At 74.8% G+C, this 57,671-nt stretch carries 35 protein-coding genes and 8 pseudogenes (1 of these 43 running past the window's edge); 16 read left to right on the top strand and 27 right to left on the bottom strand.

Annotation, left to right across the window (positions count from 1 at the left end):
• The 4 genes from Q3Y56_RS30925 to glpK all read left to right on the top strand — a co-directional run.
• Positions 1-296, top strand: the 3' portion of a protein-coding gene (locus Q3Y56_RS30925) for a Zn-ribbon domain-containing OB-fold protein (protein WP_304465041.1). It extends 163 nt beyond the left edge of the window; 296 of the gene's 459 nt are visible here — the last part of the coding sequence; the start codon falls outside the window, past its left edge; its stop codon occupies positions 294-296.
• Positions 293-1,483 carry a lipid-transfer protein gene (locus Q3Y56_RS30920; protein ID WP_304465040.1) on the top strand — a complete coding sequence of 397 codons (1,191 nt, stop codon included), beginning with the start codon at positions 293-295 and terminating at the stop codon, positions 1,481-1,483. Before Q3Y56_RS30925 ends, Q3Y56_RS30920 begins: the two co-directional genes overlap by 4 nt.
• A 281-nt stretch (positions 1,484-1,764) precedes the next feature.
• Positions 1,765-3,558 (top strand): bifunctional diguanylate cyclase/phosphodiesterase, encoded by a 1,794-nt coding sequence (locus Q3Y56_RS30915; RefSeq protein WP_304465039.1) that lies wholly within the window; start codon positions 1,765-1,767, stop codon positions 3,556-3,558.
• A 176-nt stretch (positions 3,559-3,734) separates the two neighbouring features.
• Positions 3,735-5,252, top strand: coding sequence for a glycerol kinase GlpK (gene glpK, locus Q3Y56_RS30910; protein WP_304465038.1), 1,518 nt, complete (start codon positions 3,735-3,737; stop codon positions 5,250-5,252).
• An 81-nt stretch (positions 5,253-5,333) separates the two neighbouring features.
• Here glpK and Q3Y56_RS30905 read toward each other — a convergent pair whose 3' ends face one another.
• From Q3Y56_RS30905 to Q3Y56_RS30890, 4 genes are read right to left on the bottom strand one after another with little or no spacing between them, the layout of a single operon-like run.
• A complete protein-coding gene (locus tag Q3Y56_RS30905) occupies positions 5,334-5,939 on the bottom strand; it encodes an ATP/GTP-binding protein (RefSeq protein ID WP_304465037.1) in 606 nt (201 codons plus the stop codon).
• The gene (locus tag Q3Y56_RS30900) at positions 5,920-6,306 is read right to left on the bottom strand and encodes a DUF742 domain-containing protein (protein WP_304465036.1); all 387 of its coding nucleotides are present in this window, start codon (positions 6,304-6,306) and stop codon (positions 5,920-5,922) included. Before Q3Y56_RS30900 ends, Q3Y56_RS30905 begins: the two co-directional genes overlap by 20 nt.
• A 9-nt stretch (positions 6,307-6,315) precedes the next feature.
• The gene (locus Q3Y56_RS30895; RefSeq protein WP_304465035.1) at positions 6,316-6,738 is read right to left on the bottom strand and encodes a roadblock/LC7 domain-containing protein; all 423 of its coding nucleotides are present in this window, start codon (positions 6,736-6,738) and stop codon (positions 6,316-6,318) included.
• Positions 6,739-6,773: 35 nt separating this feature from the next.
• The gene (locus tag Q3Y56_RS30890; RefSeq protein ID WP_304465034.1) at positions 6,774-9,683 is read right to left on the bottom strand and encodes a nitrate- and nitrite sensing domain-containing protein; all 2,910 of its coding nucleotides are present in this window, start codon (positions 9,681-9,683) and stop codon (positions 6,774-6,776) included.
• Between the two features lie 299 nt (positions 9,684-9,982).
• Between Q3Y56_RS30890 and Q3Y56_RS30885 the strand changes: the two genes are divergently transcribed.
• Positions 9,983-10,423, top strand: coding sequence for a hypothetical protein (locus Q3Y56_RS30885; protein ID WP_304465033.1), 441 nt, complete (start codon positions 9,983-9,985; stop codon positions 10,421-10,423).
• A gap of 34 nt (positions 10,424-10,457) precedes the next feature.
• Here the strand turns inward: Q3Y56_RS30885 and Q3Y56_RS30880 are convergent, their stop codons facing one another.
• The 6 genes from Q3Y56_RS30880 to Q3Y56_RS30855 form a co-directional block, all read right to left on the bottom strand.
• Positions 10,458-15,878 carry a hypothetical protein gene (locus tag Q3Y56_RS30880; protein WP_304465032.1) on the bottom strand — a complete coding sequence of 1,807 codons (5,421 nt, stop codon included), beginning with the start codon at positions 15,876-15,878 and terminating at the stop codon, positions 10,458-10,460.
• A gap of 83 nt (positions 15,879-15,961) precedes the next feature.
• Positions 15,962-16,882, bottom strand: coding sequence for a hypothetical protein (locus tag Q3Y56_RS30875; protein ID WP_304465031.1), 921 nt, complete (start codon positions 16,880-16,882; stop codon positions 15,962-15,964).
• A 158-nt stretch (positions 16,883-17,040) separates the two neighbouring features.
• Positions 17,041-18,564 carry a hypothetical protein gene (locus Q3Y56_RS30870; protein WP_304465030.1) on the bottom strand — a complete coding sequence of 508 codons (1,524 nt, stop codon included), beginning with the start codon at positions 18,562-18,564 and terminating at the stop codon, positions 17,041-17,043.
• Positions 18,565-18,764: 200 nt separating this feature from the next.
• On the bottom strand, positions 18,765-19,733 hold the full coding sequence (locus tag Q3Y56_RS30865) for a DUF979 domain-containing protein (protein ID WP_304465029.1): 969 nt from the start codon (positions 19,731-19,733) through the stop codon (positions 18,765-18,767).
• The gene (locus Q3Y56_RS30860; protein WP_304465028.1) at positions 19,730-20,455 is read right to left on the bottom strand and encodes a DUF969 domain-containing protein; all 726 of its coding nucleotides are present in this window, start codon (positions 20,453-20,455) and stop codon (positions 19,730-19,732) included. The genes Q3Y56_RS30865 and Q3Y56_RS30860 overlap by 4 nt, the downstream gene beginning before the upstream one ends.
• Positions 20,456-20,645: 190 nt before the next feature.
• Positions 20,646-21,365: a GntR family transcriptional regulator gene (locus tag Q3Y56_RS30855; RefSeq protein WP_304465027.1), complete on the bottom strand. Its 720-nt coding sequence runs from the start codon at positions 21,363-21,365 to the stop codon at positions 20,646-20,648.
• Between the two features lie 149 nt (positions 21,366-21,514).
• On the opposite strand from Q3Y56_RS30855, the gene Q3Y56_RS30850 reads away from it, so the two are divergent.
• The 3 genes from Q3Y56_RS30850 to Q3Y56_RS30840 all read left to right on the top strand — a co-directional run bounded on the left by Q3Y56_RS30850 (position 21,515) and on the right by Q3Y56_RS30840 (position 24,032).
• Positions 21,515-22,297, top strand: a complete 783-nt coding sequence (locus tag Q3Y56_RS30850; protein WP_304465026.1) for a LamB/YcsF family protein — start codon at positions 21,515-21,517, stop codon at positions 22,295-22,297.
• A gap of 194 nt (positions 22,298-22,491) precedes the next feature.
• On the top strand, positions 22,492-23,130 hold the full coding sequence (pxpB, locus tag Q3Y56_RS30845) for a 5-oxoprolinase subunit PxpB (RefSeq protein ID WP_304465879.1): 639 nt from the start codon (positions 22,492-22,494) through the stop codon (positions 23,128-23,130).
• Positions 23,127-24,032 carry a biotin-dependent carboxyltransferase family protein gene (locus Q3Y56_RS30840; protein ID WP_304465025.1) on the top strand — a complete coding sequence of 302 codons (906 nt, stop codon included), beginning with the start codon at positions 23,127-23,129 and terminating at the stop codon, positions 24,030-24,032. The genes pxpB and Q3Y56_RS30840 overlap by 4 nt, the downstream gene beginning before the upstream one ends.
• 105 nt (positions 24,033-24,137) lie before the next feature.
• On the opposite strand, the gene Q3Y56_RS30835 is transcribed toward Q3Y56_RS30840, so the two are convergent.
• From Q3Y56_RS30835 to Q3Y56_RS30810, 6 genes and pseudogenes are all read right to left on the bottom strand, one after another.
• Positions 24,138-24,542: a sel1 repeat family protein gene (locus tag Q3Y56_RS30835; protein WP_304465024.1), complete on the bottom strand. Its 405-nt coding sequence runs from the start codon at positions 24,540-24,542 to the stop codon at positions 24,138-24,140.
• A 91-nt stretch (positions 24,543-24,633) separates the two neighbouring features.
• Positions 24,634-27,429 (bottom strand): annotated as a pseudogene (locus Q3Y56_RS30830) (hydantoinase B/oxoprolinase family protein); the annotation flags it as partial.
• Between the two features lie 152 nt (positions 27,430-27,581).
• Positions 27,582-28,409, bottom strand: a pseudogene (locus Q3Y56_RS30825) (hydantoinase/oxoprolinase N-terminal domain-containing protein); the annotation flags it as partial.
• Positions 28,406-29,836, bottom strand: a complete 1,431-nt coding sequence (locus tag Q3Y56_RS33635) for an SGNH/GDSL hydrolase family protein (protein ID WP_369696826.1) — start codon at positions 29,834-29,836, stop codon at positions 28,406-28,408. The gene Q3Y56_RS33635 and the pseudogene Q3Y56_RS30825, both read right to left, overlap by 4 nt.
• Before the next feature lie 1,605 nt (positions 29,837-31,441).
• Positions 31,442-32,680: pseudogene (locus tag Q3Y56_RS30815) on the bottom strand (glycosyltransferase); the annotation flags it as partial.
• Positions 32,681-32,916: 236 nt separating this feature from the next.
• A pseudogene (locus Q3Y56_RS30810) lies at positions 32,917-34,094 on the bottom strand (glycosyltransferase family 4 protein).
• 226 nt (positions 34,095-34,320) lie between these two features.
• Between Q3Y56_RS30810 and Q3Y56_RS30805 the strand changes: the two are divergent.
• A complete protein-coding gene (locus Q3Y56_RS30805) occupies positions 34,321-35,073 on the top strand; it encodes a hypothetical protein (protein ID WP_304465023.1) in 753 nt (250 codons plus the stop codon).
• A 162-nt stretch (positions 35,074-35,235) separates the two neighbouring features.
• Here Q3Y56_RS30805 and Q3Y56_RS30800 read toward each other — a convergent pair whose 3' ends face one another.
• From Q3Y56_RS30800 to Q3Y56_RS30790, 3 genes are all read right to left on the bottom strand, one after another.
• A complete protein-coding gene (locus tag Q3Y56_RS30800; RefSeq protein ID WP_304465022.1) occupies positions 35,236-36,159 on the bottom strand; it encodes an RNA polymerase sigma-70 factor in 924 nt (307 codons plus the stop codon).
• A gap of 31 nt (positions 36,160-36,190) precedes the next feature.
• Positions 36,191-36,664 (bottom strand): carboxymuconolactone decarboxylase family protein, encoded by a 474-nt coding sequence (locus tag Q3Y56_RS30795; RefSeq protein WP_304465021.1) that lies wholly within the window; start codon positions 36,662-36,664, stop codon positions 36,191-36,193.
• 205 nt (positions 36,665-36,869) lie between these two features.
• Positions 36,870-38,270, bottom strand: a complete 1,401-nt coding sequence (locus Q3Y56_RS30790) for a HEAT repeat domain-containing protein (protein WP_304465020.1) — start codon at positions 38,268-38,270, stop codon at positions 36,870-36,872.
• A gap of 323 nt (positions 38,271-38,593) precedes the next feature.
• On the opposite strand from Q3Y56_RS30790, the pseudogene Q3Y56_RS30785 reads away from it, so the two are divergent.
• Positions 38,594-40,059, top strand: a pseudogene (locus tag Q3Y56_RS30785) (PP2C family protein-serine/threonine phosphatase).
• Positions 40,060-40,131: 72 nt separating this feature from the next.
• On the opposite strand, the pseudogene Q3Y56_RS30780 reads toward Q3Y56_RS30785, so the two are convergent.
• Positions 40,132-41,609: pseudogene (locus Q3Y56_RS30780) on the bottom strand (hypothetical protein).
• 233 nt (positions 41,610-41,842) lie between these two features.
• Here Q3Y56_RS30780 and Q3Y56_RS30775 point away from each other — a divergent pair.
• Positions 41,843-42,946, top strand: a complete 1,104-nt coding sequence (locus Q3Y56_RS30775) for an aminoglycoside phosphotransferase family protein (protein WP_304465019.1) — start codon at positions 41,843-41,845, stop codon at positions 42,944-42,946.
• A 263-nt stretch (positions 42,947-43,209) separates the two neighbouring features.
• Positions 43,210-45,153, top strand: a complete 1,944-nt coding sequence (locus Q3Y56_RS30770; protein ID WP_304465878.1) for an N-acetylmuramoyl-L-alanine amidase — start codon at positions 43,210-43,212, stop codon at positions 45,151-45,153.
• An 84-nt stretch (positions 45,154-45,237) separates the two neighbouring features.
• On the opposite strand, the gene Q3Y56_RS30765 is transcribed toward Q3Y56_RS30770, so the two are convergent.
• Positions 45,238-45,738 carry a hypothetical protein gene (locus Q3Y56_RS30765; protein WP_304465018.1) on the bottom strand — a complete coding sequence of 167 codons (501 nt, stop codon included), beginning with the start codon at positions 45,736-45,738 and terminating at the stop codon, positions 45,238-45,240.
• 84 nt (positions 45,739-45,822) lie between these two features.
• Positions 45,823-48,735: an AAA family ATPase gene (locus tag Q3Y56_RS30760; protein ID WP_304465017.1), complete on the bottom strand. Its 2,913-nt coding sequence runs from the start codon at positions 48,733-48,735 to the stop codon at positions 45,823-45,825.
• A 252-nt stretch (positions 48,736-48,987) separates the two neighbouring features.
• On the opposite strand from Q3Y56_RS30760, the gene Q3Y56_RS30755 reads away from it, so the two are divergent.
• Both Q3Y56_RS30755 and Q3Y56_RS30750 read left to right on the top strand, forming a co-directional pair.
• On the top strand, positions 48,988-50,064 hold the full coding sequence (locus Q3Y56_RS30755; RefSeq protein ID WP_304465016.1) for an isoafricanol synthase: 1,077 nt from the start codon (positions 48,988-48,990) through the stop codon (positions 50,062-50,064).
• Positions 50,065-50,075: 11 nt separating this feature from the next.
• Positions 50,076-50,794, top strand: a pseudogene (locus Q3Y56_RS30750) (leucine-rich repeat domain-containing protein).
• 76 nt (positions 50,795-50,870) lie between these two features.
• Here the strand turns inward: Q3Y56_RS30750 and Q3Y56_RS30745 are convergent.
• The 5 genes and pseudogenes from Q3Y56_RS30745 to Q3Y56_RS30725 all read right to left on the bottom strand — a co-directional run bounded on the left by Q3Y56_RS30745 (position 50,871) and on the right by Q3Y56_RS30725 (position 55,304).
• Positions 50,871-51,110, bottom strand: a complete 240-nt coding sequence (locus Q3Y56_RS30745) for a DUF397 domain-containing protein (protein WP_304465015.1) — start codon at positions 51,108-51,110, stop codon at positions 50,871-50,873.
• Positions 51,111-51,237: 127 nt separating this feature from the next.
• Complete coding sequence (locus tag Q3Y56_RS30740; protein WP_304465014.1) at positions 51,238-52,404, bottom strand: thiolase domain-containing protein; 1,167 nt, start codon at positions 52,402-52,404, stop codon at positions 51,238-51,240.
• On the bottom strand, positions 52,401-53,459 hold the full coding sequence (locus tag Q3Y56_RS30735; RefSeq protein ID WP_304465013.1) for a thiolase domain-containing protein: 1,059 nt from the start codon (positions 53,457-53,459) through the stop codon (positions 52,401-52,403). Before Q3Y56_RS30735 ends, Q3Y56_RS30740 begins: the two co-directional genes overlap by 4 nt.
• Positions 53,456-54,402: pseudogene (locus Q3Y56_RS30730) on the bottom strand (Zn-ribbon domain-containing OB-fold protein). The gene Q3Y56_RS30735 and the pseudogene Q3Y56_RS30730 overlap by 4 nt, the downstream one beginning before the upstream one ends.
• 95 nt (positions 54,403-54,497) lie before the next feature.
• Positions 54,498-55,304: a crotonase/enoyl-CoA hydratase family protein gene (locus tag Q3Y56_RS30725; protein ID WP_304465012.1), complete on the bottom strand. Its 807-nt coding sequence runs from the start codon at positions 55,302-55,304 to the stop codon at positions 54,498-54,500.
• A gap of 180 nt (positions 55,305-55,484) precedes the next feature.
• Here Q3Y56_RS30725 and Q3Y56_RS30720 point away from each other — a divergent pair, with 180 nt between their 5' ends.
• Together Q3Y56_RS30720 and Q3Y56_RS30715 are read left to right on the top strand one after the other, a co-directional pair.
• Positions 55,485-57,110, top strand: coding sequence for an acyl-CoA synthetase (locus Q3Y56_RS30720; protein WP_304465011.1), 1,626 nt, complete (start codon positions 55,485-55,487; stop codon positions 57,108-57,110).
• Between the two features lie 12 nt (positions 57,111-57,122).
• Positions 57,123-57,590 (top strand): hypothetical protein, encoded by a 468-nt coding sequence (locus tag Q3Y56_RS30715; RefSeq protein ID WP_304465010.1) that lies wholly within the window; start codon positions 57,123-57,125, stop codon positions 57,588-57,590.
• The last annotated feature ends 81 nt before the right edge of the window (positions 57,591-57,671 follow it).

The following is a 57,671-nucleotide window of genomic DNA, read 5'->3' as shown; positions in this document are numbered from 1 at the left end:
TCGACGAGGTGCCGCTCTCCCGTTGCGGCCGGGTGTGGTCGTACACCGACGGCCGCTACCGGCCGCCCGCGCCCTACGTGTGGGACGACGACCGGGAGTGGCGGCCGTACACCCTCATCGCGGTGGAGCTGGCGGCCGAGCGGATGGTGGTGCTCGGGCAGGGCGAGCCGGGGCTGACCGTGGCCGACCTCGCCGTGGGGATGACGGTTCGGGCCGTACCGGGGGTGCTGAACGAGGACGCCGGGCAGGTCTGGACGACCTGGTACTGGCGGCCCGTATCGGAGGGGGCTCCGTGACCGGCGACGTGGCGGTGCTGGGCGCCGGGATGCATCCGTGGGGCAAGTGGGGGCGGTCCTTCGTCGAGTACGGGGCCGCCGCCGCGCGCGCCGCCCTCGCCGACGCCGCTCTCCCCTGGTCCCGCATCGGATCGGTAGTCGGCGCAGGGACCGTGCGCGGCGGGTATCCGGGGCACGTCGCGGGCTCGGCCTTCTCCCGTGCGCTGGGGTGGCAGGGCGCGCGGGTGAGCACCGTGTACGCGGCGTGCGCCTCCGGCGCGCACGCCATCGCGAGCGCCCGAGCGCAGATCCTGGCCGGCCTGGCGGAGGTCGTGCTCGTGGTCGGCGCGGACGCGGCGCCCAAGGGGTTCTTCGCGCCCGCGGGCGGCGACCGGCCCGACGACCCGGACTGGCTGCGGTTCCGGCTGCTGGGCGCCACCAACCCCGCCTATTTCGCGCTCTACGCCCGCCGTCGGATGGCCGAACACGGCGACACGCCCGAGGACTTCGCCCGGGTGAAGGTGAAGAACGCGACCGCGGGCGCCGCCAACCCGCTGGCCCGCTACCGGCGGCGGGTGACCGCCGACGAGGTCGCCGCCTCCCCCGTCGTCGCCGCCCCGCTGCGGCTGCTGGACATCTGCGCCACCTCCGACGGCGGCGCCGCCCTGGTGCTGTCCGGCATGGACTTCGCGCGGCGGCACGGCCATCCGCGCCCGGTCCGGATCCGCGCCGTGTCCACGGTCACCCCGCGCTATCCGCGCACCGACCTGGATCTGCCGGACATCGCCACGGACTCGGCCGCGGGCACGCCCCCGCCCGCGCGGGGCTTCCGGCCGTCCATCGCGCACGCCGCGTACGAGGAGGCCGGGCTCGGCCCGGCGGACCTGTCGCTCGCGGAGGTGTACGACCTGTCGACCGCGCTGGAGCTCCAGTGGTACGAGGACCTGGGGCTGTGCGCGGCCGGGGACGCCGCGAAGCTGCTGCGGGAGGGGGCGACGGCGCTGGGCGGGCGGCTGCCGGTCAACCCCAGCGGTGGGCTGGCGTCCTTCGGCGAGGCGGTCCCGGCACAGGCCATCGCCCAGGTCTGCGAGTTGACGTGGCAGCTGCGCGGGCAGGCGGGCGACCGGCAGGTACCCGGGGCGCGGGCCGGGATCACCGCGAACCAGGGGCTGTTCGGCCACGGGTCGTCGGTGGTCGCGGTGATCTGATGCGGCTCGGACCCCGGACGCCGCGCGCGGCTGCGGTCCCGTCCTCGCGCGGCCCCGGCCCCGGACACCTCGCGGTTCCGGTCCCGTCCTCGCACGGCCCCGCTCCCGTCCTCGCGCGGCCTTACCCGGCCGTCCGCGGGGTGGGCCCGGAGGCGCGCGGCGGGCCGTACGCTCCGGGAAGCAACCGCACGCTTGGGGAGAAGTCCGTACGCTCCGAAAGGACGCGTGAACTCCGCGTGAACCGCGCGCCGTTGGCTGCGCCCGCCCGCCATCCTGCTGGCGTGCCCTCCTGGACGGACGATCTCCGCTTCGCGTACCAGCCCGTCGTGAACCTCACCACCGCCTCGGTCACCGCGCTGGAGATACTCGCCCGCCCCGAGACCGGCGACGTGCTCGCGGACGCGCGGCGGGACCCGCGCACCGACGTCGAACTGGCCGGGCTCGCGGTGCGCGCGGCCGCACGCCACGAGGCGCTGCTGCCCTTGCATGTGAACGTCTTCGCCGCCACCGTCGCCGCCCTGCCCGGCCTGCCGTCCCTGGACCGGGTGGTCGTGGCGGCCGGGCGCCGTCCGTGGGAGATCACCCTGGATGTGGGCCCGCCGTTCGGCGGCGTCCCGCGCCGCGGCCTCGTGGCGGCCGTCGCGGAGCTGCGCCGCCGGGGCTACCGGATCTGCGTCGACGGAGTCGGTGACGGGGACCTGCCGCTGCGGCTGCTCACCCGGCTCGCCCCCGACCTGGTCAAGCTGGACGCCACGCTCGTCGCCGGGCTGCCGCAGGACGCCGGCAGCCGGGCCGCGGTCGCCGCGCTGCGGCAGCTGTGCGACGGCTTCGGCGCACTGCTGGCCGCCGAGGGCGTGGAGACCGAGCGGCAGTGCGCCGCGGCGCGCGGCGCGGGCGCGCAGCTCGCGCAGGGCAACCTCTTCGCGCCCCCGGCCCGCCGCCCGGCGGTCGACATCCACCGGCCGGCGGTCGCCGCCCCGCCGCCCGCGGCGGCCGGTCCGCGCGAGCCTCGGATCGCGCAGTTCGTCCAGCCCGCCGCGCTGCTGCCGCTGTCCGCGTCGGCCGAGCACGTCCGTGCCCTGCTCACCGGATCGCCGGGCATCTCCAGCGTCATGCTGGTGGACGCGGGCGGCGTCCCCCGGCGGGCCGTGCACCGCGACCGCTTCCTGCTGTCGCTGTCCGGGCGCTACGGGCACGCGCTGTACGCCGACCGGCCCGCCGTGAAGCTGGCCGACTGCCCCCGTACGGTGCCGCTGGACGCCACGGCGTGGGAGGTCCTGGACGTGGTCGCGGCCGACGAACGGTCCCGTACCGGCGACGACGTGGCGGTGGTGGACGGCGCGGGCCGCTGCGTGGGCATGGTCCACCTGGCCGACATCGTGCGGGCACTGGCGGAGAGCCGGGTGGAGGAGGCGGCCCGGCTCAATCCGCTGACCCGGCTGCCCGGTTCCGACACGGTCAACGCGGAGGTGGACCGGCGGATCGCGACGGGCCGGGCCTTCGCGCTGAGCTGGCTGGACGTGGACGGCTTCAAGCAGGTCAACGACGGGGCGGGGTTCGCGGCGGGCGACGAGCTGATCCGCTCGGTGGGCCGTACGCTGGCCGACGCCGCCACGGGCCGCCGGGCGGCCCGGATCGGGCACATCGGCGGCGACGACTTCCTGGTGCTCACCGATCCGGACGGGCCCGACGGGCCGGAGCCCATCGCCGCCGCCGTGCTGGACACCGCCTGGTCGGCGGGCGGGCTGCCGGTCACGCTGTCGCTGGCCACGGTGGTCTGCCCGCCGGGCAGCGTCACCGACCACCGGCAGGCCGCCGCGTGCCTCGCGCCGCTGAAGAAGTCCGCCAAGTCGCTGCGCGGGGCGAGCTGGGTGCTGGCGCGGCCGGGCGCGGCGGGCCAGGAGGTACGGCGCGGCGCGGGCGCCGCGCGGGCCTCGGGCCCGGGCGGCGAGTCGGGCCCGGCGCGGGCCCCAGGCGCAGGCACAGGCACAGGCGCAGGCGGCGGAGCGACAGCTTCGGCGCAGGTGGCACGGCGCGGAGACGGAGTGGCGGGCGCGGCGCAGGCGCGGGCGTAGGCGCCGGGGGGGGAGGCGCGGGCGCTGCCGTATGCCTTGCCGCGGGCGTAGGCGCATGCGCGGGCATAGGCGCTGCCGCGGGCGGACAGGCAGGCCGGCCGCCGCCGCAACCCGCTCCTTGACGCTCCGTCACCTCCGCAGAACACTGGCAGCCGCCTTCTGAATCGGGAGCCGTCATGACGGACCGTTACGTCGCCGCCATCGACCAGGGCACCACCTCCAGCCGCTGCATCGTCTTCGACTCCGGCGGCGGGATCATCGCCGTCGACCAGCGCGAGCACCGCCAGATCTTCCCCCAGCCCGGCTGGGTCGAGCACGACGCCCGCGAGATCTGGTCCACGGTGCAGGCCGTGGTGGCCGGGGCGCTCGCCGCGGCGGGCCTGCGGCCCGAGCAGGTGAGCGCGCTGGGCATCACCAACCAGCGGGAGACCACCGTCCTGTGGGACCGGTCCACCGGCGAGCCGGTGCACAACGCCATCGTCTGGCAGGACACCCGTACCTCCGGCCTCTGCCAGGAACTCGGCGGCGAACTGGGGCAGGACCGGTTCCGTGACGCCACCGGGCTGCCGCTGGCCAGCTACTTCTCGGGGCCGAAGGCCGCCTGGCTGCTGGACCGGGTGCCAGGGCTGCGGCGTCGCGCCGAGCGCGGGGAGATCGCGTTCGGCACCGTCGACTCCTGGCTGATCTGGAACCTGACCGGCGGTACGGACGGCGGGGTGCACGTCACCGACGTCACCAACGCCTCCCGCACCCTGCTGATGAACCTGGCGACCCTCCAGTGGGATCCGGGCATCCTGTCCGCGATGGACATACCCGAGGCGGTCCTGCCGGAGATCCGGTGCTCCGCCGAGGTGTACGGCACGGCGGTCGGGCAGCTCGCGGGCGTCCCCGTGGCCGCCGCGCTCGGCGACCAGCAGGCCGCCGTGTTCGGCCAGACCTGCTACGGCGTCGGCGAGGCGAAGAACACCTACGGCACCGGCAGCTTCCTGCTGCTGAACACCGGCGACCGGCCGGTGCCGTCCACGAACGGGCTTCTGACCACGGTGGGCTACCGGCTGGGCGGCGAGGCGCCCGTCTACTGCCTGGAGGGGTCGATCGCGATCACCGGGGCGCTGGTGCAGTGGTTCCGCGACCAACTGGGCATCATCCGCTCCGCCGAGGAGATCGAGCCGCTGGCGGCGAGCGTGGCCGACAACGGCGGCGCGTACATCGTCCCGGCCTTCTCCGGGTTGTTCGCGCCGTACTGGAGGTCCGACGCGCGCGGGGTGGTCACCGGACTGACCCGGTACGTCACCAAGGCGCACCTGGCCCGCGCGGTGCTGGAGGCGACGAGCTGGCAGACCCGGGAGGTGGTCGACGCGATGTACCAGGACTCGCGGGTACGGATCACGACGCTCAAGGTCGACGGCGGCATGACCGCCAACGGGCTGCTGATGCAGCATCAGGCGGATGTGCTGGGGGTGCCCGTGATCCGCCCGGTGGTGGCGGAGACCACGTGCCTGGGTGCGGCGTACGCGGCGGGGCTGGCCACCGGGGTGTGGCAGGACCTCGACGAGCTGCGGACCCACTGGCGGCGGGACGCCGAGTGGGCGCCGACGATGCCCGCCGAGGCGCGGGAGCGGGAGTACCGCAACTGGCGCCGGGCGGTGGAGCGGTCCTTCGGCTGGCAGGAGGCCGGCGGCGACGGGGGCTGAGCGCCTCTCGGCACCGGGCTCCGCCGACGCCACGGCCCGTACCCGCGAACGGCGGGGTACGGGCCGTCCCACAGTGCCGGGTCAGCGCTGGGTCGCGGACACCATCATCGCGTGCTCGACGACCGAGATGAGCACCTCCTTGACCGACTCCCGGTGCCGCGCGTCGCACAGCACGACGGGCGTGCCCGGGTCGAGGTCGAGCGCGTCGCGCACCGTCTCCTCCGGGTAGCGGGGAGCGTTGTCGAAGCAGTTGACGGCGACCGTGAACGCGATGCCGCGCCGCTCGAAGTAGTCGACGGCGGCGAAGCAGTCCTGGAGCCGGCGGGTGTCGGCCAGGACGACCGCGCCCAGCGCGCCCGTGGACAGCTCGTCCCACAGGAACCAGAACCGGTCCTGGCCGGGGGTGCCGAACAGGTACAGCACCAGGTCCTCGCGGAGCGTGATGCGCCCGAAGTCCATGGCGACCGTCGTGGTGCGCTTGCCCTCCACGCCCGCCAGGTCGTCGACCGGGCGACCCGCCTCGGTGAGCAGTTCCTCGGTGCGCAGCGGCTTGATCTCGCTGACGGCGCCGACCAGCGTGGTCTTGCCCGCGCCGAAGCCGCCCGCCACCAGGATCTTGAGTGTCACCGGGTCGACGACCTGGTCGGCGGCCTGGGGCCGACCGCCGTCATAGTGCCCGTAGACCATTGATCACCTCGCGCAGAATCCTCTCGTCCGGCAGTTCCGCCGGAGGTACGGGCCGGGACACTCGGACGAGTGCCGCGTGCAGCAGGTCGCCGATGAGCACGCGGATCACGCCGACCGGCAGGTCTAATTCAGCGGCCAGCTCGGCGACGGACAGCGGGGTGCCCGTGCTGCGCTCGACGATCTCGATGTGCTCCGGCGACAGCGTCTGGTCCGGCACCGACCGTCTCTCCATACGGTCCGCCACCACGACGGCGATGAGGTCGAGCTTGGCCTCAGCGGCGCTGCGGGTACGGCCGCGGGTCATGGCGTACGGCCGGACCACCGGCCCTGCCGCGTCGTCGAACCAGCCCTCCGCGTCCAGCGTCATGTCACCCCGTCACCCGCCGGAGCGCGGCGCGCTGCCCAGATGCACGCCCACGCGCTTGACCAGCAGCGTCATCTCGTAGGCGACCTGGCCGACGTCGGAGTCGGCGTCGGCGAGGACGGCCAGGCAGCTGCCGTCGCCGGCGGCCGTGACGAACAGGAAGGCGTCGTCGAGTTCGATGATGGTCTGCCGGACCCGTCCGACGTCGAAGTGGCGTCCCACGCCCTTGGCGAGGCTGTGGAATCCGGACGCCACGGCGGCCAGGTGCTCCGCGTCCTCGCGGGACAGGTCGCGCGAGCCGCCGGTGGGCAGTCCGTCTCCGGACAGCACGAGTGCCTTGCGGATGCTGCCCACGCGCCCGACCAGTTCGTCGAGCAGCCAGTTCAACTCGCCCGAGTTCGCGTTGTGGCGTGCTGCGGCGTGTGGTGCGGTCATCGACCGTTCCCCTCGTAGTTCGTTCCAGGTCTGACTTACGCCTGATTCCCGAAGTCGGCGTCGGTGTGGCGCCGGCCGCGCTGCCAGCCCCGTTGGAGCGAGGCCATCGTGGCCCGCGCCTGTTCGGCATCGCGTTCGGGATCATCGGTCTCGGCAGGGTACCGTTCCGCCTCATCACGCGGGACGGGGTCGTTCTTCAACTGCGGGGCGAGGCTGGCCTGTCGTATCCGCCGCGGCAGTCCGGGCGGGGTGTCCGGGGTGGCTCCTTGCGAGGGCATGGCGGGCTCCTGGGGCGCCGACGGCACTGCGGGCTCGGGGTTCCACGTCGGAGCGGACGGCTGCGGCAGGCCCTGCCGGGACTCCCGGTCCTGGTACGGCACGGGGCCCGCGAGCGGCGGGGCGGGCTGCCCGGCATGCGGGTCCCAGCCCCGGGGCCCCTCGGCGTTCGCGTCCCAGCCCCGGGGCTCCTCGACGCGCGGTTCCTCGATCCGCGAGGGAGCGGGGCCGCGGCGGGCGCCCGGCACCGGGCGGCCGTTGTCGGAGACCAGCACCGGCGGCACCCGGCGGGGCAGCGGCGCGGGACCGGACGTGCGGATGGGCAGCGGCCGGTCGGCGGCGTGCTGGTGCTGCTCGGCCACCGGCGGCACCGGATGGACCGGCGGCGTCGGCTGCACGGGCGGGGCCGACTGGGCGGGCGAGGCCGCCCACGGGTCCGGCACGGGCCGCATGTGCGAGGCGGGGGCGGACGGTACGGACGGCAGGCCGCGGCCGCGGAACAAGCTGCCCGCTTCCTCGTCGTCCTCGTCGAACCCGTCCTGCGCCCGCGCGGGGAACCCGCCCTGCGGCAGCGGGGCGACTCCGTCCTGCGACCAGCTGGGCGTCGCCGTCCGCTCCGTCGGCTCGGCCCGGCCGTCCAGCAGGGAGGAGTTGCGCGCCGCGTGGTCGGGGAAGACCGCGGGGATCTCGCCGATGGTCCCCAGCCCACCGCTTCCGAGGGCCGCACGCGGCTCGGCGTGGCCGACCCCGGGGCCGTCCTGGTCGGGTTCGCCGTCGTCGGTGAGCAGCTTGGCGGGGATGAGCAGCACCGCGGTCGTCCCGCCGTACGGGGACGGCTGGAGGGAGACCCGTACGCCCTGGCGCTGGGCGAGGCGGCTGACGACGAACAGGCCGAGCCGGTCGGTGTCGGACAGCTCGAAGTCGGGGGTCTCGGCCAGCCGCAGGTTCGCCTCCAGAAGCGCGTCGGGCGTCATGCCCAGGCCGCGGTCGTGGATCTCCAGGGTGAAGCCGTTGGCGACCCGCTCGCCGAGCACCTGCACGGCGGTGTGCGGCGGGGAGAAGACGGTGGCGTTCTCCAGGAGTTCGGCGATCAGATGGGTGAGGTCGGCGACGGCGGGGCCGGCCACGGCCAGTCGCGGCAGCCGCCGGACCTCGATCCGCTCGTAGTCCTCGACCTCGGCGACGGCCGCGCGGACGACGTCCATGAGCGGGATCGGCTTGCGCCACTGCCGGGAGGGCGCGGCGCCGGAGAGGATGACCAGGCCCTCGGCGTGCCGCCGCATACGGGTGGTCATGTGGTCCAGCCGGAAGAGGTCGGCGAGTTCGTCGGTGTCCTCGGTGCGCCGCTCCATCTCGTCCAGCAGCGTGAGCTGGCGGTGCAGCAGCACCTGGCTGCGGCGGGCGAGGTTGACGAAGACCTCGGAGACGCCGTGCCGCAGTTCGGCCTGCTTGACGGCGGCCTCGACGGCGGCGCGCTGCACGGTGTTGAGGGCCTGGCCGACCTGGCCCATCTCGTCGGCGCCGTACTTCAGTCGGGGCGCCTCGGTCTCCACGTCGACCTGCTCGCCCGCCGCCAGGCGCCGCATGACGCTGGGCAGCCGGACGGTGGCGACCTCCTGGGCGTCCTTGCGGAGCTGGGACAGGTCGCGGATGAGGGTCCGGCCGATCCGGAAGGAGACGAAGATGGAGGCGGCCAGGGCGAGGAAGCCGAGGATGCCCGCGATACCGGCCTGGAGGAGCACGTTCTCGGCCTCGGGCTCGACGCGGTCCTGGTAGCGGTCCATCGCCTCGCTGTTGAGCCGGTCGTAGTCGTCGAGGACGGCCTTGGCGGTGCGCTCCCAGCTCTGCCGGCTCATGGCCTTGAGGGCGCCCGACGGGCCGGCCCGCTGGATCCGGTCCTCGGCGATGCGCAGCGCCTCGGGGGCCGCGCTCTTGAGCCGGTACCGCTGGAAGATCTTCTGTTCGGAGGCCGGCAGCACCGGCACGTTGGTGGCGTAGAGCAGGCTGCGTTCGGCGATGAGGTCGGACATCGACCGCAGCTGGGCGGGGGTGACGGTGCCCGCGGTGAGCGCCGCGGAGTAGATGGCGTCCTCGCGGGAGAGGGCTTCGCGGGCGCGGACCATCGCGACCAGGGCGCGGGCCTGCTTGTCGAGTTCGGCGTTGGGCACCGAGTGCAGGGAGCTGCGGAGGATGTAGCAGAGGTCGACGAGCTTGTTGTACGTGGCGAGCGTCCGCTCGCTGGTGTACGTGCGCCCCTCGATGCTGCGGCGCACGTTCTCCAGGCCGTCCGCGGTCTTGAGGATCGCGCCCAACTGGGCCTTGGACTCGGTGGACATCTTGTCGCGGGTGTCCCCGTCGCCGGCGTTGGCGCGCAGCTTCTCGATGACCTGGTCGGTGTCCTGCTGCCGGGCGCGCAGCACGGTGAGCGCGTCGGTACGGCTCGGGTCGGCGAGGAAGATAAGGGCCTGGCGGCGCTCCTTCTGGATCGCGTGCACGGCGTCCTCGACCGGGTAGCCGACCTCGTCCACGATGTCCGCGGCATCCAGCAGCTGCATCGCCTCACGACCGGTGATCACTGTCGCGAACGCCCAGATCGCCGTCAGCGAGACGAGCGGCACCAGCAACAGCGCCACGATCTTCCGGCGGATGGACTTCCCGCGAAAGCGCATGGCCTCCCCAACGTCAACCCCGCGTGTCCGGGGTGGAGTTCCGACAACAAGCGGCGCGAGCCTACTACCGTGAGTTCGGTCTCTCGAAGGGCTGTCCGGTTGCTGACGGAACCCTGGCGACGATCTTGGTCACCATCTGTCCGTTCATTCCCCGACATGACCCCGGCGCGCTGTCCGCTACCTGCCGATGACATGGCGTGACAGTGATCGAATGTATGGCCGGAATTGCTCTCCCCTCTGGGAACCATCCACTTCGGCCGATCGTGCCCTGACAGAGGAGACTGGGGGGAATACGGCCCATGTCCCGCTATCTCGAGGGAGCGGGCGGGGGCGGTGGAGAAAGGGGTGAGGACTTCGTGGGCAAGGATCGCGACATCCCGGACGGGGGGCGGGGCGGCACGCCCGCGCACCGGGTCCGGCCGTTGTGGGTCGAGGAGCCGGCCCGGTGGCGCAGGATGCCTGATCCGGTGCGTGACGCGGCGGTCCGGGCCGTGCTGATCGTCGCGGTGACGCTGGTGCAGGCGATGATCGCGGTGCTGTGCACGCTGGCGGGCTCGTGGCTCGCCTTTCCCATGGTGCTGAGCAGCGTGGTCAGCACGGTGGCGGCGACGTGGGGGGTGCTCGATGTGTGGGTGACGCGGCAGGTGTGGAAGCAGCGCCACGGCGTGGTGTCCGCGCCGAGCAGCGTCTCGCGTCAAGTACGCCGATCGCGCCGCCCGCAGCGACTGTCGGGGGTGTGAGGGGACCGGGGGAGGCGCCCCGGTCCCCTCCCCCTCAGCGGGTCTCCGGGCCGCCGATCGGCGGATCGTCGGCGTCCGGACGGCGGTACATCCGGGTGGCCGTGATCTGGCCGTGCACCTGCTCGGCGCCGGCTTCCTCGGCCTGCTGCGGCAGCCCCGGCCGCAGGTGCTCCTCGACGCTGATGTACTTGAGCCCGGCGCGCAGGTCAGCGTCGTTGCGCAGTCGGATGACCAGGGGGAACTCCGCGAGTGCCGTGGTGTCGAACAGTCCCGTGGTGTACAGCAGCTGGACGCCCAGCGCGTCGGCGACGGCGCGCTGGAGCTCCAGCAGATACGTGGCGTTGGCGCGGCCGATGGGGTTGTCCAGGAACAGCGTGCCCGCGTGCCGCTGCTTGTCCCGGCCCCGGTCGTTGCTGCGCAGCGCCGCCATGGTGCAGTACAGCGCGATGGCCGCGGTCAGCAGCTGGCCGCCGGAGAACACGTCGCCCATCTGGCCGACCGGCACCCGCTCGGCGCGCAGCACGGCGTCGGGCTTGAGGATCTCGACGGCCACGCCGCGCGGCTGGAGTGCGGCGTGCACGCCGCGCAGGAGCAGGGACATGCCGTCGCGGCGCAGGTCGGAGTTCTTCCGGACGGCCGCCCGGGTCGCCTCGTCGATGACCTCGCCGAGCCGCTCGGCCAGCGTCGCCTGGTCGGGGTCCTCGAAGCGGATGCGCAGGAACTCCTGTCCCGACCACTCGCCGAGCCCCTCGGGCAGCCGGGACAGCCGCTGCGCGGAGCGCAGGGTGGCCAGGCACGACTCGACCAGGCCGCGCAGCCGGTCCACGATGCTGTCGCGGTTGCGCTCCAGCTGCGCGAGTTCGTCGGTGAGGACCCGCAGCCGGGGGGCGAACGCCTCGGCCCAGGCGGCGGCGTGGTCGGGCAGGGCGGCGGCGGGCAGTTCGCGGATCTGCTGGCGGGCGGGGGTGCGCACCTGCTCGTAGCGGGTGGAGTTGGCGTGCCGTACGAGGACGTCGCTCGCTTCCCGCACCGCCGCCTCGGCCGTCGACAGGTCGCCCGCGCAGCCGCGCAGGGACCGGCGTGCCTCGGCGGCCGCCTGCCGGGCCTCGGCGAGGTCGCCGCGGTACGCGTCGGGCTCCTCGGCGCCGTCGCCGTCTTCGTGCTGGTGATCGCGGAGCAGGTCGCGGAGCATGGCCGCGAGCTCGTCGAAGCCGCCGGCGGCGTCCTCGGCGGCGCGGTGGGCGCGCAGCAGCTCGCCGTGGGCGGTGCGGGCGGTCTCCAACGCGTCCGTACGGGAGGCGAGTTCGGCGTTGGCGGTGCGCAGCAGCTCCTTGGCCTGGTCGGCGTCGGCCGGGACCAGCTCCTCGGGGAGGCCGGTGTGCGCCTCGCCGTCGGCGGGGGCCAGCCGTTCGGCCTCGCCGCGCAGCCGGCCGAGCTGCTCGCTGGCCGCCGAGGCGCGGGTCTCCAGCATCTGCACCAGCGACTCGGCGCGCGCCGCGGCGGCCTGCCGGGACGGGCCGTCGGCGCCGTCGGTGCCTTCCAGGAGCTGCGCGGCGCGGGTGCGGACCTTGTTGGTGAGCCGGTCCAGCGCGGCCAGGGCGGCGCTCTCGTCGCTTTCGGCGCGGGCCTGTTCGGCGCGCAGGTCGGCGCCGACGCCGACCTTCTCGTACACCTGGGAGGCCGCGCGGTACGCCTCGCGCAGGGCGGGCAGCGAGGTCCCGGACGGCGGGGCCTCGCCGGTCACGTCGTCGGGCGCGCCGGCGATCTCGGCGCGCTCGGCGCGCAGGGCGCGGGCGGTGCGGTGGGCGTCGTCGGCGGCGCGCTGGGCGGCGCGCCGGTCCTCGTCGGCGGCGCGGGCGCGGTCGACGCAGATCCCGGCGCGCTCCTCGGATTCGGCGGCCTCGTCGGCGAGTTCGCGCAGCCGGGTCTGCCAGGCGGCGCGCTCGCGCAGCCGGAACGCCAGCCCGGCGAGCGCGTCGGCGGCGCGGCGGGCCCGCTGCGCGGCCTCCTGCCGCTCGTCGCGGACGCGCGCCGCCTCGGCCGCGAGCTCGTCCGCCTCGGCGCGGGTGGCACGGGCCTCGTCGCGCTCGTGCTGCGCGGCGTCGGCGGCCGTACGGAGCTCCTCGGCGGCGCGGGCCAGTTCGGCGAGCCGGCCGGGCGGGCAGCCCTGCCGCCAGGCGGAGAGCCGGGCGGCGAGCGTCCGGTCCCCGGCGAGCCGCGCGGCGAGCCGCCGGATCTCCTCGTCGCGCGCGGCGGCGCGCGCCCGCAGCGCCTGCCGCTCGTCGTCGGCGGCGCGCTCGTCGTGCATCGCCGGGTTCGGCGGCACGAGGAACACGGCGCTGTCCCGCGTCCCTGCCGCCGGGGGCGGCGCGAGCAGCGCGGCGGCGGTGCCCACGGCGACGGCGGACCGCGGCAGCAGCGAGGCGGCGCCCAGCACCTCGCGGGCGCGGGCGTGCGTGTCGGGGTCGGTGATGACGACGCCGTCGACGAGTTCGGGGCGGGCGGCCAGCACGGTGGCGTGGTCGGCGGGGTCGACCGCCTGGGCGAGGTACCGCCAGCCCGGCAGGGCCGGGATGCCGTGCTCGCCGAGGTACTCCACCGCGGCGAGCACATCGGGACTGGGCGGCAGCAGCCCGCCGTCGCCGAGCGCGCCGAGGATCCGGGCGTCGTCGGCGGCGGCGGTCCGCAGCTCGAACAGCTGCCGCTCGGCGGAGGCGACGCTGTCGTCGAGCAGCTCGCGCAGGGCGTCGGCGTTGCGGTCGAGCTCGGCGGCGGTGAGGGGACCGCCGGGGGCGGGCGGCCGACCGTACCCGGCGTCGGATCCGGCACCGCCCCGGGTGCCCGCGGCCCCGGCCGGGGCCTCGCCGCCGCGCCGGGCGGCTGCGGACTCGGCGGAGTCCTGGACACCGTGCCGGGCGCCGGGTTCGGCGCCGTCGGCGGGGGTCCGGGGGCCGGTGCCGTCGGCGGGGGTCCGGGGGCCGGTGCCGTCGGCGGGGGTCCGCGGGGCGGCGCCATCCGCCGTAGCGGCACCGTCGGGCCGCTCGGCGGCGGCCGGCACGGCCCGGCCGCCCGGCCGGGGGTGGGACTCCGCGCCGTCGCGGCCCTGGCGGTCGCCGCCGGGAGCGGCCGAAGGGACGCTCCCGGCGTCCCTGCCCGGCTGGGTCTGGCCGCCGGGACCGGCGCCGGGGCGGTCCGGCATGTCGACATCGTCGGTGCATGCCTCGCCCGTGGCGTCGTCGCCGAAGTGGCGGCTGCCGGGCTGGTCGGTGGGGATGGTGCCGGGGGCGTACGGCGTGTCGGGGGCGTCGGTGCACGCCTCGCCCGGGGCCGTCGGCTCCTCGGGATCGGCGGCGGCCGGGGCCGCGGGCGCGTGGTCGGTGCCGTGGGCGGGGGTGCCCTCGGGGTCGACGCGGGCGGTGACCTCGCCGCCGGGGCGGGAGTCGGCGGGGACGGCCGTGCGGGTCCGCTCGTGCGGCGTCGGTGCGGCCGCGTCGGTGTCCAGGTCGTCCACGCGCACCGTGATCCGGCCCGGGCGCGGTGGCTCGGCGGCGCTGGGGCGGCGGGGGTCGGCGCCCGCGCGCTGGGGCGGGACCGCCGCGGGGGCGGGCGGCTGGGGCAGGCCCAGGAGTTCGGCCAGGCGGGGTTCGGCGCCCAGGGACTCGGCGGCGCGCCGTTCCGCGTCGTACGCCGCCTCCGCGGCCTGCGCGGCGTCGGCGGCGCGGGCCGCGGCCAGCTCCGTGCGGGACTGCTCGGCCGCCGCCTCGCGGGCGCGCTCCGCGGTCTGGCGGGCGGTCTCGCGGGCGTGGTCCCAGGCGGCGACGGCGGTCTTCTCGGCGTCGCTGGCGGCGAGGGCGGCGCGGGCCGGGTCCGCGTCCGGGGTGGAGTCGTCGAGCCATCCGGCCCGCACCGCCTCGGCTGTCTCCTGTTCCACCTCGGTGAGGCGCTGGCGCAGGTGGTCGGCCTCGCTGCGGGCGCGCTGCGCCTCGGTGGCGGCGGCGGTGGCATCGCGGTGCGCGGTCTCGCTCATCCGCTGGAGCGCGGCGGAGCGCTCCTCTTCCTCGGCGGCGACCCGCTCGCCGTCCTCGGCGGCCGCGTGCAGCGCCCGTACCAGGTCGGCGGCGGCCGTGGCGCGGGCGGCGAGGGCGGGGGCCGCGTCCCGTTCGGCCTCGCGGATGGCGGCGGCCACGCGCGCGGAGCGGTCGGCGGCGGCCCGGTGCCGCAGCACGGTCTCGGCGGCCTGCCAGGCGGAGTGCAGGGTGCGGGCGTCGTTGAGTTCGCGGCGCTGCGCGGCCGCGCCCTTCTCGGCCGCGGCGAGCGCCAGCGAGGCGTGCCGGTAGGCGAGTTCGGCCGCGATCAGGGAGCTGTGGCCGCGGGCGGTGTCCGCTTCGGTGACGGCGTGCGCGGCGGCGGCGACCGCCTGCGCGAGTTCGGCGGCGCGGCCGCGTTCCTCGGCGCCGCGGGCGGACAGCCGGCGGGCGAGGCCGCGGGTGCGGCGCTCGGCGCCCGCGTGGACGCCGCGGGCCTGGGCGCGCCGCTCGGCGGCCTCGCCGATCCGGTTCAGCAGGTCGAGCGAGCCCGCGGTGAAGTCGCGCTCCGCGGTGAGTTCGGCGCGGCGTCCGAGCTTGTGGGCGAAGCCGTGGACCAGGTCGGCCAGGCCGTCGGTGTCGCGGGTGTCGGTGACGGCGCGCAGCAGCAGGTCGGTGAAGTCGGAGTCGTTCTTGACGGCGAACAGGCCCGCCGCCTCGCCCTCGTCGGCGTTCATCTCGCGCTGGTAGCGGAACAGCTCCGGGTCCAGGCCGAGCTCGCCGAGGTGCTCGTTCCAGCGCTCGTGGATCTCGACCCAGACCACGTCCAGGTGCGGGTACGCCTTGCCCGCCTCGGTGAGCGCGTCGCGGAAGCCCTTCATGGTGCGCCGCCTGCCCTGGGCGCCGGAGGCTCCCTCGGCGGTGCGGCGGACGGCGGTGGACTCGGCGACGGGCAGCGAGTCGAGGCTGAGTCCGGGGCCGGGCCGGAAGGAGTACCAGGCCTCGGCGAACTTCCGCGGGTCGTTGGAGACCTGGCGGCCGCGCCACTCGCTGACCTTGCCGACGACGACGGTCTCGCCGGTGACGGTGTGCTGCCACTCCAGGGCGACGTGGCCGCAGTCGTCGGCGAGGAGGAACTTGCGCAGCACGCCGGAGCTGGCGCCGCCGAGGGTGTTGCGGTGGCCCGGCAGCATCACCGAGAAGATCAGTTTCAGCAGGACGGACTTGCCGCCGCCGTTCTCCAGGAAGAGCACGCCCGCGGGCGCGGGGCGACGCGGCGGACCGACCGGCTCCTCCTCGAAGAACTCCGCCTGGGCGGGGGCGGGGTTCGGCACCGGCTCACCCACTCCGCGCAGGTCCAGCACGGTGTCGGCGTAGCGCGCACCGGCAGGCCCGATGGAGTAGAGGCGGACCCGGGACAGCTCGTACATGGCGGCGGACTCTCGTTGTTCTCAGGGGCTCGGGAGGCGGACGGAGTGGGGGCGGTGGGTGTGCAGTGGATGTGCAGTGGGTGTCAGGAGTGGAACGGCAGGCCCGCGTCGGCGGCCAGGTCGAGGTCGTCGGTGTCGTCGGGCGGGAGCAGGGTGGCGCTGCCGTCGGCGACCGGCACGACGCCCAGCTCCAGCAGCTCGGACATGGCGGCGCTGCCCGCCATGTCGCGCACCTGGAGCTGGTAGCGGGCGGTGGTGCGGTACGTGCCTCCGGCGTCGTCGCCGGTGCGCTGGAGGAACCCGGAGTCGACGAGGAAGGCCACGGCCTTGCCGATGATGCCGGTGGTGGAGCCGGCCAGCCGGCGGGCGTCCTTGGTGGCACCGGTGGCGCTGCGCCGCGCGTACACCCGCCACGCGGATTCCAGGCCGGGCGCGCCGGTGGCCGGGTCGGTGTTCTCCCCCTGCTCCTCGGCCCGCTCCTCCAGGCGCCGGCACGCCTGCCGGACGAAGGCGTCGACGCCGTTGACGGTGACCCGGCCGATGTAGCCGTCGTCGGCGAGGTCCTCGGGACGGGGGAAGGCCATGGCGGCGACCGCCAGATGGGCCAGTCCGTGCAGGAAGCGGTCGGCGGAGTCGGAGGAGGCACGGCGCGCGTAGTCGCCCATGCGGACGGCGAAGACGGAGTCCTCGGCGGCGGTCACGGCCATGCCGGCGCGGGTCGACACCTCCAGCACGACCAGGCCGAGCCCGGCGGCCACCGCGTCGGCGAGGCGGGCGAAGGCCGGGTCGTCGCGGTGGCGGCGCAGCAGCTCGGCGTACTCGGCGTCGCGGGCGGGCAGCAGCTTGGGCTGGAGCCCGAAGGCGACGAGCCGGGCCGCGTCGGCCGCGTCCGCGGGCGTGACGGAGCCGCCGGCGCCGCCGGGGCCGCCGGAGGCGGCGGGCGCCGTGTCCGTCTCCGGTTCCCCTGCGGGAGGCGTGGCGTCGTCGACGTCGTACTCAATCATGGCTGCACCTTACGTACCGGGTTGTGGGCATTCGTCCCGCTGGGGCGGGACGGGTGGGCACAACCCGGCCACCGGCCCGCAGCCGCGTACGAGACGGCCACCGTCGATGGGCGGTTGCGCGCCGTCGCCGGGCACAGCTCGTGGGAGCGAGCACCCACTTACGCCACCTCCGCTCGGTCGGCGGCCATCCCGGCCGCGTCCAGCAGCGCCGTGCCCACGATCAGATCCGCACCGCCGAACTCCGGGTCGTCCAGCACCGTGCCGTCGTCGACGGCGAAGAGGAGGGACCGCTCGCCCTGGCGGTACGCCGTGCCGACCGGCGGGCTGGCGGCGTGCACCGCCAGCAGGGCGACCAGGTACGGGAGTTCGGGGTCACGGCGGCGCGCCTCGGCGAGCAGGCCGGAGAGCCTGCGGGGGGCGTCGGGCGGCAGCTCCAGCAGCTCCGTGGCGGCGGCGAGCTGCTCCTCGCTGAACCGGCTGTCGTCCGGAGTGGCGACCAGGTCCGGCTCCGGCATCTCGGCACCGAGGTGCTCGCGCTCCACGGGCGGGGTCAGCAGCATGTCGACCAGGTCCCCGACCCGCACCGAGACGGGCGTGCGCAGCCCGGTGCCGTGGGTGAAGAACGCGTCGGTGACGCGGATCGCCTGCTCGACCGGGAGCGGCAGGACCGGGGCGACGAGCTGCCCGTACAGGTCGAGTCCGGTGCGCGCGGTGGGCGGGGCGAACGCCTGCCGGTCCTGCTCGGCGCGGAACAGCGGACCGGCCTCCAGCAGCCGGGACTGGAGCTGGGTGTGGCGGCGGATGCAGTCCTTGACGATGTCGACCAGCTCGGCGGCGCGCCGCTTGTGCTCCGCGTCCTCGGCCTCGTCGCGCGCCTTGCGGATGTTGGTGAGGATCGCGTTCTCGTGGCGGTAGCGGTCGGCGACGTGGTCGAGCGCTTCGGCGATCATGTCGGGGACGCTGTTGAGCCAGTCGACGGCGCGGACGTTGCGCCGGGTCGCCTCCAGGGTCCGGCGCAGGTGCTCCGCGTACTGCACGGTGCGGTACCGGGCCTGCTCGGCGGCGAGTTGGGCGTCGGCGAGCCGCCCGCGGCTGATGAGCACCTCCAGCTTCACCTCGGCGGCGATCTGGGCGCTGGTGACGTCCGTGTCGAGGGCGCCGACCAGGACGTTGACGGCTTCGTCGGTGGTGCGCAGGTAGACGGTGCCGCCGGGGCCCGGCACCTCCTCGATCAGCTTGAAGTCGTAGTCCCGGCGCACGTACGCGCCGTCGGCGTCGAAGGTGCCGTAGACGGCGCGGAAGCCGCGGTCCACGCTGCCGACGTTGATCAGGTTCTCCAGCACCCAGCGGGCGACGCGCTCGTGCTCGGCGGCGGGCCGCTGCGGGGTCTGGGCCGCGATGCGCGGGAGGAGCCTGGCCACTATCTGCTCGTGGTCGGCACCGGTGTCGAAGTCCATGTGGAGTGTGACCAGGTCGATGGCGGCGAGGGCGACCTCGGCCATCGCGTACACCCCGTACTCCCCGGCCAGGTTGGCCTTGCGCGCGTCGAGGTCGTGCAGCGGCGCGGTGCACGCGAGCGCGCGCAGCCGCCGCGCCAGGCCCTCGTCGGCGGCCGGGCCCGGGGCGGGGCGGGCAGGCCCGTTGAGCTGGGGCGCGGCGGCCCCGGGGGGTGCAGAAGTCACGTCGCACAGCGTAGGCGGTCGCACTGACAGCGGACGAAACGGCACGGCTCGCACCGGTGCCCGCGGCGCCCTGACCGGAGTCCCCCGCGTCCGGCCGGTGTCCCGCCGCGCCGGCGTGTGGCGTCGCCCACAGCCCTGAGACTCAGGGCAGGCACCATCAGAACGGGATCAGATCGGATCAGAACGAGATCAGAACGGGATCAGAAGGCGAAAGCGGACATGATCGCGATGTTGCAGCCGAGCAGGACCACCGCGGTGGGCAGCTGGGCCTTGATCGGCCCGTACTGGTCCTTGAGCTCCAGCAGCGCCGCCGGAACGATGTTGTAGTTGGCTGCCATGGGGGTCACGAGGGTGCCGCAGAACCCGGCGAGCATGCCGACGGCGAGGACGGCGGCCGGACTGCCGTCGTAAGTCTGGACGAGGACGGGCCAGCCGACGGCGGCGGTCATCACCGGGAAGGCGGCGAACGCGTTGCCCATGATCACGGTGAACAGGGCCATGCCCACGCAGTAGACGACGACGGCGAGGTGGAGCGAGCCGTCGGGCAGCGCCTTGGTGGTGAGCTTGCCGACCTCGGTGCCGACCCCGGCGACGGAGAAGATGCTGCCGAGTGTGGCGAGCATCTGCGGCAGGAGCAGCGCCCAGCCCATGGCCTCCAGCATGGAGCGCCCGGCGTGGATGGGGACGGACAGGCGCTTCTCGCGCAGCATGACCATGCCGACGGCGAGGGCGGCCACCGCCCCGATGCCGAGCCCCAGGATGGTCTCGCTGCCCTTCTGCAGGACCGGTTCGCCGCCGATGGACAGCTTCTTGACGCCCACCGCGCAGACCATGGCGACCAGCGGGATGGTGAGGGCGGGCACGAAGAGCCTGCCGCCCAGCCGGGCGGCGCTCGCCGCCCGCTGTTCACTGGTCGTGGTACGGGCCTCGCCGCGCCCGGTGAGGCCGAAGCCGGCCAGGCAGGCCATGACGAGGACCGCGGCGCCGAGCGGCTCGGCGGGGGCCCTGTCCTCCACCACCCAGGAGCTGTAGATGAAGCCCGCGCCGATCAGTCCCCAGAAGGCGGCGCTGCCATGGCGTTTGGGGTTGCTGCGGTCGGTGAGCATCTGGGCGGCCATCACCAGGAAGACGGCGCCGACGAGCCAGAAGAACCACTCTGCCTTGATCACTTGACGGCCTCCGGCGCATCCGGGCCCGCGGGCAGGGCGGCCGCCCCGGCCCCGGCGAGCAGGTCGCGCTCCAACTGCCGGTCCAGGCGCAGCAGCCGCCAACCGTGCACGACCAGTGCGCACAGGGCGGTGGGGATGGCCCACAGCGCCAGGTGCAGCGGCTCCAGATGGGTGCCGTACGTGGTGTTGACGAACCCGGTGATCAGCAGGATCGAGCCGACCGCGAGGAAGACGTCCTCACCGAAGAAGAGCCCGACGTTGTCGGCACTGGCGGAGAACGACCGGATCTTCTCGCGCGCCTTGTCGGGAAGCGGACCGAAGCGGCGCTCCGCGGCGCCCTCGGCCATGGGGGCGACCAGCGGGCGGACGGTCTGGGCCGGGCCGCCCACGCTGACCAGCCCGAGCGCGGCGGTGATCTGACGCAGCGCCAGGTACAGGGTGAGGAACCGGCCGGTGGTGAGCTTGGCGAAGCGGGCGACGAGGCCGCGGGCCTGCTCCTGGAGGCCGTGGCGTTCCAGCAGGCCGATGACGGGCAGGGTGATGGCGAAGATCGTCACGGAGCGGCTGGAGGCGAAGCCGTCGCCGAACGCGGCGAGCACCTCGCGCGGCGTCAGACCGCCGAGGAGTCCGGTGGCGATGCCCGCCGCGCCCACCACCAGCAGGGGGTTGCGTCTCGTGGCGAAGCCGACGACGACCACGAGCACGCCGAGGAGAACGATCATGCGTCCGCCTTCCGCGCGGGGCCCGCAGGGGGCGGGCGTGAGGAAGTTTCCCCGGAGGCTAGGGGATTGTTCAACGATCCGACAAGAGGTCGATCAATGATCGCTTCGTGATCGCTTCAGGCGACCCCCGAGGTGATCGCTTCTGGGGAGCCCGCCCCGGCCCCCCAGCCCCCCCGGGCCCAAGCCCCGGCTACGAGGAGACACGTTCCGCGTACGCGCCCGCCAACTGCCGCCGCGAGTCCTCCAGATACGAGGCGAGCAGCCGCTCCGCCTCGGCCGCGTCTCCCGCCTGGAGGGCCTCCAGGATCTGCCGGTTGCGGGTGAGGTAGGGCGCGTGGAAGCGGCGCGGGTCGTCCATGAAGTGGAAGACCAGCCGCAGTTCCGCCAGGACGGCGCGCATCAGCTCGTCCGTGCGCGGGCTGCCGGCCAGACCCACGACCGCCTGATGGAAGCGGATGTTGGCGGTCGACAGCTCCTGCCACGCGCGCTCCCGTGCGGCCCGCTCGCCCGCGACGACCGCCGCCTCCACGGCGTCGAGCCGGTACGGCGGCGCCCCCAGGCCGCGTACGGCCGCGCATTCCACCAGCGCGCGCACCCGGTAGATGTCGGTCAGGTCCGCCACGCTCACCACCCGCACGAAGACCCCGCGGTTGAGCTCGTGCACCAGCAGCCGTTCGTGGGTGAGCAGCCGGAACGCCTCGCGCAGGGTGTTGCGCGAGACGCCGAGAGCCCCCTTGATGCTGTCCTCGGAGAGCCGGGTGCCGGGCGGGAAGAACCCCTCCGCGATGCGGTCGCGCAGCACGTCCGCGACCCGCTCCGCGGTGCTGGTGCGCCCCAGCAGAGGGCGGTCCGTCTCCAGCTCCGACACCTCCACCGCCTCGGCGAGCCGCTGCTCGGCCCCGTTCGCCACGCCGTTCTCCCTTGCCCTGCTCTGTACGCCTTCACCCCGTTGTGCGCCCTCGCATGTCCTCCGCGAGGGCAGAAGAAGTCAAACCGTAAAGCGAGACCGAGACAACATCCCCCTTGTCGGATTGTTCAACAATCCCTACGTTGACGGTCATGACCGCAACCGCCCCGGATCTGACGATCGACCTCAACGCCGACCTCGGCGAGGGCTTCGGCCGCTGGCGGCTGACCGATGACGAGGCGCTGCTGTCCGTGGTCACGAGCGCGAACGTCGCCTGCGGCTACCACGGCGGCGATCCCGTCACGATGCGCCGGGTCTGCGAGACCGCCGCCGAGCGCGGGGTGGCCATCGGCGCCCAGGTCTCCTACCGCGATCTGCCCGGCTTCGGACGGCGCGCCATGGACGTCCCGGCGCACGAACTGACCGCCGAAGTCGCCTACCAGATCGGCGCGTTGGAGGTGTTCGCCCGCGCGGCGGGCGCCCGCGTGTCGTACGTCAAGCCGCATGGCGCGCTGTACAACCGGACCGTCCACGACGAGGAGCAGGCGGCCGCCGTCGTCGAGGGCGTGGCGCTGGCGGCCGCCGGCGCGCCCCTGCCGGTGCTCGGCCTGCCCGGCTCCCGGCTGCACGCGGCGGCACGGGCGGCCGGACTGCCCGTGGTCCCCGAGGGGTTCGCCGACCGGGCCTACACCGCCTCCGGCACGCTGGTGCCGCGCGGCGCACCGGAAGCCCTGGTCACCGACCCCGACGCCGTGCTGGAGCGCTCGCTCGGCATCGCCCGCGACCGCGCGGTCGCCTCGGTGGACGGCCGCCGCCTTGAGCTGCGCGTGCGCTCGCTGTGCGTACACGGCGACACGCCCGGGGCCGCCGACCTCGCCCGCCGGATACGCGCCGGGCTGGAGGCCGCGGGCGTACGCGTGGAGGCGTTCGCATGACGCTTGGCCCCGACACCGGAATCCGTACGAGCGCGAGTACGAGCACGGACCTGAGTACGGGTACGGGTACGAGCACAGGCGCTGACACCCGCACGGGCACGGGTGGCGACGCCCGTACGAGCACGGGTGTTAGCGCCCGCACGAGCACGGGCACCGACGCCGGTACGGGCACGGGCGGCGAGCGGCGCTCCGCGATCCGGATACGCGGCCTTCCGGTCGGCGACCACGCCCTGCTCCTGGAGGCCGCGTCCGGCGAGGCCGCCGAGGCCCTGCACGCCGAACTCCTGCGCCGCGCGGCCCGGCACGAACTGCCCCCCGTCCGCGAGATCGTGCCCGCGGCCCGCACCGTCCTGCTGGACGGGGTCCCGGATCCGGCGCGACTCGCCGCCGAAGTGGAGCGCTGGCCCATCCCGCCGCTCACCCGCGCCCGCACCGGCACCGTCGAGGTCCCGGTGCGGTACGACGGGCCGGACCTCGCCGAGGTCGCCGCGGTGTGGGGCGTCTCCCCCGCCGAGGCCGCCGCGCTCCACGCGGCCACCGAGTTCCGGGTCGCCTTCTGCGGGTTCGCGCCGGGCTTCGGCTATCTCACCGGGCTGCCCGAGCACCGCCACGTACCGCGCCGCGCCACGCCCAGGACCGTCGTGCCCGCCGGGTCCGTCGCCCTGGCCGGCCCCTACACCGGCGTCTACCCGCGCTCCTCCCCCGGCGGCTGGCAGCTGATCGGCACCACGGACGCGGTGCTGTGGGACCCGGCGCGCGATCCGGCGGCGCTCTTCGCGCCGGGGACGCGGGTCCGCTTCGTACCGGTTCCGGCGGAGGGGGCGGCGCCGTGACGGATCGCGCCTTCGCGGTGGTGCGGGCGGGCGTCCTCACCACCGTCCAGGACCTCGGCCGCCCCGGGTACGCCCATCTCGGCGTCCCGCGCTCGGGGGCGCTGGACCTGGGCGCGCACCGGCTGGCCAACCGGCTCGTGGGCAATCCGGAGACGGCCGCCACGTTGGAGGCGACGCTCACCGGCTGCGCGGTACGGCTGCGCCGGGCGGCCATCGCGGCGGTCACCGGCGCCGCCTGCCCGGTCACCGTCGACGGTCGGCCCGCGGCCTGGGGCGCCCCGGTGCGCGTACCCGCCGGGTCGCTGCTGGAAGTGGGCACCGCCACCCACGGGGTGCGCGCCTACGTCGCGTTCGGCGGCGGGGTCGCGGCGGAGCCGGAGCTCGGCAGCCGCGCCACGGACGTCCTCTCCGGCCTCGGTCCGGCGCCGCTGGCCGACGGCCGCGTGCTGCGGCTGGGCGTGCCGTACGGGCCGCCGCCCGCGGTGGCGGATCCGGTCGCGGCCCGTACCGGGTTCGCCCGCGAACTCGTGCTGCCCCTCGTCCTCGGCCCGCGCCACGACTGGTTCACCGCCGCGGCGCCGCGCGCGCTCGCCACCGGCGGCTACCGCGTCTCGGCCGCGAGCAATCGGATCGGGCTGCGCACGGAGGGGCCCGCCCTGGAGCGCGCCCGGGTGGATGAGCTGCCGAGTGAGGGCATGGTGCGCGGGGCGGTGCAGGTGCCGCCGGACGGCAGGCCGGTGCTCTTCCTCGCCGACCATCCGACGACGGGCGGCTACCCGGTCATCGGGGTGGTGCCCGAGGCGCACCTGGACGCCGCGGCGCAGGCGCTGCCGGGTACGCCGGTACGTTTCCTGCCGCGCCGGCCCCGCCGGGGAGGCGCCTGCGGCGGGCTTCTCCCCTGACCCCGCCCCTTCCCGAAACTGGGGCTCCGCCCCAGACCCCGGTCCTCAATCGCCGGACGGGCTCGAAAATCGAGCCCGTCCGGCGATTGAGGACGACGCGGCGGGTCAGCCGTGGCCGTTGCGGCGGGCGCGGGCCTCGCGCAGGGCGAGGCGGGCGCCGTTGTGGCCGCGGTCGGCGGCCGGGCGCAGCACGCGCTCCGCCTCGGCGTAGCGGCCGAGGTCCAGGTGGAGGGTGCCGAGTACCACCGACGCTGCCAGGTCGCCGAGCGCCATCGCGGAGCGCAGCCAGTGCTCGGCCGCTTCGTACTCGCCCCGGTTGCCCAGGCCGATTCCGTAGACCGTCATGCCGCGCCGGTCGCCGGCCTCGGCCGCCGCGCGGGCGGCCGCCTCCGGGACCGGCGTGCCGCGTTCGTACGCCGAGTGGACCGCCGCGAGCAGCTCCGGGTCGAGACCGCCGGTCCCGCCGCGCCGTCTGCCGCGCCGCCGCCACCAGGCCCAAGGTCCGCGCATGGCCGCCCCCTCTTCCCCCGCCGTCATTGTGGCGCTCCGCCTGGCACCGGGGAAGGCCGTGCCTGATGGACATTCAGGACGTGATGGCCATTCAGGGATGGCTGACAGGAGCGGCTGATGGGCGGGCGGGCGTTCCGTAGCCCCCGCCGCCCGGGGTGTGGACCACCAGGACGTCTCCGGCGGCGGCCTCCGCCGTGTCGCAGCCCGCCAGTTCCTCGACCGTGCCGTCGGCGCGTTCGAGCTGGTTGCGGCCGCGGGCGCCGGGCTCGCCGCCCGCCATGCCGTACGGCGGGATCCGCCGGTGGCCGGTCAGCAGCGCCAGCGTCATCGGCTCCAGGAAGCGGATGCGCCGGGTGACGCCGTCGCCGCCGCGCCACCGGCCGCGGCCGCCGCTGCCCTCCCGTACCGCAAAGCTCTCCACCCGTACCGGGTAGCGCCACTCCAGCACCTCGGGGTCGGTGAGCCGGGAGTTGGTCATGTGCGTCTGTACGGCGTCCGCGCCGTCGAAGCCGTCGCCGGCGCCCGAGCCGCTGGCCACGGTCTCGTAGTACTGCACGCGGTCGTTGCCGAAGGTGACGTTGTTCATGGTGCCGGAGCCCTCGGCCTGGACGCCGAGCGCGGCGTACAGCGCGCCGGTGACCGCCTGCGAGGTCTCCACGTTGCCCGCGACGGTGGCCGCCGGGTGGACGGGGGCGAGCATGCAGCCCTCGGGGATGCGGACCTGGAGCGGTTCGAGGCAGCCGCTGTTGAGCGGGATGTCCTCGGCGACCAGGGTCCGGAAGACGTACAGCACTGCGGCCATCACCACGGAGCTGGGCGCGTTGGCGTTGCCGGGCTGTTGTGGGGAGGTGCCGGTGAAGTCCAGCACCGCGGACCGGGCCTGACGGTCGACAGTCACGGCGACCTGGATGACCGCGCCGCTGTCGGTCTCGTAGCGGTACGAGCCGTCGTGGAGCGTGGCGATGGTGCGGCGGACCGACTCCTCGGCGTTGTCCCGCACGTGCCGCATGTAGGCCCGCACCACGTCGAGCCCGAACTGCCCGATCATGCGGCGCAGTTCGTGGATGCCCTTCTCGTTGGCGGCGATCTGGGCTCGCAGGTCGGCGAGGTTGGCGTCCGGGGCGCGGGACGGGTACGGGCCGGCGGTGAGCAGTTCCCGGGTCTGCGCCTCGCGCAGCTCGCCGTCCCGTACCAGCAGCCAGTTGTCGAAGAGGACGCCCTCCTCCTGGATGGTGCGGCTGAACGCGGGCATGGAGCCGGGGGTGATGCCGCCGATCTCGGCGTGGTGGCCGCGGGAGGCGACGAGGAAGAGCAGGTCGGCTCCCTCCTCGTCGAAGACCGGGGTGACCACGGTGACGTCGGGCAGGTGCGTGCCGCCGTGGTACGGGTCGTTGACGGCGTAGACGTCGCCCGGCCGCAGGTCGCCCCGCCTGCGCCGCAGCACTTCCTTGATGGACTCCCCCATCGAGCCGAGGTGCACGGGGATGTGCGGGGCGTTGGCGATGAGGTTGCCCTCGGCGTCGAACAGGGCGCAGGAGAAGTCGAGCCGCTCCTTGATGTTGACGGAGTGGGCGGTGTTCTCCAGGCGCACCCCCATCTGCTCGGCGATGGCCATGAAGAGGCTGTTGAAGACCTCCAGCAGCACCGGGTCGACGTCGGTGCCGACCGCGACGGTGCGCGGCCGGGGTGTCACCCGGGTCAGCACGAGGTGGCCGCGGTCGCCGACCGCCGCCTGCCAGCCGGGGTCGACGACGGTGGTGGCGTCCTCCTCGGCGATGATCGCGGGCCCGGTGACGGTGTCGCCGGGGCGCAGCGCGGCGCGTTCGTGGAGCGGGGTGTCCCGCCAGGCGCCGTCGGTGAACATCCGGACGGTCACGGGTGGGGCAGCCGTCTCCGGGGGCTTGACCGTGTGGGCGCGGGTGCCGCCCGCCGAGCCGGTCGCCTCCACCGACACGGCCTCGGCGACCAGCGGTTTGTCCATGGTGAAGGCGTAGCGGGTGCGGTGGACGCGGACGAACTCCGCGCGCATCGCGGCGGCGGTGTCGAGGGGGACGGGGATGCCTGCGTCCGTGCCCGCGTAGCGCAGGTGGACGCGGGCCGAGGTGCCGATGGAGGCGCGCGGCACGCCGTCGTCGACGAGCTCGGCGCGGGTGCGCTCGGCGAGGGTCTCGCACAGCTCGCGGATGCGGGGCAGCGCGTCGTCGGTCAGCTCGGTCTCCACCGCCTGCTCGCGCATGGCGGTGGCGTCCGCGACGCCGATGCCGTACGCGGACAGCACGCCTGCCAGCGGCGGTACGAGCACGGTGGTCACGCCGAGCACGTCGGCGACGGCGCACGCGTGCTGGCCGCCCGCGCCGCCGAAGCTGGTCAGGGCGTAGCGGGTCACGTCGTGGCCGCGCTGTACGGAGATCTTCTTGACGGCGTTGGCCATGTTGAGCACGGCGATGTCGAGGAAACCCCGGGCGACTTCCTCGGGCCCGCGCCGGTCGCCGGTGGCCCGGGTGATCTCCTCGGCGAGGGTGGCGAAGCGGTCCCGTACCAGCTCGGCGTCGAGCGGCTGGTCGCCGTGCGGGCCGAAGACGGCCGGGAAGCGGGCGGGCTGGACGCGGCCGAGCATGAGGTTGGCGTCGGTGACGGTCAGGGGGCCGCCGCGCCGGTAGCAGGCGGGTCCCGGCACGGCGCCGGCGGAGTCCGGGCCGACGCGGTAGCGGCGCCCGTCGAAGTGGAGGACGGAGCCGCCGCCCGCGGCGACGGTGTGGATGTTCATCATGGGGGCGCGCATCCGCACCCCGGCGACCTCGGTGCCGAAGACCCGCTCGAACTCCCCGGCGTAGTGCGACACATCGGTGGAGGTGCCGCCCATGTCGAAGCCGATGACACGGTCGTACGCGGGGCCGGGCCCTGGTCCGGGGCCGGTCCCTGGCTTTGGTCCTGGCTCTGGTCCTGACCCGGGGCCGGGGCGGGGGCCGGGGCCGGGGCGGGGGCCGGGGCGGGGGCGGGGCGGGGGCCGGGCCCTGGTCCTTCTGGTCCTGGCCCGAGGCCGGCCTCGGCGGAGGACCGCACCATGCCGACGACGCCGCCCGCGGGGCCCGACAGCACGGCGTCCTTGCCGCGGAAGTGCGCGGCCTCGCGCAGCCCGCCGTTGGACTGCATGAACATCAGCCGGATGCCGCGCAGTTCCGTGGCCACGTCCTCCACGTAACGGCGCAGGATCGGCGAGAGGTAGGCGTCGACCACCGTCGTGTCGCCGCGCGGTACGAGCTTCATCAGCGGGCTGACCTCGTGCGAGCAGCTGACCTGGGTGAAGCCGAGGTCCCTGGCCACCGCGCAGACCGCCCGTTCGTGGGCGGTGTGGCGGTAGCCGTGCAGCAGGACGACGGCGGCGCTGCGGAAGCCGTCGCGGTGGGCGGCGCGCAGCGCCTCGGTGGCGGCGTCCAGGTCCAGCGGCGTCACGACCTCGCCGTGCGCGTCGACCCGCTCCGGGACCTCCACGACCCGGTCGTACAGCGCCTCGGGCAGCAGGATCCGGCGGTCGAAGAGCCGCGGACGGTTCTGGTAGGCGATGCGCAGGGCGTCCCGGAACCCTTGGGTGACGACCAGGACGGTGGGTTCGCCGGTCCGCTCCAGCAGGGCGTTGGTGGCGACGGTCGTGCCCATCTTGACGACGGAGACCCGCTCGGCCGGGACGGGCTCGCCGGGGCGCAGCCCCAAGGTCTGCCGAATCCCGAAGACGGCCGCGTCCTGCGACCGCTCGGGATGGTGCGAGAGCACTTTGCGGGCGACCAGGCGGCCGTCGGGCCGCTTGCCGATGACGTCGGTGAAGGTGCCGCCACGGTCGATCCAGAACTCCCAGCGTCCGGTCGTCATCCCGTCATTGTCGCAGCGCCGGGCGTAGCGGGAGGGGGCGGCGGCGGGGCGGGGTCCGGCGTGTCGGGGTGGGGTTGGGGCGGGGTGGCGTGCGGTGCGCCGGGGCGAGGCGGAGGCGGGGCGGGGTCCGGTGCGTCCGGGCGGGGGCGGGGTGGGGCGGCGTACGGGGTGTCGGGGCGGGGTGGAGGCGGAGTGGCGTACGGGGTGTCGGGACGGGGCGGAGGTGGGGCGGCGTCCGGCGTGCACGGGCCGGGCGGAGGCGGGTCGAGGTCTGGCGTGCCCGGGCCGGACGGAAGCGGGGCGAGGTCCGGCGTGTACGGGTCGGACGGAAGCGGGGCGGCGCCCGGCGGGTACGGGCCAGGCGGGTACGGGCCAGGCGGAAACGGGGCAGCGCCCGGTGTGTCGGTGGCGGGCTTGGGCGAGTCGGTATGGGCGTGTCGCCGCCGCGCGAGGTCGGCGAGCGCGGCGCGCGTCGCGCTGCGGGCACGCAGGTCCAGGAGGCGGTCGGTGCCCAGGAACAGATGGCGGCTCTCGCGCACCGCCAGGCCGAGAAGCGCCGGGAGGAGGTCGGTGCAGCGGTCGGCGATCCAGCGGGTGCCGCGAGTCGCCATCCATCGGGCGGCGGCCGCTCGCGAGGGCGGCGGCCCTTCGGGACACGCCGCAGGCGGGGCGCCGGTCGCCAGGCCGCGCGCGACGAGCGCCCCGTGGAACTCCCGGGCCAGCAGCCGGTGTCCGAGTTCGCTGGGATGCAGCCGGTCCACGCTCCACGCGGCCCGCCGGGCGGTCCAGGGGTGGTCGGCGAGGTGGACGTGCACGGCCCCGTACCGCCGTGACAGGACGTGCACCACGGTGTTCACCGCTTCCATACGGCGCCGCAGCGGGCGGGCGAGCGGCGCGGGGAGGCCCAGCATCCGGCCGGGGTCGGGCAGACACGCGGTGAGGACGACGGCGCCGTCGGCGGTGAGACTGCCGATCGCCACGTCGAACGCGTCGGCGACGCGCCGGATGTCGAAGGCGGCCCGCAGGGTGTCGTTGGCTCCGGCCACGACGGAGGCGAGGCCGGAGCGGACCCGGCGCGCGGCGGCGAGCTGCGAACCGGCGACGTCGGCGGTGAGCGCGCCGCTCCGGGCCACGTTGACCAGCTCTACGCCCCCGGGCCGGGCCACGAGCCCGTCCGCCAGGAGCGCGGCCCAACCCCGCCAACCTCCCCCGGGCACGGGGTCGCCGAACCCCGCGGTCAGGGAGTCGCCCAGGGCGACGAACCGCAGTGGCGGTGGCGCGACACGCCGCGGCGGCGGCACGTGAGGCGTTGCCGGGACGAGCCGTTGGGGCGCGGGGCTCGCCTCCGCTGTCCCGCCCGTCGGGACGGGGGTCCCGCCCGGCGCGGGGGCGCCGTGCAGCGGCGCGGGGGTGCCATGCAGCGACACGGCGGCCTCGTGCGGCGGCGCAGAGGCCCGACCCGGCACCACGGCCGCCCGACACGGCGGCACGGTCGCCCCACCCGGCGGCGCGGTCGCCCCACCCGGCACCACGGCCGCCCGACACGGCGGCACGGTCGCCCCACCCGGCAGCACGGCCGTCCCGCACAGCGGCGCGGGGCCCCGCTCGGCACCACGGCCGCCCGACACGGCGGCACGGTCGCCCCATCCGGCAGCACGGCCGTCCCACACAGCGGCTCAGAGGCCCCACCCGGCACCACGGCCGTCCCACACAGCGGCACGGAGGCCCCACCCGGCACCACGGCCGTCCCACACAGCGACTCAGAGGCCCCACCCGGCACCACGGCCGTCCCACACAGCGACTCAGAGGCCCCACCCGGCACCACGGTCACCCCGCACAGCGGCACGGAGGTCCCATCCGGCGGCACGGCCGTCCTGCCCAACGGCACCGTCATCCCGTACGGCGGCACGTCGGACGGCGTGTCGCAGCGGCGGCCGTCGTCGGAAGGGATCGCGGTGGCCGTGTCGGCGCCGCGGGCGGGGCCGCCGCCGGCGCCGGACGGAAGCGGCCGCCGCGTCCCCTGGGAACCGGCACCCGCGACGGTCGTCGCCCCGCTGCCGGGCGGGCCCGGCGGGCCGGGCGCGCCGGTCCCGCGGTGTACGACGCCCGGGTGGGCCCCCTCGCGTGCAGCCGCCACGGCCTGTCCTTGGGACACCCGGCCGGAACGGCCGGACCCTCGGTCTAAGACGGCGTCCGCGGCCGCGATTGCCGGGTCCGGCTCGGCTCCGGTCGCGGCGACCTCGGGCTCCGGTGAACGCGGGCTCGTCGCGCCCCGCTCCTGCGCGGCTCCTCCCGAGCGCCGCCCCGTCGGGCCGCGCCCCCGCCGGTCCACCCCGTCGGCGTCGGCGGTCATCGCGGGCCTCGGACCTGAGGCGAGGTGACCCCGGGAACGCCGCCGGGTGTGTGCAGGTGACCGGTAGCGCCAGGCGTGGGCACGCCGCCGGGAACGCCGGGCGCGAGGCCGTGGTCGGGAGCACCGGGCGTGGTCACGAACCCGGGGGCTGCGGGCTCGGCCTCCGGGCCGACGGGCGTCTCCGTGGCGAGGTCACCAGGCGTGGGCACGAGGCAGGAGGCATTCGGCTCGGCCTCGGGGGTGGCGGGCGCCTCCGGGACGACGGCACCGGGCTCGGGCACGAACCCGCGTGTGCTCGCCGAAGCCACCGCGTCCGCCGTTGAGCGATCGGGAGGCGTGCGTGGCCGGCCGGTGGAGGTTGCGGCGGGTGTCGGCGAGGTGGCAGGCGCGTCCGACGTGGCCCGGTCGGCCATGGATGCGGCGTGGCCCGGGCGACGGACCGGGGCGTCACCGTCCGCGGTATCGTCCCCCGTCTCCCCCTCCCCGTACGCGTACCCGTCGTTGTCCCCGTACCCGTACCCGTCCGCGCGCGGGCCATCCGCCGACCCCCGGACGCGGCGGCGGCACCGTCCGCACGCGCACCCGCGGTCACCTCCCGGCGTGTCGTGCCCGCCGCGTGCCGCGCGACGGCGGAGCCGTCCGTGTGCGCCGGGCCGCTGCGCGGATCGCGGAGCGGCGCGGCGTCGTGCGCACTCAGAAACGCGGCGACGGCCGCCGGCCAGCCGTAGCGTTCGGCTCGCGCGCGGGCCGCCGCGCGGCGGTCCGGGGCGGGGCGGGCCAGGAGCCGTTCGACCGCGTCCGCGAAGGCCGGGCCTGCCCCGGCCACCTCCCCCGGACTCCTCCCCCAGCGCGGCCGCTGGGAGGTGCCCCCAGGCGGTACCCCCAGGAGGTGCCCCCGGTCGGCGGCCGTCTCGCCCGCCGGGCCGACGATGTCCGGGAGGGCGGACAGGGCGCTGACCACCACGGGCGTGCCGCAGGCCAGCGCTTCCAGCGCCGCCAGTCCGAACGTCTCGGCCGGGCCCGGGGCCAGGACGAGGTCCGCGCTGGCCTGAAGCGCGGCGAGCGCACCTCGGTCGGCGACATGGCCGAGGAACTCGGCGGGCAGCCCCTCCTCCCGGACCCGGTTCTCCAGCCGCGGGCGCAGTGGGCCGTCGCCCGCGACCACGAGCGTCGCGGGCACACCGCGCCGCCGCAGTTCGGCGAGCGCGTCCAGCGCGTGGCCCGGCCGCTTCTCGGGGGAGAGCCGGGAGCACATGACGAGCAGGACGGCGGCGCCGTCCGCGTGTCGGGCGCGCAGCGACGCGCTGTGCCGGGCAGGGTGGAAGTGGTCGAGGTCCACCCCGAGCGGAGCGTGGACGAGGTTGTGCGTGCCGATCCGTACGAACTCGCGGGCCGCCCACTCGGTGGTGCACACCACCCGCGAATACGCGTGTGCGGTACGGAGGTTGAGCCGGTCGGCGACGCGGCGGGCGGCGCCCTCGGGCACGCCCCAGGTGCGCAGCACGCCGTCGGCGCTCTCGTGGGAGACCATCACGGCGGGTACGCGGGCGCGGCGGGCCCACTCCCCGGTCCAGCGCAGCGTCGTACGGTCGGACACCTCCAGCCGGTCGGGTGCCAGCGCCTCCAGCAGCCGGGTGAGCCGCCGTCGGTCGGTGAGGACCCGGTAGCCGCCGGTGCCGGGGACGCGCGGGCCCGGCACGGTGATGACCCGGCCCTGTTCGGTGTCCGTGTCCGAGACGCGCTCGCCGGGCACGACGAGGACGGGCTCATGGCCGGCGGCCCGGTAGCCGGCACCCAGTTCGCGCAGGGCGGTACGGAGTCCGCCGGAGGCGGGCGTGACGAAGTTGGCGAGCCGGACGATGCGCAGGGGTGCCGGGGCGCGAACCGGAGTCCCTGCCGGGACGCGAGCCGCAGCCAAGGCTGAGCCGGAAGCCGGAGCTGGTCCCGAGGCCGAGCCCTCTCCCGGTACCCCCGCCGGACCCAGAGCCGGGACCGAGGCCGGGCCCCCTCCCGGTGCCCCCGCCGGACCCGAAGCCGGGCCCCCCGCCGGTCTCCGGACCGCTGCCGCTGCCAGGCCCCCCGCCGGTCCCCGGCCCGCTGCCGCTGCCGAGTCCCCCGCGCGTGCCGGTGCCGTCTGTGGACGGTGCGCGCCGCTCATGCCGCCGCCACCGCCGTGCGGGCCGCCAGCACCTCGGCGTAGTGGTCCAGGAGTTGGTCGCCGACGGCGGCCCACGTGCGGTCCGCCACGGCGGCCCGCCCCTCGCGGGCGAGGTGGGCGCGAAGACGCGGGTCCGCGGCGAGCAGCGTGACCGTGTCGCGCAGGGCTTCCGCGTCGCCGGGAGGTACCAGGAGTCCTGTACGGCCGTGCTCGACCAGGTCCAGGGGACCGCCCGCGGCGGGGGCGATCACCGGGACGCCGGATGCCTGCGCCTCCTGCACGGTCTGGCAGAACGTCTCCTGTGCGCCCGTGTGCGCGAAGACGTCCAGTGAGGCGAAGATCCGGGCGAGTTCGGTGCCGGTGCGGCGGCCGAGGAAGTGCGCGCCGGGCAGGAGAGCGCGCAGCGCGGGTTCGCTGGGGCCGTCTCCGACGACCACCACGCGGACTCCGGGGAGCACGCAGAGAGGAGCGAGGAGGTGCACGCTCTTCTCCGGGGCGAGTCGGCCGACGTAGCCGACGAGGAGTTCGCCGGCGGGGCGAGGGTGCGGCGCAGTGCGATGTCCCTGTGCCGCGGCTGGAAGCGTTCGGTGTCGACGCCGCGCGGCCACAGCCGTACGCGCGGCACGCCGTGTTCGTCGAGATCGCGGGCGGCGGCCGTGGAGGGGGCCAGGGTGCGGTCGGCGGCGGTGTGCACGGCCCGTATGCGCCGCCAGGCGGCGCTCTCCCCGGCGCCGAGATAGGTGCGCGCGTAGCCGCCGAGGTCGGTCTGGTAGACGGCGACCGCGGGGATGCGCAGGCGCAGTGCGGCGGTCATGCCGCGGGCGCCGAGGACGAAGGGGCTCGCGAGGTGGACGAGTTCGGTGCGGTGCTCGGTGAGGGCGGAGGCGAGGCGGCGGCTGGGGAGGGCGACGCGGACCTGGGGGTATCCGGGCAGTGGAAGGGACGGGATGCGGACGACGGGGCAGGGGCGTTCGAGGTCGGGGTGCTCGAGGCCGGGGTCCTCGGTGTCGGGGACCGCGGGGGCGGGGATCGCGGTGGCGTCGGGCGGCCCGGCGGGGGCGATGACGAGCGGGTGGTGGCCGCGTCGTCGCAGGTGCCGGGCGGTCTGCAGGGCGCAGTGGGCGACGCCGTTGACGTCGGGCGGAAAGGATTCGGTCACGATGGCGACACGCATACCGCTGTTGTCGGCGCACCAGGGGTAGCCCCGGCGGCGCGCATCTTTCCGCGCGGGGAACGTCCCATGAGCGTTGGCCTACGCCGGGTCGCCTCCCGGCGAGGAGCCGTCGGGCGCCGCGCCCCGGTGGCGGCCTCGCAACCTGCCTGCCCGGCAGGGGCTTCGGGCCCATTTCGTATTGTCGTGCCGCCGGAGAGGAATCCGAGGGGACCGGGAGGGGAAGCCGATGGCATTCGGAAGGAACAGGCGGGTCGAGCCCTTTGAGGCGGTGCACTGGGACGAGATCACCCAGTTCACGGTGGGCAGGATGATGCGGCACACGGTCCGCAAGTCGAAGCGGGGCGAGGGCGCGCACGCGGTCCGGTTCATGAGGACACGCGGCGTCGACGAGTACATGGTGCCCGGCGTCTACATCGTCCCCGTGGAGGCGGACGTACCGCTCTCGAAGGGGGGTTTCCGGCTCTTCGAGGACGAGGGCAGCCGGCAGTTGCTGTGCACGGTGCTCCCGGACGGCTCCGATCGCTACCGGGTGACGGACGCCACCGGCCGGGAGCTCGGCTCGGTCCGCCGCACCCCGGTCACCAAGCGGCTCACCCAGCAGGGCCTGTGGATGGAACAGCCTGGGCACCCGGCCATCGTGGCCCCCCGCAACTGGGCGAGGGGCGGCTCGGGAGCATCCCTGGGGCGCGGGGTGGGCCATGTCCTCGACGGGGTCGTCGACTCCCTGCTGTCCTTCGGGTCCGACGAAGGGACGGGCTCTGGGGCGAGCGCCAAGCCGGTGGTCTGGGCGGTGGGCGCGGAGGACGCGGAGGAGGAGGGGGCGGACGGGGAGTACGGGGAGGCGGTGCTGACCTTCCCGCGGAGCACCGAGGGCAAGCGCTGGTACTTCGTCAAGCGGGACGGCTGGCTGGACAAGCGTCTCGCCTTCGCGCTGGCGGTACTGCGCGAAAGCGAGACCTTCGGCGCCGACAGCCGCTGAGCGACGCCCTGCCCCGGGCATGCCTGGTGCGGCGGATGAGCCTTGAGACGCCCGCCCTGGCCGTCCCGCGATGCGTGACGGCCATCCCACCGGCGCGCTGCCGGTGGGCACGGCACAGTCCGGGGCGACCGAGAGCGTTCGAGGTGCGGTCGACCGTTGTGACTACTGCGCGGGTCGCCGCACTTGTCGTACTTCGCGGTGGATCGCCCAGGCGTCCGCTACCGGGCCCACGTGCCCGAGCTTGTCGGGGTTGATCACCGAGCGGATCGTCTGGATCTGCCCGTCGAGTACGTCGAGCGCCATGGTGTGGAGCACCTTGCCGTCCCGGTCGCGGAAGATCGCGCCCGGCTGGCCGTTGACCTCGTGCGGCGCGAACGTCACGTCGATCCGGGCCAGCCAGGGGACGACGGAGGCAAGCAGCCGGGCCACGTTGTCGGCGCCGACGACGGGCCTGGCCAGCTGCGGGGCCTTGCCACCACCGTCGCCGACCATCGCTACGTCGGCGGCGAGCAGTTCCCGCAGGCCGGCGACGTCGCCTTCGCGGAGGGCGTCGAAGAACCGCGACGCCAGTTCCTCCCGCTCTTCGCGGGCCGCTTCGAAGCGCGGCCGCCCGGCCTCCATATGCCGCCGCGCCCGCACCAGCAGCTGCCGGCACGCCGCCTCCGACCGCCCCACCGCCGCGGCGACCTCGTCGAACCCGAAGCCGAAGACCTCCCGCAGCACGAACACCGCCCGCTCCAGCGGGCTGAGCCGCTCCAGCAGCAGCAGCGCCGCCATCGACACCGAGTCGGCCAGCTCCACCGACCGCGCCGGGTCCTCGTAAGGGTCGGCGAGCAGCGGCTCGGGAAACCACGGCCCGACGTACTCCTCCCGTCGGACACGGGCCGAGCGCAGCACGTCGATCGAGATCCGCGTCACCGCGGCCGACAGAAACGCCTTGGTCGACGTGGGCCGGGTCGCCGAGCCGTCGAAGCGCAGCCATGTCTCCTGCACCGCGTCCTCGGCCTCACCCACGCTGCCCAGAATCCGATAGGCGATCGAGAACAGCAGCGGCCGCAGTTCCTCGAACTCCTCGACCTTGCTCACGCCGAATCCCCTCCCCTTGAAGCCCTGCCGCTCAGTGGAACTGCCCGGGCACGTAGTCGCCGGCCGGCTGCTGGGTGATGACGTTCATCCGGTTCGCCATGTTCATGAAGGAGATCAGGATCACCAGGGCGGTGAGCTGCTCCTCGTCGTAGTGCTCGGCGGCATTCGCCCAGACCTCGTCGCTGACCCCACCGGCCGCGTCCGCGACCCGGGTCCCCTCCTCCGCCAGCTCCAGCGCGGCGCGCTCGGCCTCCGTGAAGACCGTGGCCTCGCGCCACGCCGCGACCAGGTTCAGCCGCACCGAGGTCTCACCGGCAGCGGCGGCTTCTTTGGTGTGCATGTCGAGGCAGACGGCGCAGCCGTTGATCTGACTCACGCGAAGCGAAACCAGCTCCTGCGTCGCGTCCGGCAGCGGCGAGTCCTTGAGCGCCTTGCCCGCCGACATGAGGTACTTGAGGACCTTGCCGGCGGTCGGGTCGGCGAAGAAGTTCAGTCGGGCGTCCATGGTGTGCTCCTCCGTGGTCGTCAGTGGCTACACCCCCTGAGACGGGGTAGCCCGACCCCCTGTGACACGGACGCATGTGACCTGCGTCTCCCGGCCGTCGGCGCGCGTCCGGGCGGTGTACGTCCAGGCGTGGCGCACGTCGGCCGACGGATTCGACGCACTCGACCCACAGGGCTGCACTCGCGCGGGCCCTCGCCGGGAGGTGCTACGCGTCCGGGGCGAAGCGGCTGCGTACCGCCGTCTGGACCTCCGCCTCCTCCACCGGGTCCGCGGCCAGTCTGCGGAGCTGGTCCACGACGCGGGAGTCGGCGGTGGCGGCGTGGCGGGCGGCCAGTTCGCGGGTGCTCTCCTCGCAGTCCCACAGGCACTCGACGGCGAAGCCCGCGGCGAAGGAGGGGTCGGTGGCGGCGAGGGCGTGGGCCGCGACGCCGCGCAGGTGGGAGGAGGCGGTCTCGCGGTAGATGTGCCGCAGGACGGGGGCCGCGCAGCCGATGGCCAGCCGTCCGGCGCCTTCGACGAGGGCCCACAGGGTCCGGGCGTCGGGGCCCTCGCCGCGGACGGTCCTGCGCAGTGCCGCGAGGACCAGGCCGGAGTCGTACTGGCCGCCGCGGCAGGCGAGCATCGCGGCGGCCGCGTCGCCGAGCGCGTCGGGCCGCTGGGCCCAGAGGCGGGCGCGGTCCAGGGCGGTGATGCTGCGCATGCGCTCGAACGCGGTCAGGGCCGCCTGGGTCACCAGGTCCGGGGCGGGGCCGGTGGCCGCGGCCTCGATGAGGTCGAGGACGTCGGGGTCGCCGGTCTCGGCGAGGTGGCGCAGCGCGGCGGCGCGTGCCGCGTCGGGGCCCGAGGCGGCTGCGGCGAGCAGTTCGGGGCGGTCCTCGGGGCCGGCCACGGCGGTCAGGCAGCGGGCGGCCGCGTCGGAGCGGCGGGCGTCGTGCTCCTCCTGCGCCCACTGCAGGACGTCGTGGACGCTCCAGCCGGGGCGCGGGCCGGAGGGGCGCAGCTGGCGCTGCCAGCGGTCGAACGCGGTGCGTTCCTGTGCGGCGCGGACCCGCGTGCCGTGGACGGGGTCGTCGGCCCACAGCCGCCAGGGGCGGGGCTCGTAGGCGCCGCGGGCGGCGGCGGCCAGCTCCGCGTCGCCGTCCGGGGTACAGGGGAAACGGGCGAGCACGGCGGGGCCGAGGGCGCGCAGGGCGGTGTCGTCGTCGCGCAGGGCCAGCTCGTCCAGGGCCCAGGCCCAGTTCGCGCCGGTGGCGGCGTAGCGGCGCAGGAGCAGCAGGGCGTCGTCGCGGCCGTAGCTGGCGAGATGGCCGAGAACGGACAGGGCGAGCCCGGTGCGCTCCTCCGCGGTGTCCAGTAGATCGTCGGGGTGAAACAGGTGCTGTTCGATTTCTCCGAGGTCGGCGCGCAGGTCCAGGCAGAGCCGGGCGTAGTACAGCGAGCGGTTCTCGACCTGCCAGTCGCGGCGGGGGTCGCGCAGCACGCAGTGGTGCAGTGCCGCGAGCGCCTCGGCCCGCGGCGCGGCGAGGGCATGCAGGGTCCCGTCGCCGCGGCCTCGCTGCAGGAGGCCGAGCAGGGTGCCGCTGGGCGCTATGTCTGGATCGAACATGAGGTCAGCATCCGGTGCGGTGTGATTCGCTGGCAACGGGATTTCCGTCGACCGGCATTCTTGCCGGTGTCCGGCCGTGGTATGCCTGATGAACGGCATGGGCAGCGGGTTCCCGAGCGCCGCAGCCTACCCGGAATGGCTCGCTCCGCCGAGTCGTATACCGACTTGCCTCAGGAAGGCCGGTGGCATATGCCAGCAGCACCACCGTATCGGGTATTGCAGAATCCCTTACGCGATGTCGCAGCGTGTGCAACAGTCGTAACCGGTCCTTACCGGCCCTTCCGCCAGTCCTGGCCGCGCCGCGCCCGTATGGAGTTTCGTTCATGCCGTCCCCACGCTCTGCGGACCACCCCGCCGCCCAGCCACCCGAGCGCGGCGCAGTCGACGCGCTGATCTCGCAGACCCGGCTGCTGCGCGGCGGCGTGAACGCCGTGCGGCGCGACACCGCCTCCATGGAGTTCCCGGGCCCGGACGACTCGCGGTTGCGCTGGCAGCGCGCCCTGTGCGATCTGGCCGTGCACCACCTGGACGACCTCGGCGTCCAGCTCGGCCAGCTGCGGGACGGGCTCCCCGGCGAGCCGGGCGAGTACGCAGAGCACGGCGAGCCGGAGCCCGAGCGGGGGCCCGGCCCCTGGGACGGGCCCGCGGACACCCCGCCGAGCCGGGTCGGCAGCGCCGAGTGGAACTTCCTCACCGACGAGGCGGACTGGTCCGACGAACTGTGCCGGATCTTCGGCCGGCACCCGGACGAGGGCGGGCTCACCCTGGACGAGCTCCCCTCCTGGCTCCACCCCGACGACCAGCAGGTGCTGACCTCGCTGGTCACCGGCTGCCTCGTCGACGGCAGGCCGATCGACGGAGAGTTCCGCATCCGCCGCACCGACGACGAGGTCCGCACGGTGCACATGGTGGGCGAGCCGGTGCTCGACGACGCCGGCTGCACCGCCTCCCTGTGGGCGGTGCTGCGGGACGTCAGCGAACTGCGCCGCAGCCAGCTCGCGGTGCGCGAGACCCGTGACTCGCTGCGCCGCCAGCGGCACTTCGCACGGACCGAGCACCGGCTGGCGGTCGAGCTCCAGGAAACCGTCCTCCCCCGTGGCGCGGTTCGCTGCGGCTCCCGCACGGCGGCACGGCCGCCCTCGACCTCGCCGCGCACTACCTCCCCTCCGCGACCAGCGCGCTGATCGGCGGCGACTGGTACGACGCGCTGCAACTGCCCAGCGGCAGGACGCTGCTGAGCGTCGGCGACCTCACCGGGCACGGCGTCGCCGCCACCACCGGCATGGCGATGCTGCTCGGCGCGCTGCGCGGGATGGCCGTGGCCGGGGTCGAGCCCGGCGCCCTGATGGGCCACCTCAACCAGCTCCTCGACAGCTCCTCGCAGCCCGCGCTGGGCAGCGCCGTCTGCGCGCTGTACGCCCCGGACACCCGCAGCCTGGTCTGGGCGCAGGCCGGACACCCCGCCCCGCTGCTCTTCCGCGACGGGACGGGGCGCGCGCTGCCGTCACCGGACGGCGTGCTGCTCGGCGCCACCTCCGGCGCGACGTACGCCCAGGCTGTCGAGCGGCTGGAGCCGGGCGACCTGCTGGTGCTGCACACCGACGGACTCAGCCCCCGCAGCCCCGATACCGACACGGACGCGGGCACCGAGCGGCTGCTGGAGCTCGCGCCGCGGCTCACCGCCGCGCGCAGCGCCCAGGAGTGCGTACGGACGGTGGTCGAGGCGTTCGGTGACGAGGAGCGCGAGGACGACGCGTGTGTCCTCGTCGCACGCGTCTTCTCGAACTGACCGCGCCGCGCACACGACTCGGACCGGCCGTGCTCACACGAGCCGGAACGGCGGACGCCGGGGCCGCACACCTCACACGGTCGCGGTCCCGCCGTACCCCTGGCCCTGCCCCTTCGGATCCGCCAGCCGGATCTCCTCGCGCAGCTCCTTGATCCTGCTGCTGGTGGCGTACTGGCCGGTGAGCCGGTACATCTCCCGCAGCCGGTCCCAGGTGCGATGCGAGGAGTTGTCCCCGATCGACAGCAGCGCCATCCGGGCGTACCGGTCGGCCTGCTCCGGGTCGTCGGCCAGGAAGCACGAGGACGCGATCGAGATGTGATCGAAGATCGTCGAGCGCTCCCGGCCGCCTTCGCGCATCTCCAGCGCCAACTTGGCGTGGTGCTGCGCGACCCCGGACGCGCCGGGCTCGTGCTCCGCCAGCGTGCGGTAGACCAGCCCCTCCATGCCGTGCAGGTCCGCCTCGTTGAACAACTGCATCCAACTCGGCGGCGGCACGTCCCCTTTGTCGGAGACGAACAGCTCCTCCGCCTCGCCCAGGGTACGGCGCACGGCCTGGCCGTTGCCCTTGACCGCCTGCGCCCACGCCTCGATGGTGGCGAACATGGCGCGGGTGCGCGGCAGGGTCTCCTCCCCCGCCCCGGACTTGGCCAGCTTCATCAGGTCGAGCGCGTCGTCGGGCCTGCCGAGGTGCACCATCTGCCGGGCGCCGCGGGACAGGGCCTCGCTGGCGCGCGGCCGGTCCCCGCCCTCGCGGGCGGCGTGCGCCGCGATGAGGAAGTACTTCTGCGCCGTCGGCTCCAGACCGACGTCGTGCGACATCCAGCCCGCGAGCACCGCGAGATCGGCCGCGACGCCCCACAACCTGCGCTGCAGATGGTCGGGGTGGCGGAAGGAGAGCATGCCGCCCACCTCGTTGAGCTGGCCCACCACCGCCTTGCGCTGCAGCCCGCCGCCGCGGGAGGCGTCCCAGGCGCGGAAGATGTCCACCGAGCGCTCCAGCGCGGCGACTTCCGTGGAGCCGACGGGCGCCGCCTCGTAGGGGTCGAAGCCCGCCGGTTCGGCGTTCAGGGGGGTGTCGAGTCGGGGGCGTCGGTGGCGAGGGCCGGGTCGGTGTGCAGCCAGTCGTACATGGCGTTGCTGAGTACTGAGCCTGCGGCGAGCGCCGCTCCGGCGCCCACCAAGCCGCGTCGGTTGAACATAAGGTCCATTCCCGTGAATTCGGTGAGGACCCCGGCCACACGATCGGGCGCCCAGGGCAGGGAGTCGCCGGACTTCCTTCTCCCCGTGCGTCGTTGTCGCCCGAAACCGAGGTCTTCGGTGGTCACAACACGACCGAGACGCTCGGTGAACAGGGCTGCCAAGACCTTCGGCACGGGATCGCGCGGCGTCTCGCCGGTCTCGATCCAGCGCCGGACCCGAGAGGTGTCGGTCGCCAGTTGCGGATAGCCCATGGCTGCCGCTTTCCGGTTCACGAGCCTCGCGAGCTCCCCTTTGGACCATCCGGCGAGACCGAACAAGTCCGCAAGTCGGGCGTTGGGTTCCCTCGTCACGTCAAGCCCCCAGGTTCCTCGGCTGGTTTCGACATTAACCACCTGTCACGGGCCACGCGACTATTCGCCAGGGTTCGCTACCCCCGCCATTTGGTGCGCCACCCACGACGGGGTGTGGTGTAGGAACGCGCCCCCGGCCCGGCGGCCGGACCGCATTCCCCAGGGTGCGGCCTCGCGGCCCGGGGCCGGGGACGCACGCAACTCGTCGGCACGCGAAGGGATCTGTATTGCCCATGTACGCAGCATCGTCCTCCGTGTCCGCTCCATCCCGGCCCTACCGCCAGCCGCACCCCGGCGGAGGGCCCTTCCTCGACCCCACCCATGGCGGACGGGCACGGCGAGCCCAGGCACTCGCGCCGCAGCCGCTGGGCGGACGGCTCGACCTGTCCGGCCCGCAGGGCGCGCAGCTGCGCACGGCGATCACCGCGGTGCACCGGATCTGCCCGGAGTTCAACCCCGTCCAGGTGCTCCGGCGGAGCGGGCGGACCGTACTCCTGGTGGGCACCACAGGGCGCAGCACCGCGGTGGCCAAGTGCCTGCTGGACCACTCGTCGGCGTGGGCGGAGCGGTTCCAAGGAGAAATAGCGACATACCGCACGTTCGTCCGGCACCGACCCCCGGTGCGCGTACCCCGGCTGATCGCCGCGGACCCGGACAACTGCACACTGGTCATCGAGCGGATGCCCGGCCGGGTCGCGGCCGCCCAGCGGCATCCGGTCGAGCCGCCGCCCCGGGCCGACATCCGGGCCGCGATCGCCGCGATCTGCCGGATCAACGGCTGGCGCCCGCCGGCCGGCCGGTTCGACGCGCCGCTCGACTACGGCGCCCGGCTGACGCGCTACCACGAGCTGGGGCTGCTCACCGACCGGGACATGGGCGACCTGCAGAAGCTCATGCACGGGCTGGCGCACGCCCCGGGGCGGCAGAGCCGCGGCCAGTTCTGCCACGGCGACGCCCTGCTCAACAACATCCTGCTCTCCCCCGCCGGCCCGGTGCTGATCGACTGGGACCACGCGGGCTGGTACCTGCCCGGGTACGACCTGGCGACGCTGTGGACCGCGCTCGGCGACGCCCCCGGCGCGCGGCGCGAGATCAGCGGGCTGGCGCAGGCGGACGGCCCGGCGGCACGGGACGCCTTCCTGGTGAACCTGATGCTCGTACTGACCCGGGAGATCCGCCGGTACGAGACGGCCGTGCAGCGCACCATGACCGACCCGGCTCCGGTGACGCCGGGCGCGGCCGCGGCCGGCGAGGAGCACCGGTTGCTGCTGCGCAGGCTGCACGACGACTGCGCGCTCGCACGGCGTGCGGTACGGGCCGCGGTGGGGACCCGCTGACCGACGGAGGAGCGCCACCGGTGGCGGACCGGTGGCGCGGGCGCCGACACGCCAACCCGCCTTGTCACGGACATGATTGACGGAACATCCGGCAGCGATTACCTCTAGGTGCAGTTCGGCCCCGCACCGGCCGGCCGGCGCCACACCACCTGGGGACACCTCCCGGGCCGGGGGCGCATGGCACGGCCCACCCCGAGGAGGCTGCATTGCGAGGATCCCCCCAGCCACGCGCCCGTACCCGAACCGCCCGCCGCACGATCGGCCTGCGGGCCGCGGGCGCCGCCGCGGCCACGGCCCTGCTCCTGCCCCTGCTCGCCGCGGCGCCGTCCGCCACGGCGGCCCCGCCGCGGTCCGACACCCTCCAGCGGGCCTTCGCCGACGCGGCCGAGCGGTACCACGTACCGCGGAGCGTGCTGCTGGGCGTGTCGTATCTGGAGTCCCGCTGGGACGGGCACCGGGGCGCGCCGAGCGTCACCGGCGGCTACGGCCCGATGCACCTCACCGACGCGGCGACCGCCCTGGCCGAGGCGCCGCACCACGGACACGGCACCGAGGACGCGCGCGGGGACTCCGCGCGCGCGGTGCGGACCGCCGATGCCGAACGGCCCGCGGCGCCCGCGCCGGCCTCGCTCCCGGCGCGGCTGCGCACCCTGGAGCGCGCGGCGGAGCTGACCGGACTGGCCGCCGACGCGCTGCGCCGCGACGAGGCGGCCAACGTGCGCGGTGGCGCCGCGCTGCTGGCAGCCACCCAGCGCAGACTGGGGCTGCCGCTGAGTGCCGACCCCGCCGACTGGTACGCCGCCGTGGCGGACTACTCCGGGGCCTCGGACGCCGGCACCGCCAAGGTCTTCGCCGACGACGTCTTCACGGTGATCCGCGACGGCGAGCGGCGCGTCACCGAGGCGGGCCAGCGGGTGGTGCTCGACGCCGCCCCCTCGCTCACCCCCAGGACCCGGCAGCTGAGCGCGCTGGGGCTGCGGCGGCAGGCCCGGGACGGGCACGTGGAGTGCCCCTGGACCGTGGCGTGCGAGTGGATCCCGGCCCCGTACCAGGACCTCGGGGACGGCGACTACGGCAACCACGACAAGGGCAGCCGCCCGGTGTCCCAGAAGATCGACTACATCGTCATCCACGACACCGAGGCCACGTGGGACACCACCCTGAAGCTGGTGCAGGACCCGAAATACGTGTCCTGGCACTACTCGCTGCGCTCCGCCGACGGGCACATCGCGCAGCATCTGGCCACCAGGGACATCGGCTGGCACGCGGGCAACTGGTACGTCAACGCCAAGTCCGTGGGCCTGGAGCACGAGGGGTTCCTGGCCGCGCCCGACGCCTGGTACACGGAGGCGATGTACCGCACCTCCGCCCGGCTGGTGCGGCACCTGGCGGGGAAGTACGGCATCCCGCTGGACCGGCAGCACATCCTGGGGCACGACACCGTGCCGGGCACCCTGACCCCGGCGATCAAGGGCATGCACACCGACCCCGGCCCGTACTGGGACTGGGCGCACTACTTCAGGCTGCTGGGCGCGCCCTTCACCCGTACGGCCGGGCCGCACGGCGGTCTGGTCACCATCCGCCCCGACTACGACACGCACCAGCCGCTGTACACGGGCTGCGTGAAGCCCGCCGACGCGTGCCCGCCGCACGGCTCGGGTGCGGTGCGGCTGCACACCGCGCCGAGCGACACGGCTCCGCTGGTCCAGGACATCGGGCTGCGACCCGACGGCGGCCCGTCGACCACCGGCGTCAACGACACGGGCGCGCGGGCGTCCACGGGCCAGCGATACGCGGTCGCGGAGCGCGCCGGCGACTGGACGGCGATCTGGTACCTGGGGCAGAAGGCGTGGTTCCGCAACCCGGCGGGGCAGCCGACCGCGGTGGACGCCGCCGGGTGGGTCGTGACGCCGAAGGAGGGGTCGGCCGAGGTACCGGTGTACGGACGCGCGTACCCGGAGAAGGAGGCGTACCCGGAGGGCGTCCCGGTGCAGGCGGTCTCGCCGCTGCCGTACAAGCTGCTCGCGGGGCAGCGCTACGCCCTGGGGCTCGCGACCCGCGGCGAGTATCTGTGGGCGACGACGTTCGACCCCGCCGGGCACAAGGTGGTGCGGGGTGCGGAGACGTACTACCAGATCCAGTTCGGGCACCGGGTGGCGTTCGTGAAGGCCGGCGATGTGACGGTGCGTCATTCGGCGGGGTGGTAGACCGGGCCCCTGGGCACGCGCGCGGCGTCCGCCGGACACCCGGCCCCGTACGCCGCGCGTGTGCCGCCCCGCCGGAGCGGGCGGTCAGCCCTGCTGGAACATCTCCGCGGGCAGCGGCTTGAGCAGCCGGTAGAGGTCGTCGGTGATCGGCCGGTCCCAGCTGGCGATGGTCACGAGCACGCCGTCGCTGCGGTCGAACTGGACACAGGAGACCCGGCTCTCGGAGATCTTGATCCGGCGCACGATGAGCAGGTTGTCCTCGTGCATCACCGGGGTGTCCTCGGTGTCCAGCACCTCCACCGGCTCCTCGTTGCCGAGGGCGGAGAGGAGCTGCGTGACCTCGAACGGCACCTGGCCCTCGGCCAGCTCGCGGACCGGCGACCCCGCCGGCAGATTGCCGATGATCATGGCTGGTCCGCGGCCGCCGAACAGGTCGTAGCGCAGGAAGACCCCCTGGCAGCTGCCGTCCGGCGCGGGCAGCAGTCCGGCCCCGAGATCGCCGGGCCAGTCGCCCGGGTCCATGGCAAGGACGTCGAAGTCCGGGCCGGTGGGTGTGGGAGCGCTGCGGCGGCGGAGGAACGACATGGGGACATGGTACGTGTCCGGCGGCCCGCCACGCCGCGCGGGGAGCGGCCGGCACGGTCCCGGACGGCTGCCCCGCGCGGCCGGTCAGCGGGCCTGCCGGTCGGCGTCCTCGCCGGGCTCTATCAGGGTGGCGAGCCCGGACCGGTTGGTGCCGACCTTGCGGTAGACGTTGGACAGCAGCCGGGCCACGTCCTGCTCGGTCATCCCCAGCTCGTCCGCGATACGGACGTCGGGCTCCCCGGCCGCGGCGCGCTCGGCGGCGGCCTGCTCCTGCCGGGTGAGGGTGCCGCTCTCCGCGACGCGCAGCTGCATGGGGCGGAGCCCGATGGCGGACAGCTCGTCGCGGGCGCGGGCCACCAGCGCGTCGGCGCCGCAGTGGAGGGCGCCCTCCAGTCCCCGGTAGAGCCGGTCGCCCGCTTCCTGGGGCAGGCCGAGCCGCCGCAGCGCGGCGCCGTGGTCGACCAGCGCCAGCGCGAGGTCGTAGGCGGACGGCGAGCGCTCCAGGTGGCTGACGGCCTCGGCGAGGAGCTTGATCCGCTCCGGTCCCCTGGCCACGGTCGCGGCGCTGTGCAGGGCCTGGCCGATGGCGGACGCGGTGCCGAACTGCCGGGCCCGGCGTACCGCTTCGTGGGAGACCTCCAGGGCGCGGTCGGGTTCGGTGTGCGCGAGGGCCTGGGAGAGGTGGAGCTGCCAGGGGCACCAGGCGGGGTTGCGCATCCCGCGCCGGTCGAGCCGACGGCCGGCCGCGGTGAGCTGCTGCCGTGCCTCGCGGTGCAGGTTGCCGGCCAGCAGCAGTTCGCCGTAGACGGCCTGGGAGTCCGGGTACACCACGGCCTCGGGGACCACGCGGCCGTACCCGTGGGCGGCGGCCATCTCCTGTGCCTCGGCGACCCGGCCGGTGGCGAGCAGCGTCTGGACGAGGGTGCCGACCGCGGCCCACTGGGCGGGCGTGGAGGTGCCGACCCGGGCGGCGATCCGCAGTCCCTCGCGGACCAGTTCCTCGGCCTCGGCGAGCCGGCCGCGCCGGTAGCGGATGTACCCGAGCAGGGTGAGCCCGAACGCGAGGTGGGAGCCGCGCCAGCCCTTGCGCTCGCATGCGGCGATGCCCTCGCTGAACAGCTCCTCGGCGCGTCCGGGCTCGTCGCAGTACATGAAGGTGAGGGCGACGCTGACGGGGACCTCGAAGCCCCAGTCGTCCTCGGTCCAGCTGAGCCCGCCGCCGAGGGCCTCCTCGGCGTAGCGCAGGGCGGTGCCGGAGGGTTCGCCGCGCACCACCGCGTCGAAGGCCCGCAGCCCCAGCAGATAGCGCTCCGCCCGTCCGCGGCCGCCGAGCCGGTCGACGAGCCGGGCCAGCCGCCGGGAGCGGGCGGGTGAGTCCTCCTCGTCGGCGCGGAAGGCGTTCCAGGTGAACTGCTCGACCTGCATGCGCAGCCGGGTCCTGGTGCTGGCGGCCCGCCGGGCCTCTTCGGCGACGGTGCGCTCCGCCTCGGCCATCCGGCCGCTGTGCGCGTACGCCTGGGCGAGCCGGACGGTGACCGCTTCGCGGAGCGCGGGGTCCAGGATCGGCTCGTCGAGGGCGGCCCGCAGGTGGTTGACGGTCGTCGCGGGTTCGGTGAGGGCGGCGGAGCAGCCGAGTTCGAACAGGACGGCGGCCCGGTCGTCCAGGCTCGGCGGCTCGCGCAGGGCCCGCTCCAGGCAGCGGCGCGCGGCGTCCGGGGCGCCGGCGCGCAGGAAGTCGCGGGCCGCCTCGCGGAGCTGGCCGACCACCCAGGTGTCGCCCTCGGGGTGCATCTCCAGCATGTGCCGGCTGGCGGCGAGCGCGCCGCGGCCCGCGTCGATGACGACGGTGGCGGCCTGGCCGTGCATCGCGACGCGCATGGCGGGCGGGATCGACCGGTACACGGCGGTGGCGATCGTCGGGTGGAAGAACTCGACCTGGTCCTGGCCGGGTCCGCCGCGGGCGAGGATCCGGGCGCCGCGGAGTCCCGCGATGAGCTCGGCGGTCCGCCCGGCGCTGAGGGCGGCGATGTTGGCGGCCAGTGCCGGGGTGGCCTCGGCGCCGAGCACGGCGATGGCCATGGCGAGGCGGACGGCCTCGCTGCCGAGCCGCTCCATCCGCTCGCACAGGCCGTTCTCCTTGGCCGTGGAGACCAGTCCGCGCAGCTCGGCGATGTTCGCCGACAGGGGTTTGAGGTCGCGGTCGCGGACCTTGGCGGCCAGTTCGGTGACCTCGAACGGGTTGCCGCCGGTGACGGCCCAGCACTCGCGGCAGAACGCGTCGTCGGCGTCCTCGCCGAGCCGGTCGCGCAGCAGGCGGCCGACCGCGTGCGGGGTCAGCGGGGCCAGCACGTGCGGCCGGGAGCCCTGGCGCTCGGTGAGCCTGCGGAAGGCGACGGCGTCCGCCGACAGGTCGTCGGGACGGTAGCCAGTGGCGAGGAGCAGGGGCAGGTCCGCGGTGCGGGGCGCGAACGCGGTGAGCCAGTCCAGGGACTCGGCGTCCGCCCAGTGCGCGTCGTCCAGGATGATGACGACCGGTGCCTGCTGCACGGCGAACCGGGTGACGAGCCAGTCGATGCCGTCGCGGACGCCTTGCGGGTCGGGGGCGCCGCCGCCCGAGGGGACCACCAGTCCGACGGCGGGCGCCACGATGTCGTACCAGCTGCCCAGGATGGCGCGTTGCTCCTCCTCGGCCGCCGCCGCGAGCACCGGCTGCACGAGCTGGCGTACGACGTGGAAGGCCACGCCCTGTTCGTGTTCGCCGCCGCGCGCGGACAGCACGGTGCAGCCGCGGTCCAGCGCGCCGCGGCGCAGCTCGCCCAGGAGCACGGTCTTGCCGACGCCCGCCGGGCCCGCGAACGCGATCACCCCTCCGGTGGCGACCAGGCCGGCTCCGGCTCGGGCTCCGATCCCGCAGAGATCGTCCAATATGCTGTCGACCGCGTCGAGTTCGGAGTCCCGCTCCAGTAACCCGCGGCTCTTTCGGCCCCCGCTGTCCACGCCCTCGATCATACTCCGTCCCTTTCGGCAGGTAACGCTGAGCGTAGTACTGCGGGACGCTCCGTAGCACCCCCATGGGCGAATTCGGGCTGGCATGAGCCACTGGCACACGCCAATTCGACAATGACACTTTCGGTCGGACCGTGATCACGGAACGATAGGGCTTCGTTGAAGTCCGAGCCTATTTTCAGACAACCTGCTCGATTGCCGTTGACCAGCCATGCGACTGAGGGCGGTGGGGGAACGATGGACATGACGGTACGACCACGAGCCCAGCGATCGGAGCTTGCGCGGCGGATCGCGCTGCTCGACATCCCGGCCGGACGTGCGGTCAGCCCGGACGGCGAAGCCGCCCGCGTCCACACCATCAACTGGTTACGCCGGTTCGGCGTCTTCGCGGAGGACGCGGCGGTCGCGGAGTACGACGCGCTGCGCCTGGACCGGCTGTCGGCGCTGTTCTGGCCGCAGGCCACCGGCGCCGAACTCGACCTGGCGAACGACATCAACGGCTGGGTCTTCGTCTTCGACGACCAGTTCGACGGCGCGCTGGGCTGCCGGCCGGATGCCGTGTCCCGGCTCGTGGACGACCTCGTGGGCATCACCCGCGAGCCGACGCCCGCGGTGCCGACCGACGTCGAAGCGCACCCGCTGCTCGCGAGCTTCCGGGACCTGTGGCAGCGCCTCGACTCGGGGATGCCGCCGGTCTGGCGGGAGCGCACCCGGGCCAACTGGGTCGACTATCTGCGCGCCTACACGCGCGAGGCCCAGGGCAAGGCCGAGTTCGCCCCGCGGTCGCTGGCCGCCCTGCTGTCCGTACGGAGGCATTCCATAGGCGTCCACACCTGCCTCGACCTGCACGAACGCTTCAGCGGATACGCCCTGCCGCGCGCGGTGCACGACGGCGCGCTGCTCACCGCGATGCGCGCGGCCGCCGACGACGTCGTCATCTTCGTCAACGACATCGTCTCGCTGGACAAGGAACTGGCGGCGGGCGACGTGTACAACAGCGTCATCCTGTGGCGGGAGCGGGGAGGCTGCACCCTGGAGGGAGCCGTGCGCCACATCGCCGGGCTGGCCAACTCCCGCTACCGGTACTTCGAGGAGCTGGCGGCGCGACTGCCCGCCGCGCTGGCCGAGGGCGGGGCCTCCCCCGAACTCCTGCGGCACGCCGCGCTGTACGCGGACGGGATGCGGCACGTGATGCGCGGCAACGTGACGTGGTCGCTGGAGACCGCTCGATACGACGAGCGGGGCGTCGCCGCCGTGAGCGACGGGCGGCAGCGCCCCTGGGCGGACCTCGCACCGCTCGGCGAACTCACCGCGCCGTAGAGTCCCCACTCATGACGGAACGCGTGAACCTGTGGAAGGCGGGCCTGGGCAGCGTGCCGCCGGAGGTATGGCGGCACACCGGGCTGCGCGTGCTGATCCTGGCGGACAACGCGCTGGCCGAACTGCCCGCCGCCGTCGGGCGGTTACGGCACCTGCACACCCTCGACCTCGGCCACAACCGCCTCACCGGCGTGCCGGACGAGATCGGGGACCTGCCCGCGCTCACCCGCTACCTGTATCTGCACGACAACCGGCTCACCGGGCTCCCGCCCGCCCTCGGCCGCCTGACACGGCTGGCCTATCTCAACATCGGGGAGAACCGCCTCACCCGCCTCCCCGACGAGCTGGGCCGGATGGCGGGACTGGTCGAACTGCGCGCGCAGCACAACGCGCTGGCCGAGCTGCCCGGCACGATCGGGGGCTCGGCTCGCTGCGAGAGCTGTGGCTGCGCGGCAACCGGCTGACAGGGCTGCCGCCGAGCGCCGCGAGGATGCGGGAACTGCGCCTTCTGGAGCTGCGGGAGAACGCCCTGGAGGCCGTGCCCGACGTCCTGCGCGGGCTGCCCCTGCTGCGCCAGGTCGATCTGCGCGGCAACCGGCTGCGCGAGGTCCCGCACTGGATCGCCGGGCTGCCGTGCCTGGAGAAACTGGACCTGCGCTGGATGGACGTCGACGACGACCACGAAGCGCTGCGCGCCCTGCGGGACAGGGGCTGCGTCGTCCTGACCTGACGCCGGTGGCATACGCGGCGCGAGCCGCCCGGTCCCGGGCGGCTCGCGCCGTACTCAGGTGGTGCTCAGACGGTGCTCAGGTGAGGTCGAACTCGCCGTCACGGGCGCCGAGGACGAACGCACGCCATTCCGCCGGGGTGAAGATCAGGGCCGGGCCGTCCGGGTTCCGGCCGTCGCGCATCGCGATGTAGCCCTCCACGAAGGCGATCTCGACATCGCCCTTCCCCTGACTGCTCGACTGCCACTTCGCGTCCGTCAGGTCGAGTTCCGGCTTCTTGCCGCTGTCCAGCCGCTGATCGGTGGTGGTTTCGGCCACGTCCGTAGCTCCTCCCGGTTTTGCCTTCGACGCCCCACCCTAGCGACCGGGCCCAGGGACGGACAGGCCCCGAAGGGGGACGCCTTCGCTGTGGTATAAGGTCCGACGGCGGCCTCGGTCCCGCTGGTCAACCGCTGGGCGGGGCCGCGCCGACCAGCCACATGGCGAAGAACTGCGCGCCCCCGCCGTAGGCGTGGCCGAGGGCGGTGCGCGCGCCGTCGACCTGGTGCGCGCCCGCCCGGCCGCGCACCTGGAGCGCGGCCTCGGCGAAGCGCAGCATGCCGGATGCCCCGATGGGGTTGGTGGACAGCACCCCGCCGGAGGGATTCACGGGCAGGTCGCCGTCGAGCGCGGTGGCGCCGGACTCGGTGAGCTTCCAGCCCTCGCCCGGGGCGGCGAATCCGAGGTTCTCCAGCCACATCGGCTCGTACCAGCTGAACGGCACGTACAACTCCGCCACGTCGATCTCCCGCCGGGGGTCGGTGACGCCCGCCTGCCGGTAGACGGCGGCGGCGCAGTCCCGGCCCGCCCTGGGCGAGACGAAGTCCTTGCCGGGGAAGAGGGTCGGCTCGCTGCGCATGGCGCCGCCGTGCAGCCACGCGGGCGGGTGCGGCGAGCGGGTGGCGCCCGCGCGGTCGGTGAGGACCAACGCGCACGCGCCGTCGGAGGAGGGGCAGGTCTCGGAGTAGCGGACGGGGTCCCACAGCATCGGGGACGCCCGCACCTTCTCCAGGGTGAGGTCCTTCTCGTGGAGGTGCGCGTACGGGTTCCTCAGCGCGTTGCGGCGGTCCTTGTAGGCCACGAGCGCGCCGATGCCCGGCGGCGCGCCGGTGCGCCGGATGTAGGCCCGGATGTGCGGGGCGAAGAAGCCGCCCGCCCCGGCCAGCAGCGGCTGCTGGAAGGGCACCGGCAGGGAGAGCCCCCACATGGCGTTGGACTCGGACTGCTTCTCGAACGCGACGGCCAGGACGGTGCGGTGGCGGCGGGCGGCGACCAGGTCGGCGGCGACGAGCGCGGTGGACCCGCCGACCGAGCCCGCGGTGTGCACCCGCAGCATGGGCTTGCCCACGGCGCCGAGCGCGTCGGCCAGGTACAGCTCGGGCGTCATCACGCCCTCGAAGAAGTCGGGGGCCTTGCCGATCACGACGGCGTCGATGTCCGGCCAATCCGCCTGGGCGTCGTCGAGGGCGCGCCGGGCAGCCTCGCGGACGAGTCCGGCGATCGAGACGTCCAGGCGGGCGGCCCGGTGCTCGGTCTGGCCGATCCCGACGACGGCCACGGGCTCCTTGCTCATGACCCCACCCTCTCGTCCCCTTCCAGTACCGCCACCAGGTTGTGCTGGAGGCACGGCCCCGACGTGGCGTGGGCCAGGGCCCGGTGGGCGTCGCCGCGGTGGATCCGGGCGGCGGCCTCGCCGATCCGGATCAGGCCCGTGGCCATCAGCGGGTTGGCGGCCAGCGCGCCGCCGGACGGGTTGACCGTGGTGTCGTCGTCCAGCCGCAGGGCCCGGCGCAGGACGACCTCCTGCGCGGTGAACGGCGCGTGGATCTCGGCGGTGTCGGCGGGCGCGTCGAAGGCGCCCGCCCGCTCGGCGGCCAGCCGGGTCGAGGGGGACGCCGTCAGGTCCCGTACCCCCAGGGCGTGCGGCTCGATGCGGTGGTCGATCCCGCGGATCCAGGCGGGGCGGTCGCACAGCTCGCGGGCGGTGTCGCCGGCCGCCAGGACGACGGCGGCGGCGCCGTCGCTCACCGGCGGGCAGTCCCCGGTGCGCAGCGGCCGTACGACGTAGTCGCCCATGGGTACGTCACCGGTGAGCTGCGCGTGCGGGTTGCGAGAGGCGGCGGCCCGGTTGCGGGCGGCGATCCGGGCCAGGGCGGGCTCGTCGGTCTCCCCCGCGTCGATGAGCGCCTGGGCCTGGAGAGCGGCGAGCGCGACCGGGTCGGGCCACAGCGGGGCGAGGTAGTACGGGTCGAGGCCGCGGGTCAGCACCTCGCGCAGGTCACCGGGCGAGGACTTGCCGTAGGCGTACACCAGCGCGGTGTCCGCCTGGCCGGTGAGGAGCTTGACCCACGCCTCGTACAGCGCCCACGCCCCGTCCATCTCGACGTGGGACTCGGCGATGGGCGGCCAGGCGCCGACGCCGTCGAGGGCCATGGTGAAGGAGAAGGCGCGGCCCGCGAGGTAGTCGGCGGAGCCGGAGCAGGTGAAGTCGAGCTGCCCGGCGGCGCGGCCGACCCGGCCCAGGACGTCGTGCAGGACGGGCATCAGCATCTCGACCTCGGACAGTTCGCCGGTGCGCCGCCGGTGGTCGGTCTGCGCGAAGGCCACGACGGCCACGTGGCGCGTCACAGCAGGTCCTTGTAGCTGTCGTAGTCGGCGTCGGGTTCGCCGGTGGGGCGGTAGTGGTCGGGGTAGCGGCCGCCGTCGGTCCACACCGGTTCGACGCGCAGGCCCATCCGCACCTGGTCGTACGGGATGCCGCCGACGCGTCCGTGGAGGGCGAGGTCGGCGCCGTCCAGGGCGATGTGGGCGTAGACGTACGGCACGTCGATGGCGAGGTTGCGGGCCTTGATGTTGACGACACAGAAGGTGGTGACGGTGCCGCGCGGACCGACCTCGACCTGTTCGGCGGTGGCCACGCCGCAGGTGGGGCAGGCGCCGCGGGGCGGGACGTGCACCCTGCGGCAGGCCGGGCAGCGTTCGCCGACGGTCCGGTGTTCGGCGAGGGCCCGGAGCCAGCCCGTCTGGGCCCGGCCGGGGGTGTAGGTGTAGTCGAGCCGGGCGGGGGCGGTGACGCGGGTGACGGGGTCGGCGAAGGCGCCGTCGTGGTCCCGGGGCCGGGCGCCGCCCGGTGGCCCTTCGTACGGCTCGAAGCAGGCGATGTCGGTGATGGCGCCGGTGCGCTCCTCGGCCCAGCGGATCCGGACCCGCAGGCCGGTGCGTACGGCGTCGGGCCCGGGCGCGTCCAGGGCGTGCAGCAGGGCGGTGTCGGCGCCGTCCGGCCGCACGAGTACCCAGGCGAACGGGGTGGCCAGGGGCTGGCCGCGGCGCGGGGCCGGATTCCAGGCCCAGGTGGTGACGGTGCCGGTGGGCGCGACCTCGACCAGCTCGCGCAGTTCCTCGGCGGTGACCGGGTCGTACTCGACGGGCGGCACCAGCACCCGGCCGTCGCCGGTCCGCACCCGAGGACGGTGCGCTCGCGCAGCCCGGTGAGGAAGGCGCTCTGGACGGGGCCGAGGGACCGGGTGAAGGGGAACTCCACGACGAGGGGCGCGCTGAGGACTTCGGGCACGTCGAGCTCCTTCGGCCGGGCGGTCGGACGGCGATGCGGTCAGGTGGTCAGGCGGTCGGGCGGCGATGAGGTCAGGCGGTTGGGCGATCAAGCCGTCAGGCCCGGCGGTAGACGGGCGGGCGCTTCTCGGTGAAGGCGCGGGAGCCCTCTTGGGCGTCCTCGGTGGCGAACAGCGGCCAACCGCGCTCGAGTTCGAGTGCCAGCCCGTCGGCCTCGGGCAGTTCGGCGGTGTCGTAGACCGACGCCTTGACGGCCTCGACGGCCAGCGGCCCGTTGGCGTTGATCAGTTCGGCGGTCTCCAGGGCCGTCTCCAGGGCCGTGCCGTCGGGCACGACCCGTCCGACGAGGCCGATCCGCTCGGCCTCGGCGGCGGTGTACGGGCGGCCGGTCAGCAGCATCTCCAGGGCGTGGGTGCGCGGGATCTGGCGGGTGAGGCGGACGGTGGAGCCGCCGATCGGGAACAGGCCGCGGCGGACCTCGAAGAGGCCGAAGGTGGCGCCGTGTCCGGCGACGCGGATGTCGGTGCCCTGGAGGATCTCGGTGCCGCCCGCGACGCAGGGGCCCTCGACGGCGGCGATCACGGGTTTGCGCGGCCGGTGGTGGCGGAGCATGGCCTTCCAGTGCAGGTCGGGGTCGGCCCGCAGCCGCTCCCGCAAGGCGTCGTCCCCGTCGAGCCGTCCGCCGCGGGCCAGCGCCTTGAGGTCCATGCCGGAGCAGAACGCGCCGCCCGCGCCGGTGAGGACGACCGACCGTACGGCGTCGTCGGCGTCGGCGGCGAGCCAGGCGTCGTACAGCCCGACCAGCATGGGGAGGGAGAGGGCGTTCCTTGCCTCCGGCCGGTTCAGGGTGATCACCAGTGTCGCGCCGGCCCGCTCCGCGATCACGTGCTCGGTCCCGCCCATGGGGCCTCCCGTCCTCGGATCCAGAACAGATTGCAGGAGGCGGGCCGCGACTTCAAGAGTTTTCTGACGGACAGTCAGTTTCTTGGGCGGGGGCCTTCCCACCCCCACCGCCCGGCGCTCTAATGGGCGGCCGGACCCCGCTCACTCACGCCGCCCGGCCAGGAGGAGAGGAGTTGCGTCGTGGAGTACAACCTCGCCGACCTGTTCGAGTCGGTCGTGGACACGGTCCCGGACCGCGAGGCCCTGGTGTACGTCGACCATCCCGGGACCGGGGCGGAGCGCCGGCTGACGTACGCGCAGCTCGACGCGGCCGCCAACCGGCTCGGCCACCATCTGCGGGCGGCCGGGATCGGCGCCGGTGAGCACGTGGGGCTGCACCTGTACAACGGGGTGGAGTATCTGCAGACGGTCTGGGCCTGTCTGAAGATCCGGGCCGTACCGGTCAACATCAACTACCGTTACGTCGCCGACGAGCTGGCCTACCTCTACCGGGACGCGGACCTGGCGGCGCTGGTCTTCGACGCCGAGTTCACCGGCCGGGTGGCCGCGGCCGCGCCGCGGGCCCGCACGCTGCGGCATCTCATCCGGGTCGGCGCTCCGGCGCCGGGCGCTCCCGAACCGGCGCCGGCGCCCGTGCCGTTCACCGAGGCCGAGGCGTCGGGGGCGCCCGACCGGGGCTTCGCCCGGCGCTCCGCCGACGACCGCTTCGTCATCTACACCGGCGGCACCACCGGCCTGCCCAAGGGGGTCGTGTGGCGGCAGGAGGACCTGTTCTTCGCCGGGCTGGGCGGCGGCGCGCCGACCGGCGAACCGGTGGCCCGCCCCGAGGAGTTGGCCGCGCGGGTCGCGGCGGGCGGCGAGGGCCTGGTCTTCTTCCCCACTCCCCCGCTGATGCACGGCACCTCCACCCTCACCTCCTTCATCGCCTTCGACTACGGCCAGAAGGTCGTCCTGCACCGGCGGTTCGCCCCACCGGAGGTGCTGCGCACGGTGGCCAGGGAGCGGGTCACCAGCGTGTCGCTCGTGGGCGACGCGATGCTGCGCCCGCTGGTGGACGCGCTGGCCGGGCCGTGCCGGGGCGTCGACTGCTCGTCGCTGTACGCCGTCAGCAGCTCCGGCGCGGTGCTGTCGGAGACGGTGCGGGACCGGTTCACCGCGCTGCTGCCGCATGTCACGGTGCTGAACAACTTCGGCTCCTCCGAGTCCGGGTTCAACGGCACCGCCACCGACGACTCCGGCCCGCGCACCGGTTTCCGGCTGCGGGTCGACGCCCGCACCACGGTGGTCGACCCGGCGACGCACCGGCCGGTCCCGGTGGGCGAACCGGGCCGGATCGCGCGGCGCGGCCACGTGCCGCTCGGGTACTACAACGACCCGGAGAAGACCGCCGATACGTTCTTCGAGGCGGACGGCGACCGCTGGGTGCTGCTGGGCGACATGGCCACGGTCGGCGCGGACGGCGTGGTCACCGTGCTCGGCCGCGGCTCCCAGTGCATCAACACCGGTGGCGAGAAGGTGTATCCGGAGGAGGTCGAGCAGGCCCTCAAAGCCCATCCGGACATCTACGACGCGCTGGTGGCGGGCGTTCCCGACGCGCACTGGGGCAGCCGCGTGGCCGCGGTCGTCCAGCCGTGCCCCGCCGCGGAGCCACTGACCGCCGAGGCCGTACGGGCACACTGCCGCGACCGGCTCGCCGGCTACAAGATCCCGCGCACGGTCGTCTTCACCGACCACATCCAGCGCTCCCCGAGCGGCAAGGCGGACTACCGCTGGGCGGCCGAGGTCCTCCGGGACGCGCAGGGGTGACAGCCTGTCACCATGGACACCTTGTGGACGAGTGCGATCGCCGTACTGGGCACGCTGCTGGGCTCGGCTGCCACCCACGCCTTCCAGCAGCAGACGGCCCGCCGCGGTGAACGGCTGACCCGGGAAGAGCGGCTCAGACAGGAACGGTTGGCGGCCTACACCGCGTTCTCCCGCGCCCTCACGGAATACCGGCGGAGCCTCTACGTCCGTTTCAACGTCGAGCACGAAAGGGCGGCGGAGGACCGGCAGGACACGGCGCGCTGGGACACCTACACCTACCGGTCCGCCGCCGAACAGGCTCTGGTGCACATACGGCTGCTGCCGGACGACGCGGCACTGGTGGAACTGGCGCAGCACGCTCTGACGTCCGCGCACGAACTCCGGCAGGCCGCGGACCAGAGCGGGATGTCGGCACGGCGCGAGCGCGCGAAGGTCGCCCACGACGCCTTTCTGGCCGCGGCGGCCGACCGCATGCGCTGAGCCCGCGGCGCGTGGGTCGACCGGGTGCGCGGGGGTGCCGGTCCGCACGCGGCGAAATCCGGTTGCCGCCGCATCGCCCCG

Source organism: Streptomyces sp. XD-27 (assembly GCF_030553055.1).
Classification (GTDB): Bacteria; Actinomycetota; Actinomycetes; order Streptomycetales; family Streptomycetaceae; genus Streptomyces.
Note: the sequence above shows the minus strand (reverse complement) of the source record. Positions and strands in the feature narration are given on the sequence as shown.

What these genes read in the sequence shown, in the direction of transcription:
- Q3Y56_RS30835 (WP_304465024.1), bottom strand. Translation starts at nt 24,542, where the DNA reads ATGCGCGGACCTTGGGCCTGGTGGCGGCGGCGCGGCAGACGGCGCGGC.
- Q3Y56_RS30875 (WP_304465031.1), bottom strand. Translation starts at nt 16,882, where the DNA reads ATGATTGAGTACGACGTCGACGACGCCACGCCTCCCGCAGGGGAACCG.
- Q3Y56_RS30755 (WP_304465016.1), top strand. Translation starts at nt 48,988, where the DNA reads ATGACGGTACGACCACGAGCCCAGCGATCGGAGCTTGCGCGGCGGATC.
- Q3Y56_RS30895 (WP_304465035.1), bottom strand. Translation starts at nt 6,738, where the DNA reads ATGACCGCACCACACGCCGCAGCACGCCACAACGCGAACTCGGGCGAG.
- Q3Y56_RS30880 (WP_304465032.1), bottom strand. Translation starts at nt 15,878, where the DNA reads ATGTACGAGCTGTCCCGGGTCCGCCTCTACTCCATCGGGCCTGCCGGT.
- Q3Y56_RS30890 (WP_304465034.1), bottom strand. Translation starts at nt 9,683, where the DNA reads ATGCGCTTTCGCGGGAAGTCCATCCGCCGGAAGATCGTGGCGCTGTTG.
- Q3Y56_RS30805 (WP_304465023.1), top strand. Translation starts at nt 34,321, where the DNA reads ATGGCATTCGGAAGGAACAGGCGGGTCGAGCCCTTTGAGGCGGTGCAC.
- Q3Y56_RS30715 (WP_304465010.1), top strand. Translation starts at nt 57,123, where the DNA reads ATGGACACCTTGTGGACGAGTGCGATCGCCGTACTGGGCACGCTGCTG.
- Q3Y56_RS30775 (WP_304465019.1), top strand. Translation starts at nt 41,843, where the DNA reads ATGTACGCAGCATCGTCCTCCGTGTCCGCTCCATCCCGGCCCTACCGC.
- glpK (WP_304465038.1), top strand. Translation starts at nt 3,735, where the DNA reads ATGACGGACCGTTACGTCGCCGCCATCGACCAGGGCACCACCTCCAGC.
- Q3Y56_RS30905 (WP_304465037.1), bottom strand. Translation starts at nt 5,939, where the DNA reads ATGGTCTACGGGCACTATGACGGCGGTCGGCCCCAGGCCGCCGACCAG.
- Q3Y56_RS30790 (WP_304465020.1), bottom strand. Translation starts at nt 38,270, where the DNA reads ATGTTCGATCCAGACATAGCGCCCAGCGGCACCCTGCTCGGCCTCCTG.
- Q3Y56_RS30850 (WP_304465026.1), top strand. Translation starts at nt 21,515, where the DNA reads ATGACCGCAACCGCCCCGGATCTGACGATCGACCTCAACGCCGACCTC.
- Q3Y56_RS30740 (WP_304465014.1), bottom strand. Translation starts at nt 52,404, where the DNA reads ATGAGCAAGGAGCCCGTGGCCGTCGTCGGGATCGGCCAGACCGAGCAC.
- Q3Y56_RS30795 (WP_304465021.1), bottom strand. Translation starts at nt 36,664, where the DNA reads ATGGACGCCCGACTGAACTTCTTCGCCGACCCGACCGCCGGCAAGGTC.
- Q3Y56_RS30725 (WP_304465012.1), bottom strand. Translation starts at nt 55,304, where the DNA reads ATGGGCGGGACCGAGCACGTGATCGCGGAGCGGGCCGGCGCGACACTG.
- Q3Y56_RS30900 (WP_304465036.1), bottom strand. Translation starts at nt 6,306, where the DNA reads ATGACGCTGGACGCGGAGGGCTGGTTCGACGACGCGGCAGGGCCGGTG.
- Q3Y56_RS30765 (WP_304465018.1), bottom strand. Translation starts at nt 45,738, where the DNA reads ATGTCGTTCCTCCGCCGCCGCAGCGCTCCCACACCCACCGGCCCGGAC.
- Q3Y56_RS30885 (WP_304465033.1), top strand. Translation starts at nt 9,983, where the DNA reads ATGTCCCGCTATCTCGAGGGAGCGGGCGGGGGCGGTGGAGAAAGGGGT.
- Q3Y56_RS30860 (WP_304465028.1), bottom strand. Translation starts at nt 20,455, where the DNA reads ATGATCGTTCTCCTCGGCGTGCTCGTGGTCGTCGTCGGCTTCGCCACG.